Source organism: Pseudomonas sp. ARP3, assembly GCF_001029595.1.
Classification (GTDB): domain Bacteria; phylum Pseudomonadota; class Gammaproteobacteria; order Pseudomonadales; family Pseudomonadaceae; genus Aquipseudomonas; species Aquipseudomonas rhodesiae.
Window position 1 is genome coordinate 113,734 of sequence record NZ_LEKF01000012.1, and the last position, 55,045, is coordinate 168,778.

The window sequence follows — 55,045 nt, forward strand, 5'->3', positions numbered from 1 at the left end:
TGTAGAGTGTCCATGGAAGCTGGCAGGCCTGTAGTCAGGGCAAAAAGCACCAAAGCGGTTCAAGCCAGAAATCCGCGCACTAAATTGGAACCGGCGGAACCACCCCTCTGTTGGGGGCATGAACCGCTTTAGCGCAGCGAACATCACAATAGGCCGTTGCCGACAGGGTTTTTCCGCGGGTTTAAGTGTTTTAGGGTAAGGTTTTTCAAGGCATTGGCCTCGACCGCCCGGATTCAGCGCAGGCCGTGGGGCCCGCGCACCAAGCCAAAGCAAAAGCTGTACCAGGCAATCGCAATGAACCTTCACCGACGCCGGTGACTCGAAACCACACGCACCGATCAGCCAATCACGGAGATACCCATGGCCAGAACCACTGCAAAGACTGCTCAAGAAATACTGATGGCGGATTTTCAAACCCTGGTCAGCGACACCGAAAAGTTGCTGGACGACACCGCTATCCTCGCCGGCGACCAGGCCGATGAACTGCGCAGCAAGATTCACGAGAGCCTGCTCAAGGCCCGTGAAACCCTGCAATTGACCGAAGACTCCCTGCGCGAACGCGGCCAGGCGGCGGTCACCGCAACGGAAGATTACGTGCAGGCCAACCCTTGGCAGTCCATCGGTATTGCCGCCGGCGTGGGCTTTCTGATCGGTCTGCTGGCTACAAGGCGCTAAATTATGTCTATCGGCGAAAGTGGCTCGTCTACGGGCGCAAGTTCTACCTCACGACGCCTGGGCGCTGCCGTTCTAGGCTTGCTGCACAGCCACGTCGAACTGTTCGGCATCGAGTTGCAGGAACAGAAAGCCCGCACCGTCAGCCTGCTGCTGTTCGCAGGCCTTGCCCTGGTGTTCGCTTTGCTGTTGCTGGTGGGGTTGTCGACTCTGGTGATGATTCTGGTGTGGGACACCGGCTACCGCCTGACAGGGATCATCTGCCTCTGCGTGTTTTATAGCCTGGCCGCCGCGTTCTGCGGGGTACGCTTGAAAGCCGCGGTGTTCGATGAATCCACACCGTTCCATGCCACCCTCGAAGAGTTGGCCAATGACCGGGAGCGCCTGCTGCCATGAGCCTGACTGAAGTTCCGCAATCCACCACCCGGCGAGAAATGCGCAAGGCCTTGATCCGCCTGCGCATGGAAATGCACCGCCAGGAAATCCGCCACGAATCCCAGCAGTTGCTCACGCCCCTGCATAAGATGCGCGACATGCGGCATAACTGGCAGGAGAACCTGGGCATCAAGCACGCGCCGCTGTGGGGCGTGGCGGCGGTGACGCTGATGGGCTTCCTCACTGGCAAGGGCGCCAAGGGCGGCAGTATCAGCAGCGTGACGCGTCTGGTGCGCCTGGGTGCGGGTTTGATCCCGTTGATCAAACTGGCCATGCAAGGGCGTTCGCGCAAAGACTGAGCTGCGCCGGCCCTCGCTGGCTGCATTCTTGCTAACAGAATCGGCCCGGCCTCTTGTTCACGAGGGGCGGGCCTTTTTTTCGCCACCTCTCTTAAGGAGGCCTTGTGATCGACGGGCAACCGCTCGCCTGCTTCCAGCCTTTCATCGATACCGCCACCGGCCGCATTGCCGGCGTGGAAGCCTTGGGTCGCCTGCGCCTGGCTGACGGTCGCCTGCAGTCCGTAGGCCCGCTGTTCGCCGACCCGCGTACCTCCGGCGTAGCTCTGCGACGACTCGACCGGCAGCTGCGCGATAACGCCCTGAGCCGGCTGCATGAGGCGCCTGAAGACTGGTTCCTGAGCCTGAACATCTCACCGCGCTGGATCAACCGCCTGCGTCCGGGCCAGCCGTTGCCGAGCCTGAAACAGATCCACAGCCACGGCGTGGACCCGCAGCGCATCGTGTTCGAGATCACCGAACTGGGGGGCGACATCAGGCGCCTGGCAGAGGTTGTGGCGCGCTACCGTGAGGCGGGCGCGCGGATCGCCATCGATGACTTCGGCGCCGGCTATTCCCAGCTGGACCGGGTGCTCGCGTTGCAACCGGACATTCTCAAACTAGACATGCGTCTGTTTCAGGAGGCCGCGCGCGGCGGGCCAAGCAGCGAGGTGGTGCGCGCGTTGGCACAAATGGCGGAAAAGACCGGTTGCTGGATCATCGCCGAAGGCGTGGAAACTGAAGCGCAACTGAACTTCGCCCTGGAGTGCGGCGCCCGGTACGTACAAGGTTACTTGTTTGCCCAAGCCCAGTTGGACTGGTTCGCCACCGACGCCTTCGTGCCACGCTTTGCTCAACTGCGCACCGCTTACGTCCAACAGAAACTGGCGGAACGCGGGCGCATCATGCAGTTGCGCCAGCAAATGGCCGAGCTGATGAGCATCCTGCAAAGCTGGGCCCAGGCCAAGGCACCGTTGAGCCAGTTACCGCAATTGCCCGCATTCCCCTGGCTGCTGCGCTTTTATCAGTGCGACCGCCACGGCACCCAACTGACGCCCAATTTCGAGTGGCGCCAGGACGCCTGGCAGAGTGATAGCCGCTACCTTGGCCACAACTGGTCGTGGCGGCCGTACTTTTATCATCTGCTCGCCGAAGGTTGGGAGGAGCGCCGCTTGACGCTGTCTTCGACCTACCGCGATGCCACCACCAACCAGTACTGCCTCACCGCCGGACAATTCTTTGATAACGGTCAGCGCTTACTGTTAATCGATATCGACGCCGCCGGCCTGTAGATTTTCGCTTGCCCCGCCGCGGCGGAACCGGGAAGCTGGGCGGGTCATTCACCGCACGGAGAGTACCCGCCTTGGATTGGCCCACCCTGCTGACCCGCGAACGTCTTGGAAAACCACTGCACAGCCCGGAAGAATTGGGCCGCAGCCCGTTCCATAAAGATCACGACCGCATTATTTTCTCCGGCGCGTTTCGTCGCCTGGGTCGCAAGACGCAAGTGCATCCCGTGTCGAGCAACGACCATATCCACACCCGTTTGACCCACTCGCTGGAAGTCAGCTGCGTCGGCCGCTCCCTGGGTATGCGCGTGGGCGAGACCCTGCGCAGCGCCCTGCCCGACTGGTGCGATCCCAGCGACCTGGGCATGGTGGTGCAGTCGGCCTGCCTGGCCCATGACATCGGTAACCCGCCGTTCGGGCACTCAGGCGAAGACGCTATCCGCCACTGGTTTCAACAAGCGGCCGGCCGCGGCTGGCTGGACGACATGAGCAGCGCCGAGCGCAATGACTTCCTCAACTTCGAAGGCAATGCCCAAGGCTTCCGCGTGCTCACTCAATTGGAATACCACCAGTTCGACGGCGGCACTCGGCTGACGTACGCCACCCTAGGCACCTACCTCAAATACCCCTGGACCGCCCGCCACGCCGACTCCCTGGGCTACAAGAAGCACAAGTTCGGCTGCTACCAGAGCGAGTTGCCGATTCTGGAACAGATCGCCCACAAACTCGGACTGCCGCAACTGGAGGACCAACGGTGGGCGCGTCACCCGCTGGTTTATCTGATGGAGGCCGCGGATGACATCTGCTACGCCTTGATCGACCTGGAAGACGGCCTGGAAATGGACTTGCTGGAGTACGCCGAAGTCGAGTCGTTGCTGCTCGATTTGGTTGGCGACGACCTGCCGCAAACCTACCGTCAATTGGGGCCGCAGGACTCACGCCGGCGCAAACTGGCGATCCTGCGCGGCAAGGCCATCGAGCACCTGACCAACGCCGCGGCGCGCGCGTTCGTCGATCAGCAGGATGCTTTGCTGGCCGGCACCCTGCCCGGCGATCTGGTCGAACATATGCACGGTCCGGCCAAACGCTGTGTGTTGGACGCCAAAGACATGGCGCGCAAGAAAATCTTCCAGGACAAGCGCAAGACGCTGCACGAAATCGGCGCTTACACCACCCTGGAAATTCTCCTGAATGCGTTCTGCGGCGCCGCACTGGAGCAACATGGCGGGCGCACGCCGTCCTTCAAGAACCGGCGCATTCTCGATTTGCTCGGCAACAACGCACCGGACCCGGCATGGCCGCTGCACACGTCGTTCCTGCGCATGATCGACTTCATCGCCGGCATGACCGACAGCTATGCCACTGAAATGGCACGAGAGATGACCGGTCGCTCCAGCCCTCAATAACCGCCCGATCAAGCCGCCTGCCGATTGAGCAGAATCTGCCTACACACGGAACAGAGCGGCCTGATCGAATTCGCACAGATACACGGGGAATAATCGCGCCCGCTCCGGGCACAGTCATCGAACAGCTCCTACATGCCCCCCTTCGACGCTTGACTCATCGTGTACTTTTTATGCCCAGTAACCCTCTTTGCATCCTGTTGGTGGAGGATCATCCTTTTCAACTGCTCGCCACTCAGTGTCTGCTTCGCAGCTTCGGCTTCGAGCGGCTGACACCATGCGAAAACGCCGCGCAGGCCGTCCATCTGATGACCCAGGCGCACATGCCTTTCGACATCCTTCTGTGTGATCAATGCCTACCCGATCTACCGGGGCTGGAGCTGATTGAAATCGCCAGCCGTCAACGCTTTATCAACGCCGCCATCCTGCTCAGCGGGCTGCCCATCGCAGAGCTGTCGGCGTTGCATGTTCAGGCACTGGAGCGTGGTTTGCCCATGCTCGGTTACTTGTCAAAGCCATTGAACAAAGAAGAACTTTCACAGTTGCTCTTTCCATTACCCGCCTTATAAAAACAAGTCTTGCAACCCTGTAGACCGACCAAGATCATGGCACCTGCTCCTTCTAATCACCTGGTGCCCGGATTAAACCGAAATAACAGCGAAACGTTGTCATCTCGCTTCACAAATCCTTAGCAACCAGTAGGCTTTTACCTTTTTTGATGTAGGAACTTTCCTGTTTTATATTTGCTCCCCCTCCACTTCATGCTCCTGCATCCGCTTCTGAGCTAATGTGCCCGCTTTATTTGCACTTGCACGGAAACGTAAACATGAACACCGTTTTTATAATTGATGATCATCCGGTTATAAGGCTCGCCATCCGAATGTTGTTGGAGCACGAGGGCTACAAAGTAGTGGGCGAAACCGATAATGGATGCGACGCCATACAAATGGTCCGTGAGTGCCAACCGGACCTGATCATTCTGGATATCAGCATTCCAAAACTCGACGGGCTTGAAGTGCTCTGCCGCTTCAATGCCATGAACACTTCAATGAAGACCTTGGTGCTGACGGCTCAATCTCCAACCCTGTTCGCCACCCGCTGCATGCGCTCGGGCGCCGATGGCTATGTGTGCAAAGAAGGGGATCTGAGCGAGTTGCTCAGCGCCATCCGTGCCGTGTTATCAGGTTACAACTACTTTCCCAGCCAGGCTTTGAATGCCAATGGGGCGGACACCACGGTTTCAAAGGAACTTGAACTATTCAAAGCGGTAAACGATCGCGAACTGATGGTATTGCAACTTTTTGCACAAGGGCGGACTAACAAGGAAATCGCCAAAGGTATGTTCTTGAGTAACAAAACAGTAAGCACCTATAAAAAGCGGCTCATGCAAAAACTTCAAGCCAAATCCTTGGTAGAACTTATCGAGATGGCAAAACGAAACGCGCTAGTGTGAGAAAGCGGATGCCCAGGCGTATAAAGGACTATCTGATTTTATTGAGTGCCGGTTTGTGCTTCAGCATTGCCGTGCCTGCCGCCCCTCCAACGGGCCCGGAATATTTCAATTTATTGAGTCGTGCAGGCTCGGTACAACTGGAAACCCACCTGAACAAGGCTCAACGCCAATGGCTGCAGAACAAACGCGAACTGGTACTGGGCACTGCGGCCCCTGACTACCCCCCTTTTGATCTCACCTCCAGCGGCCGCGATTACGAGGGCCTCACCGCCGACTACGCCGGGCTGCTGGCCAAGGCGCTGGCATTGCCGATCAAAGTGGTGCGCTACCCCTCCCGAGAGGCGGCCATTCGCGCCCTTGAGTCCGGGGAGATCGACTTGCTGGGCTCTTCCAACGGGTTCGAAGCCGCCAACCCCAACCTCACCCTGTCAGAACCCTACGCGGTGGATCAACCGGTGCTGGTCACCCGCGAGGGCGAAACGCGCAGCCTCAGCGAGGGCTTGGCGGGGATGCGCCTGGCCCTGGTCTATCACTACTTGCCTCTGAGCGAAGTGGAAAAGCTCTACCCCAACGCGGTCATCCGCGCCTATCCCTCTTACCAGAATGCGTTGAATGCAGTGGCGTTCGAACAGGCGGACGTGTTTCTCGGCGATACCATTTCCACCCATTACCTGATCAACAAGGGCTACCTGAAGAACGTGCGCATGGCCAATTTCGGTAAGCACGAAGCCTACGGCTTCAGCTTTGCCCTGCCGCAGCACCAGCACATCCTGCTGAGCATCGTCGACTCCGTCCTGATGGCTGTGCCCATCTCCGAGCGAGAAACCATTGCCAAGCGCTGGAGTGCCGGCAGTGACATTCTGTTGACCGATCAGAAGCTGCAACTGACCCCGCGCGAGGAGCGTTGGCTGAAAGACAACCCAGTGGTCAAAGTCATCGCGAACGAAACCTTCGCACCGCTGACATTCTTCGATGCAGACGGCAACTTCCGCGGCATCACCGCCGACCTGCTGGAACTGATTCGCCTGCGCACCGGCTTACGCTTCGAGATCCAGCGCGGACGCAATGTGAACGAGATGATCGAGCAGGTGGAGGCCGGCGAAGCAGATGTCATCGGCGCGATCGCCCCCAGCCTGCAACGCGAAGGACAGTTGAACTTTACCCGCCCCTACCTGGAAAACTCCTACGTCATGTTGACGCGCAAGGAAGACCAGGCGCCCACCAGTCTGGAGCAAATGGCTGGCAAACGCGTGGCGGTAACTCAAGGCAGCCCGCCGATCAAATTCCTGCGCGAGCACTTTCCGCAGATTCAACTGGTAGAAACGGGGGACACGTTCAAGGCAACCGAACTCCTTGCACAAGGCCATGTGGAGGGTGCGGTCAATACCCTGGTGGTCGCCAACTATTTCCTGTCTTCACCGATATTCCAAGATAAGGTCCAGACCAGTTTCAGCATTGGCACCACGCCGGCCACCTTTGCCTTGGCAACGTCCCGGGGGGCCACCGAACTCAGCTCGATTCTCGACAAGGCTCTGCTCAGCATCGCTCCGGACGAGCTGGGGGTGATCAACAGTCGCTGGCGCGGCTATACCGCCGCCTCCGACAGCTACTGGCGCAATTATCATCAATTGATTGCGCGCATCATCATCGGCACCGGCCTGTTGCTGCTGATTTCCCTGACCTGGAACGCCTACATGCAGCGCCAGATCAAGCACCGCAAAATGGCTGAGCGCGCTCTCAATGACCAGTTCGAATTCATGCGCGCCCTGGTCAACGAAACGCCGCACCCAATTTACGTGCGCGACCGCAAGGGCCTGCTGCAGACCTGCAACGACAGCTACCTGCAGGCGTTCGACGTCAAGCGCGAAGAGGTGATCGGCAGGAGTGCGATGCAGATCAGCACCGCCATGGCGGAAGAGGCCGCGCAATACCACGCCGATTATCAGCGTGTGGTGGCTGAGGGCAACCCGCTGATCCTGGATCGCGCCCTGCACATACGCGGTAAAAAACTCACGATCTATCACTGGATCTTGCCGTATCGCGATTCCGTCGGCGAAGTCCAGGGCATCATCGGCGGCTGGATCGACATCAGCGAGCGACGCCAATTGTTCGACGAACTGCGTGCCGCCAAAGAACGTGCGGACGAGGCCAATCGCGCCAAAAGTACGTTCCTGGCGACCATGAGCCATGAAATCCGAACGCCCATGAACGCAGTGATCGGCATGCTCGAATTGACGCTCAAGCGCGCGGACCAGGGCCACCTCGACCGCCCAGCCATCGAAGTGGCCTATAACTCGGCCAAGGACCTGCTGGAGCTGATCGGCGACATCCTCGATATCGCGCGGATCGAATCCGGCCGCCTGAGCCTGGCGCCGGAACGTGTGAACCTGCGGGAAGTGATCGAATCGGTGGTACGTGTGTTCGACGGCCTGGCCCGCCAGAAAACCCTCAGCCTGATACTGGAGTTCAAAACTGACCTGGACGACACCGAAGTGTTGATCGACCCGCTGCGCTTCAAGCAGGTGCTGTCGAACCTGATCAGTAACGCGATCAAGTTCACCGAGCGCGGTCAGGTCAAAATCAAGGTGGACGTGCTGCCCACCGATCTTGCCCAGCAAGTCGAGATGAAACTGGTAGTGGAAGACACCGGCATCGGCATCAGCCGCGACGATCAGATGCGCTTGTTCGAACCCTTTGCCCAAGCCGACAACTCTGGGCAACTGGCCAGGAGCGGCGCCGGCCTGGGTTTGGTGATCTGCCGCAGCCTGTGCGCCATGATGGGCGGGCAATTGAGCCTGAGCAGCGTGCCCATGGTCGGCACCCAGGTGCATGTGAACCTCAAGATGACACGCCTGCAGCCTGAGCTGGCCGAGGACGAACACCAACCCGAAAGGCCGACCACCGCGCCAGTGCTCAATGTGCTGGTGGTGGACGATCATCCGGCGAACCGCCTGTTGATGTGCCAGCAACTCGGCTATCTAGGCCATCAGTTCACCGCAGCGCAAAACGGCGCGGCGGGTTTCCAGGCCTGGCGTCAGGAGCGTTTCGACCTGGTGATCGCCGACTGCAATATGCCCATCATGAATGGCTATGAACTGAGTCGTTCGATCCGCGAGTACGAACAGCGTGAAGGCCTGACGCCCTGTGTGGTACTGGGCTTTACCGCCAACGCCCAACCCGAGGAGAAGCAACGTTGCGCACAGGCAGGCATGAACGATTGCCTGTTCAAGCCCATCAGCCTCACGGCTCTGGAACGGCATTTGGCGCAGATCGGCACGCACCCTGCCGACCAGATCCTAGACCTCGGTAATTTCGAGGCCCTGACCGGCGGCGATCCACAGATGAGCCGACGCCTGCTGGAAGAACTGCTCAACAGCAGCCGCCAGGACCGTCAGGAGCTGATCGCCCTGATGAACGCGCAGGCCTCCTATGAGCAGATCACCGAACAGGCCCACAAGATCAAGGGCGCCGCCCGCATCGTTCAGGCCAATGCGCTGGCGTCACAGTGTGAAACCCTCGAACAGGCCTGCGGCCGCGATGATGATCGGTCTTCGATCGACGCCGGTGTGAAGGCCCTCGCAAAGCTGATGCTGGAGTTGGAGAGGATGCTGCAGGTGCAGCTTCACGCGCTGGATAACCCATAAGGGGGCGGGTTCGCCCCTCTGGCATCAGCAGTCGGTCAAGCGCAGAAAAATCGCCGCCAATTGCTCGATGCCCTGCTGGTCCTGTTGGGTAAAACGGGCCATCAAAGGGCTGTCGAGGTCAAGAACACCAATCAATTGGCCGTTCTTGACCAGCGGGACCACCAGCTCACTGTTGGAGGCGCTGTCACAGGCAATATGCCCAGGGAAGGCATGCACATCCTCGACGCGCTGGGTTTGGCGCGAGGCTGCTGCTGCACCGCAGACGCCCTTCCCGAACGGAATACGCACACAGGCGATCTGCCCCTGGAACGGGCCGAGCACCAGTTCTTCATTGCGATTGAGGTAAAAACCAGCCCAGTTCAAGTCATCCAGTTGGTTGAACAGGAACGCAGAAAACTGGGCACTGTTGGCGATAAAGTCGCGCTCATCGGCTAACAGCGACTCCAGCTGCGCGCAGAGCATGGCATAGCCATCCAGGCCAGTACCGGCGTGTTGCAAATCGATCATGGTTGACGCTCCAACAATTTGAGGCCCACCCAGTAACGGGCGAATTGATACGCGCAACGTCCGTTGCGGTTGCCGCGCCCGGTGGCCCAGCGCACGGCGAGAATATCGAGCGCTTCGTCACGCTGCCATTGCAAACCGGCTTTGCTGGCCAGTTCGCCGATCCAATGCTCCACCACATCCAGGAAATGTTCCTGGGTGAACGGGTAGAACGACAGCCACAAGCCAAAGCGGTCGGACAAGGCAATCTTGTCCTCCACGGCTTCGCTGGGGTGCAGTTCGCCGTCCACGCGCTTCCAGTTATCGTTGTCGCTCTGGTTTTCCGGCACCAAATGGCGACGGTTGGAGGTGGCATAGAGCAGCACATTTTCCGGCGCCTGTTCCAGGGAACCGTCCAGCACGCTTTTAAGCACGCGGTAGTCGCCCTCTCCGGCCTCGAACGACAGATCATCACAGAACAGGATAAAGCGCTGCGGCAGTTTGAGCAGTTGCTCGACTACACGTGGCAGATCGGCCAAGTGATCACGCTCGATTTCGATCAGGCGCAAACCGGCGTTGGCATGCTGGGCCAGCAGGGCACGCACCATGGACGACTTGCCGGTGCCGCGCGAACCCCACAGCAGCGCATGGTTGGCGGGCAGGCCGTCGAGAAACTGCTGAGTATTGCGCGCCAGTTGCTCGCGCTGCTTGTCGACGCCGATCAAGTCGGACAGGCGCATGTCCAGACTGACCTCCAGCGGCAACAGAAACCCGGTGCGCCCCTCGCGTTGCCAGCGCGCGGCCAGGCACTGGTTCCAGTCGATGGCCTGTCGGGGCGCTGGCAGCAGGGGTTCCAGGCGGGCAAGTACTGCATCGGCCCGCTCAAGAAAGGCATTCAATCGAGAATCCACGATTATTCCTCTGGCAAGTTCTTGCAAAAGATGGCGTATTGGCAACCCTGCGACAGACCGCAAGGGGCTGCGTATAAAACGATTTATGCCGGGCAGGCCAGAGCCTGTGGATGTTCAGCTATGCTTGCCGGGCGAAGGGAAACGTGAAGTGGTTCAACACTCGATGGATATCAAGTTCGCCCACCGCTTGTCTTATAAACAAGCCCGATTGACTGTGCTGGTCGGTTTCGTCTTGGGAACCTTGCTCAGTCTGATCCAAATCGGCATTGATTATGCCAGCGAAGACGCATCCATCAACCGTGAAATTCGCTCGCTGATCGAAATCAGCCATAACCCGGCATCGCGTATTGCCTACAACATCGACGCCGAGCTGGCGCAGGAACTGACCTTGGGCCTGCTGCACTCCCCCGCCATCATTCGCGCGCAGTTGATCGACAACAACGGCCTGGTGCTGGCCGATGTAAAACGGCCGCGCAAGGAAAGCACCTACCGCGCCCTCAGCGACCTGATGTTTGGCGCCAATCGCCAATTTGAGGACCGGCTCTACCTGAGCCATATGCCCAACGACTCACTGGGTGTGCTGCGTCTGGACGTCGATACCTACGCTTTCGGCAGCCGCTTCCTGCGGCGCGCCGAGATCACACTGCTCAATGGCTTTGTGCGCAGCCTGCTGCTGACCGGCATCCTGTTGGGGCTGTTCTATGTGATGCTGACCAAACCACTGGTACGCATCATTGGTGAATTGAGCACGCGCAAACACACGCGTCTGGACTGCCCGCCCGGGCACGAAAATGACGAAATCGGCGTACTGGTCACCGTGGCCAACCAGCAATTCGAAAACATGCAGACTGAAATCCAGCAGCGCCGCCACGCCGAAGACCGGCTGACCGAATACCTGGGCCAACTGGAAGATATCGTCTCCGCTCGTACCCTGGAACTCAAGGCCAGTAACCAGCGGCTGAGCCAGTCCAACGACGAGTTGGAGGCGGCCAAAATGCATGCCCTGGGCATGGCTCAGGCCCGCGCGGCGTTCCTGGCGAACATGAGCCACGAGATCCGCACCCCGCTCAACGGCTTGCTGGGCATGATCGCGCTGTCGCTGGACAGCAGCTTGAACGCCGAGCAACGTCAGCAACTGTCCATCGCCCACGATTCGGGCAAAGTGCTGGTGGAGTTGCTCAACGATATCCTCGACCTGTCCAAATTCGATGCCGGCCAGTTGGAACTGGAGCGCATTCCATTCGATTTGGGCGCGCTGGTGGAAGACACCGCCAACCTGCTGTCGCAGAACGCCGCGCCAAGCGTGGAGCTGACCTGCCTGATCGACCCGAGGTTTCCGGCCCAAGTGCTGGGCGACCCGACGCGCGTGCGGCAGATCGTCAGCAACTTGCTGTCCAACGCCCTCAAGTTCACCCGCTTCGGGCGCGTAGATGTGCGTCTCAGCGTTCAGGAGGGCAAGGTCCACATTGAAGTCTGCGACACCGGCATCGGCATCGCGCAGGAAGCTCAGGTAAAAATTTTCCAACCGTTTACCCAGGCCGGCGCCGGCATCACTCGCCAGTTTGGCGGTACGGGCCTGGGCCTGGCACTGACGCGAAACCTGTGTGAAGCCATGCAGGGGCGCTTGAGCATCAGCTCGGAGGTCGGCTTTGGCAGCCAATTCTGCGCCGAGCTGCCGCTGCCGGCACATTTGCCGGCGGTGCAGCCGCCGCCGCTCAGCGGTGACGTAATCGCCATCACCAACGCCAGCAGCGGCCTCACAGAACTGCTGACCACGCTCCTGCCCTACTGGGGGCTGACGCCGCGCTGTTACGCCCAGGACCATGATTTGAGCGGAGAAACCCCGGACCTGCTGATCACTGACTGCCCGGAGTGCCTGTTCCGACTGCGGCCGGGCATTACCGCACCGATTCTGGTGGTAACGGCGTACGGCAACTTTATGCCCAGCGAAGAAGTGGCCGCACTCGCGCCGTTGCAGCAACAGGCCCGCCCCTTGAGCCGCAACGCGCTGTATCAGATTCTGCGACGCACCTTGCGCAGCGATGGGCACCTGATCCTCGATCCGATCCAAGTGGAAGCCGCGCCTGTAGCGCACCGCGCGCGCATCCTGTTGGTGGAGGACAATCCGGTCAACCAACTGGTGGCCAAGGGCATGCTCAGCAAGCTGGGCTGTGATGTGGTCGTGGCCGGCCATGGTGGCGAAGCGCTTAAGTGCCTGGAAGAGCAACACTTCGACATGGTGCTGATGGATTGCAATATGCCGGTGATGGATGGCTACGAGGCCAGTCGGCAGATACGCAGCAGTGGACGCTGGCCGGACCTGCCGATCGTAGCGTTGACCGCCAATGCTATGTCAGAAGAACGCGAACGCTGCCGCGCCGCCGGGATGAACGACTACCTGGCCAAGCCTTTCCGTCGCGAAGAACTCAATGCCCTGCTGGATCTGTGGGTGCCGAAGACGACAGCGCTCTGATCTGCCCCAGCAATTGGTCCAGGCCATCGCGCAGGTCGTCCGCCTGGTTCAGGTCGATGCCGCTGTCGCACAACAGTCGCGTCTTCATCTGGTAAGTCCGCTCGCGCAGATGCACGCCGGCCTCACTCAAGCTCAAATGCACTTCCCGCTCATCCCTGGTACTGCGCTGACGCTGCACCCAAGCCAGTTGTTCAAGACGTTTGAGCAACGGCGTGAGGGTGCCCGAGTCGAGCATCAGACGGTCCCCCAGCGCCTTGACCGTAGGCTGCGCCGGAGGGGCGTCATGCCACTCCCACAGCACCAGCATCACCAGGTATTGCGGGTAGGTCAGGCCCAATGGATCCAGCATCGGCTTGTAGGCACGGGTTACCGCCCGCGAAGCCGCGTAGAGCTTGAAACACAATTGGTTGTCCAGGGCCAGGGACACAACGGGTGGGTTAGTCATTTGAGCAGGGCTTCGATCTCTTGGGTCAAGTCCTGAGGTTTGGTGGTCGGGCCGAAGCGCTTGACCACCTGACCATTGCGACCGATCAGGAACTTGGTGAAGTTCCATTTGATGCCCTTGGAACCCAGCAAACCGGGGGCCTGCTGTTTCAATTGCACAAATAAAGGATGGGCATCGCTGCCATTGACGTCGATTTTCTTGAACAGCGGAAAGCTGACACCGTAGTTCAGCTCACAGAATTCTGAAATCGCCCCTTCGTCACCCGGCTCCTGCTTGCCGAACTGGTTGCAAGGGAACCCCAATACCACCAGCCCCTGATCCTTGTACTGTTGCCAGAGTTGCTCAAGGCCCTTGTACTGCGGGGTGAAGCCGCATTTGCTGGCGGTGTTGACCACCAGGACGGCCTTGCCGGCGAAATCGGCCAAGGTCTTTTGCTCACCCTTGATGGTGGTGCAGGGAATACTCAGCAGGTTGTCGCTCATGGCTGTGCCTCGTGTCGGGGGAAGAGCCCACAACATAGCGAGCGATTCAATTGCACACAACTTAATTGAGCGCATTGATCATGCTCGATCACGTTTATGACTGGGAGCGAGCCATCTCGCCACTCACTCCCGACGCGCTACCTACTCACTTCAACGAGGCACCAGATCCAGGCACACCGAATTGATGCAGTAGCGCAAACCGGTCGGTGGCGGACCATCGGGGAACACATGCCCCAGGTGCGCATCGCACTTGGCGCAGGTGACTTCGGTACGGATCATGCCGTGGCTGACGTCCCGGATCTCGATCATGGCGCTGTCGGCGATCGGCTCATAGAAGCTGGGCCAGCCGCAGCCCGAGTCAAACTTGGCCTTGGAATCGAACAGCGGCTCATTGCAGCAAATGCAGTGGTACACGCCGTCCGTTTTGGTGTCGTTGTACTTGCCGCTGAAAGGTCGCTCGGTACCTTTGAGGCGACATACGTTGTACTGCTCCGGATCGAGCATCGCTTTCCATTCTTCAACGGTTTTCTGCAACTTATCCATCGGTACACCTCGGCAACTGAAAAACCCTGATCTGTGTCTTTTCCATGGATCAGGCGGCACGTATGATTGCGCCTCTTCAAAACGCCAGTCTGGCACCCGCGCTACCGGCATTCAAACGTATTTCTGGGTGCGGGCCTCGCAGCCTTCACAGTACGGTAGTGCCCACACCGTCTGGATCGTTCATTTTCAGGATCACATCGCCATGCAGGTCAGCAAATCGAACAAGCTCGCCAACGTCTGCTACGACATTCGCGGCCCAGTGCTCAAGCACGCCAAACGCCTGGAAGAGGAAGGCCATCGCATCCTCAAGCTGAACATTGGCAACCCGGCGCCGTTTGGTTTCGAAGCGCCGGACGAAATCCTCCAAGACGTGATCCGCAACCTGCCCACCGCCCAAGGCTACAGCGACTCCAAAGGCCTGTTCAGCGCGCGCAAGGCGGTGATGCAGTACTACCAGCAGAAGCAGGTGGAAGGCGTTGGCATCGAGGACATCTACCTGGGCAACGGCGTGTCCGAGCTGATCGTGATGTCCATGCAGGCCTTGCTCAACAACGGCGACGAAGTGCTGGTACCTGCGCCTGATTACCCATTGTGGACCGCCGCCGTGACCCTGGCCGGCGGCCACCCCGTTCACTACCTGTGTGACGAAGGCGCCGACTGGTTTCCGGACCTGGCCGACATCAAGGCCAAGATCACCCCGAACACCAAGGCGCTGGTGATCATCAACCCGAACAACCCTACCGGCGCGGTGTATTCCAAGGAAGTGCTGCTGGGCATGCTCGAACTGGCGCGCCAGCACAACCTGGTGGTGTTCTCCGACGAAATCTACGACAAGATCCTGTACGACGATGCCGTACATGTGTGCACCGCCTCCCTGGCGCCGGACCTGTTGTGCTTGACCTTCAACGGCCTGTCCAAGTCCTACCGCGTGGCGGGTTTCCGCTCCGGTTGGATCGCCATCTCCGGCCCCAAGCACAACGCCCAGAGCTACATTGAAGGCATCGACATACTGGCCAATATGCGCCTGTGTGCCAACGTACCGAGCCAGCATGCGATCCAGACCGCCCTGGGCGGCTATCAAAGCATCAACGACCTGGTGCTGCCACAAGGCCGGCTGCTGGAACAGCGCAACCGCACCTGGGAGCTGCTCAACGCCATCCCCGGCGTCAGTTGCGTCAAACCCATGGGCGCGCTGTACGCCTTCCCACGGATCGATCCGAAAGTCTGCCCGATTCTCAACGACGAGAAATTCGTGCTCGACCTGCTGCTATCGGAAAAACTGCTGGTCGTACAGGGCACGGCATTCAACTGGCCATGGCCGGATCACTTCCGCGTCGTCACCTTGCCGCGCGTGGATGACTTGGAGATGGCCATCGGTCGTATCGGCAACTTCCTGAAGTCTTATCGCCAGTAGTGAAACGTAGCTGTACGGCCGAGATCCGGTCGTACAGCGAGCATCTGGCAACACTTCTATTCCGCCACCCTCCCTACTTACTACGTTAACCTCTCATTTGCCCCCATCCCCCTATAATCATGGGAAAATACGGCAACTAAGGACAGATATCGAGCGGTGTTTCATGTGGGAAAATCCCTTCAAGGCTCTACATTCATGCTGTAGGACACAGTTTGAAATAGTCGCTCGGTTGAATAGCCCCATGACGCACCTTATATACCCCGCAGTACGCAACATATTAAGCATGAGGAGAACTCTACAACCATGATGCGCATCCTGCTGTTTTTGGCCACTAACCTGGCGGTCGTGCTGATTGCCAGCGTCACCCTGAGCCTTTTTGGCTTCAACGGGTTCATGGCGGCCAATGGGGTTGACCTGAACCTCAATCAGCTGCTGATTTTCTGTGCGGTCTTTGGTTTTGCCGGCTCGCTCTTCTCGCTGTTCATCTCCAAGTGGATGGCGAAGATGAGTACCAGCACCCAGGTCATCACTCAGCCCCGTACCCGCCACGAACAATGGTTACTGCAAACCGTTGAACAGCTGTCCCGCGAGGCGGGCATCAAGATGCCTGAAGTCGGAATTTTCCCGGCCTATGAAGCCAACGCCTTCGCGACCGGCTGGAACAAGAACGACGCGCTCGTTGCCGTGAGTCAGGGCATGCTCGAACGCTTCTCGTACGATGAAGTGAAGGCCGTGCTGGCCCACGAGATCGGCCACGTGGCCAACGGTGACATGGTCACCCTTGCACTGGTCCAGGGCGTGGTGAACACCTTCGTGATGTTCTTCGCACGGATCATCGGTAACTTCGTCGACAAGGTGATCTTCAAGAACGAAGAAGGCCGTGGCATTGCCTACTTCGTGGCGACCATCTTCGCGGAAGTGGTACTCGGCTTCCTGGCCAGCGCCATCGTGATGTGGTTCTCGCGCAAACGCGAATTCCGCGCGGACGAAGCCGGTGCACGCCTGGCCGGCACCGGGGCGATGATCGCAGCGCTGCAACACCTGCGCTCCGAACAGGGCCTGCCGGTGCATATGCCGGACAGCCTGACCGCCTTCGGCATCAACGGCGGCATCAAACAGGGCCTGGCTCGCATGTTTATGAGCCACCCACCGCTGGAAGAGCGCATCGACGCCTTGCGTCGTCGCGGCTGACGGCAACCGGCAATACCGAAAAGGGGCGATCTGATCGCCCCTTTTTAGTGGGCGCGATTTACACCCTGGTCAGTCGGTATGCGCGTTCGTCCAGGCGCGGCACGCCGTCCTGCACGAATTTCCAGCTCTCGCCCAGAATGTCTTGCTCCTCCAGCACTTGCAGCGTCCAGTGCGACGCGAGCAACACCCTCACCTCATCCTGCGTGACCGCAAAGGGCGGACCGGCTTTCAGCGCCTGGTCGTAATCCAAGGTGATCAACAGGCCCTCACAGCCCGCACGCAGGCAACGATTCAAGTGCGCTGCATAACGTGCCCGCATCAACGGCGGCAAAGCGATCAACGCGGCACGGTCATACAACGCAGCGCAGTCGGCCAACACCTCGGCGTCCAATGCAAAGAAGTCACCGCACCACACCTCGATCAACCCAGCCTGATACACCGTGAACGCACCATGCTGATGAATTCGCGGGTGCAGCCCCTGCTCACTGAAGAACGTCTGCACAGCCTGTTCCGATAGCTCCACCCCAAGCACCCGATGCCCCAGACTGGCCAGCCATATCAGGTCCAGGCTCTTGCCGCACAGCGGCACCAACACCTGAGCACCGTGAGCTAGGGCCAGTGAGGGCCAATGCCGCAGCAAATAAGGATTGATGTCGGACTGATGAAAGCCGATCTGGTTGGTCGCCCAACGGTCATGCCAAAACTCAGGTTCCATGGATCACCCCAAAAATTCGATCAAATACTGCTAAAACTTATATTAGATTTAGATCAATGATCTGATTGAAGATGGGCCCATGTTAACGCTCAGGACCCTTCAAATGCTCCCTAGCCTGTTTATCTCCCATGGCTCGCCCATGCTGGCCCTGCAACCTGGCGCCAGCGGTCCTGCCCTGCAGCGCCTCGCCGCGCAATTGCCCAGACCGAAGGCCATTGTAGTTGTGTCGGCCCACTGGGAAAGCGAGGAATTACTGGTCAGCGGCAGTGCCGCCCCGCAAACCTGGCACGACTTCGGCGGTTTTCCCCGCGAGCTGTTCGCCGTGCAGTACCCGGCGCCAGGGGACCCGCAGTTGGCCAGCGAAGTTGTCGCATTGCTCCACGCCGACGGCTTGAATGCGAGAGTCGATGAGCGCCGCCCTTTTGATCATGGCACTTGGGTGCCGCTCTCGCTGATGTACCCGGCAGCCGACATTCCCGTGGTGCAAGTTTCCCTGCCCAGCCGTATGGGCCCTGCCCTGCAAACTCGCATTGGCCACGCCCTTGCGGGCCTGCGCAGCCAAGGCGTGCTGCTGATCGGTTCCGGCAGCATCACCCATAACCTGGGTGAACTGGCCTGGCACGCGGGACCGGAGAGTATCGAGCCCTGGGCGCGGGAGTTCCGCGATTGGGTGGTGGATAAACTGGCGGCCAATGATGAAGCGGCCCTGCATGACTACCGTCGCCAGGCGCCCTATGCCGTGCGCAGCCATCCGAGCGACGAACACCTGTTACCGTTGTTCTTCGCGCGTGGCGCCGGCGGCACGTTCGGTGTGGCGCACCAAGGCTTCACGATGGGCGCGCTCGGCATGGACATCTACCGATTCGACTAACCGTAAAGTCAGGCAAAAAAAATCCCCGAACCAGTCGGGGATTTTTTATTTTCGATCAATCAGCCCAAGGGCCGATCAATCTTCGCGGTAGCGACGCAGCTTCAGCTGCTTACCGGCAACGCGAGTGTCTTTCAGCTTGGCCAGCAGTTTTTCCAGACCGTCTTCCGGCAGCTCCACCAGGGAGAAGCTGTCACGGACCTGAATGCGACCGATAGCCTCACGCGCCAGGCCACCCTCGTTGAGGATAGCGCCCAGCAGGTTCTTGGCAGCGATACCGTCACGCGCACCCAGCGCGGTACGGCAACGGGCACGGCCTTCGGCCAATGGCACCGGAGCGCGACGCTCACGATCACCACGGTCCGGACGGTCGCCGGAACGCTCTGGACGATCACCGCGCGGGGCGCTGTTCGGAACCAGTGGGCGTTCTTTCTCGATGGCGGCCAGGGTCAGGGCCTGACCGTTGGTGGCCTTGCGCAGCAGTGCGGCGGCCAGAGCACGCGGGGTGCAACCGATATCGGCGGTCAGGCGGTCCAGCAAGTCGCCGTGGGTCGATTCAGCGTCAGCCACCAGGGGTGCCAGGCTGTTGGTCAGTTTCTTGATGCGGGCATCGAGAACGGCCTGGGCATCCGGCAGGCGTACTTCGGCCACCTTCTGACCGGTCACACGCTCGATCACTTGCAGCATGCGGCGCTCACGCGGCGTCACCAGCAGCAAGGCACGACCTTCGCGACCGGCACGGCCGGTACGGCCGATACGGTGAACGTAGGATTCCGGATCGTACGGCATGTCAACGTTGAACACGTGGGTGATACGTGGAACGTCGAGGCCGCGAGCAGCAACGTCGGTCGCCACAACGATGTCCAGACGGCCATCCTTGAGGGAGTCGATCACGCGCTCACGTTGGTTCTGGGCGATGTCACCGTTCAGCGCAGCGGCCTTGTAGCCTTTGGCTTCCAGGGCACTGGCCAGATCCAGGGTCGCTTGCTTGGTGCGCACGAACATGATCAGGGCGTCGAAGTCTTCGACTTCCAGCAGGCTCAATACAGCCGAGGTCTTCTGGTCAGCGTGAACCAACAGGTGAGCCTGTTCGATCGCGGTAACAGTCTGAGTCTTGGTCTGGATCTTCACGTGCTCCGGATCGCGCAGGTGGCGTTCGGCAATGGCACGGATCGACTGAGGCAGCGTGGCCGAGAACAGTACGGTCTGACGGGTGGCTGGCAGAGCCTTGAAGATGACTTCCAGATCGTCCATGAAGCCCAGCTTCAACATTTCGTCAGCTTCGTCGAGAACCAAGTGGTTCACGGTCGACAGGACTTTCTCGTCACGACGCAGGTGGTCGCACAGACGGCCCGGGGTGGCGACAACGATCTGTGCGCCATTACGGATGGCTTTCAGTTGTGGGCCCATCGGCGCGCCGCCGTAAACGGCCACAACGGTTACACCAGGCATTTGCTTGGCGTAGGTTTCAAAAGCGGTTGCTACTTGCAGCGCCAACTCACGGGTTGGCGCCAGGATCAGGGCTTGCGGTTCGCGCTTGGCAGGATCGATGCAATGCAGGATAGGCAGGGCAAACGCGGCGGTTTTACCGGTACCGGTTTGCGCCTGGCCAATCATGTCCTTACCGGCCATGATGATTGGGATCGATTGCTGCTGAATAGCCGAAGGTTCTTCGTAGCCGGTCGCTGCGACGGCTGCAAGAATGTTCGGATTAAGATTAAAAGCGGCGAAGCCGCCGGTTTCCTGGGTCATGGGTCTGCCTCTGAGTGCATCCGCAAAGACCCATGCTCCAAAGCTGCGCATGCCGTGTTGAGACTCAAGAGTCGCCCTGGCTGCTTTGTCGGCGGGGATTTGCGAAAACGAATGAATGAAAAAGATTCGTCAAGGGAGAGTCCGCTGTGCGGACGTGCAGCCGAAGCTGACTTCGGGGAATTGCGCTACCTAAACGCGGCCCGGTTAAAGGCCGGCGCGCACTATACCGGAAATAGCCGAAAAAGGGAGCTTTTTTTATCGGCGGCCGCCGATAAACGCGCGGCTGCAACGCTTTTAAAAACCAAATCGATCGGGTTTGTTTTTACAAAGGCCCGGCCCCGCAGGCTAACGCGCTTAAACGTTTCACTTAACTTTTAAGACCCTTTGGTTTGAAACCTGCCCGTTACCGGACGAATTCAGCAAGAGAATGATCCCCCACCGGGGCCACCTTCCCCCACAAGAGCGCGGACGGGCGCGCTCAGCCTACTAAGTGGCCGACCTAATCGCCTTGATCAGTGGCTGCAACGAGTAGCCCAGTTGCGCTGCCAGTGCTTCGGCACGAGCCGAAAGTGCGTGCAGGTCGAGCTCTTGATCCAACTCCGACGGCACCAACAGGATGACGTTGCCCTCCTTCACCGGCAATTCCCAGTAATGCCGGTGATACAAACCGCGCAGCAACGCCGCGCCCAACGGTTTGCCATCGTCGGTGGCCCACTGGTTGATTACCAACCAGCCGCCGGGGTTGAGTTTCTTCTGGCAGTTCTCCAGGAAAGCCCAGGCCAGGTGCCCGACGCCGGGGCCCACATCGGTATACAGGTCGACGAACACCAGATCGGCCGGTTCGGCGCTTTCCAGCAACTCCAGGGCATCGCCGATGCGGATATACAGGCGCGGATCGTCGTCCAAGCCCATGTATTCGATGGCCAGGCGCGGCACGTCGGGGCGCAGTTCGATGGCTTCGACATCCTCCAATGGCAGGAACTTGAGGCATGCCTGGGTCAGCGTACCGGCGCCCAGGCCAAGGAACAGCGCGCTCTCGGGCTGCTCGTGGCACAACGCGCCGATCAGCATGGCGCGGGTGTAGTCGTACTCCAGCCAGCTCGGGTCGGCGGTGAACACACAGCTTTGCTCGATGGCATCGCCGAATTCGAGAAACCGGTAGTCGGCCACTTCGAGCACTCGGATCATGCCGAAGTCATCATGGACCTCGGCCAGCACGCGCTCGACACGCTCCTCTGTCATCACTGCTCCTAAAGGGTTTACCGCTGGGCAAAGGCGCGATTGTCGGCCAACCGGCGGCAACAGGTCACGCACTAATTGCTGATAACATTGGCGCCCGACCGTCAATCAGCCAATCGAGTTCAAGATGAGCCAACCGTGGAGCCCCGAGAGCTGGCGCGCCCTGCCGATCCAGCAACAACCCCAGTACCCGGATGCAGCGCACCTGTTGCAAGTGGAGCAAAGCCTGGCCAGCTATCCGCCGCTGGTGTTCGCCGGGGAAGCCCGCGAGTTGCGCCGTCAGTTTGCCGAAGTGACCCAAGGCCGCGCCTTCCTGTTGCAGGGCGGTGACTGCGCCGAAAGTTTTGCCGAGTTCTCCGCCGCGAAAATCCGCGACACCTTCAAGGTGCTGCTGCAGATGGCCATCGTGATGACCTTCGCTGCCGGTTGCCCGGTGGTGAAAGTCGGGCGTATGGCCGGTCAATTCGCCAAGCCGCGCTCGGCCAACGATGAAACCATCGATGGCATCACCCTGCCCGCCTACCGAGGCGATATCGTCAACGGCATCGGTTTCGACGAGAAAAGCCGCGTGCCGGACCCGGAGCGGCTGCTGCAGTCCTACCACCAGTCCACCGCCACCCTCAACCTGCTGCGCGCCTTCGCCCAGGGCGGGTTTGCCGACCTGCACCAAGTGCACAAGTGGAACCTGGACTTCATCGCCAACTCCGCGCTGGCCGACAAATACAGCCAACTGGCCGACCGCATCGACGAAACCCTGGCGTTCATGCGCGCCTGCGGCATGGACAGTTCGCCGCAACTGCGCGAGACCAGCTTCTTCACCGCCCACGAAGCGCTGCTGCTCAATTACGAACAAGCCTTCGTTCGCCGTGACAGCCTGACCAACGATTACTACGACTGCTCGGCCCATATGCTGTGGATCGGCGACCGTACCCGTCAGTTGGACGGCGCCCACGTCGAGTTCCTGCGCGGGGTGAACAACCCGATCGGTGTCAAGGTCGGCCCAAGCATGGACCCGGACGATCTGATCCGCCTGATCGACATTCTCAACCCGGACAATGACCCCGGCCGCCTCAACCTGATTGCGCGCATGGGCGCCGGCAAGGTCGGCGACCACCTGCCCAATCTGATCCGCGCCGTGCAGCGCGAGGGCAAACAAGTGCTGTGGAGTTCCGACCCGATGCACGGCAACACCATCAAGGCCAGCAGCGGCTACAAGACCCGGGATTTTGCGCAGATCCTGGCGGAGGTGAAGGCGTTCTTCCAGGTGCATCAGGCCGAGGGCACCTATGCCGGCGGGATTCATATCGAGATGACCGGGCAGAACGTCACCGAATGCATCGGCGGCGCCCGGCCGATCACCGAGGATGGTTTGTCGGACCGCTACCACACCCACTGCGACCCACGGATGAATGCCGATCAGTCGCTGGAGCTGGCGTTTCTGATTGCCGAGACGTTGAAGCAGGTCAAACGCTGAGACTGGGCTGACGCCCTCGTGGGCAAGCCCACTCCCACAGGGAATGCATTGCAATCGAACCCTGCATTCCAATGTGGGAGTGGGCTTGCCCACGATGAGGCCCTAACGGCCAACATCCAAGCCGATCATCGCGCTGCGCAATCGATCGGCACTGGGCCTTTGGCAATTGAGCTGTACCTGCTGCAACCCCAGCCAGTCGGCCATCTGGCGCAAATTCACCGCCAACGCCCGCATCCCCTCCTCATCCAGACCTGGCGCTTCTTCGTGCACCGCATGCACCGCAAGGCGTGAGTGGGCGCGTTCGGCGCGCAGGTCAACCCGCGCGGCGATGCGTTCATTGTGCAGAAACGGCAGCACGTAGTAGCCGTACACGCGCTTATGTTGCGGCGTGTAGATCTCCAAGCGGTAGCGGAAGTCGAACAGACGCTCGGTGCGGCTGCGCTCCCAGATCAGCGAATCGAACGGCGACAGCAAGGCACTGGCCGGTACTTTGCGCGGCACGGTTGGGGCTGGCAGGCAGTACGCCGGTTGCTTCCAATCCTGCACCCGACAACTGAGCAACTGGCCCGCTTCCACCAGTTCGGCAAGGCGAATGCGGCTGTCGACGGGGTCCAGACGAAAGTAATCGCGCAGGTCTTTTTCAGTACCTACCCCCAGCGCGGTGGCGCTATGCAACAACAGGCCACGTTGCGCCTCGGCTTCACTCAACTGGGTGTTCAGGATGGCGTCGGGGATCACCCGTTCAGGCAAATCGTAGAGGCGCTCGAACCCACGCCGACCGGCAACGGTGACCAGGCCCGCAGCAAACAGCCATTCCAGCGCGTGCTTTTCGTCACTCCAGTCCCACCACGGGCCGGCGCGCTCCTCGCGGGTCGACAGACTGCCAGCACCCAGCGCACCCTGTTGTTCCACCGTCTTCAGCACGCGCTGGATAACGGCTTGCTGTTCGCGGCCAAAGCGCGCCATCTGCGCATAAATGCCCTGCCCCTGCTGAGCCCGTGCCATGCGCCAGCGCAGCAATGGATACAACGCCATGGGCAGCAATGAGGCTTCGTGCCCCCAATATTCGAACAGCGACCGTCGCCGCCCCTGGCTCCAGGCGGCGTGCTCCAGCAACGCCGGTGAGTACTGGCCTAGCCTGGAAAACAACGGCAGGTAATGGGAACGCACCAGCGCATTTACCGAGTCGATCTGCAACACCCCGAGTCGCTCGATCAAGCGATTGACATGGGTGGCCTTGACCAACGCCGGCGGCTGACGCCCGGAAAACCCTTGGGCTGCCAGCGCCAGGCGTCGCGCTTGTTTGAGGGAGAAACACAGGTCGGCAGGCATGGCAGTCTCCGTGAGGGCTCGCCGCCTACCCTACTGCATCCATGGTTATTTTCGCAGCGGGTCCTGCCAGAAATGCTGATGACGCTCGCGCTCCACATCGGCGCGGTTGAGGCCGATGTCCTTCAATGCGTCATCGCTCAAGCTCGCCAGCAACCGACGCTCCTGATGCAGTACCTGCCAACGGCTCATCACCTGAAATAGCCCGGCAAACGGGCGTTTCGCCAACAGCACAAAACCTTTCTGACCTTTCATCTCGTCACCCTCCCTTGGGGATGACGCCAGTGTGTGCTTGGCCCTATGATCAATCCAACGAATGTTTCTTATGCAATCCATCTCGGAGATTGATCAATTGTCCGGTTACCCAAGCATTGATACGGACGTGCTGCGCACCTTCGTCGCCATCGCCGATCACGGCGGGTTCACCCGCGCTGGAGAGTTGGTCAACCGCACGCAGTCGGCGGTGAGCATGCAGATGAAACGCCTGGAGGAAGACGTGCTGCAGCGCAAACTGTTCGAGCGCGATGGCCGCCAAGTGCGGTTGACGCCAGAGGGCCAGGTGTTGCTGGGGTATGCGCGACGCATCCTCAAGCTGCACAGCGAAGTGTTCAACACCTTGCGCGAGCCGCATATGGTGGGGCTGGTGCGCATCGGCACGCCGGACGACTACGTAATGCGTTTCCTGCCGGGCATTCTCAAGCCGTTTTCCAAGGCATACCCGTTGATCCAGATCGAGATGCACTGCGAGTCGTCCACGGTGTTGATGCAGCGCCGGGACCTGGCATTGACCGTGGTCAGCCGCGAGCCGGGCCATGAAATCGGCGAGCTGCTGCGTACCGAACGCATGGTGTGGGCGGCATCGCCGTGCTTTTGCGTGGACGAACATGATGCGCTGCCGCTGGCGGTCTCCGGCACCGATTGCGTCTATACCCAATGGACCTGCGCCGCGCTGGAGGCGGCCGGACGGGACTACCGCCTGGCGTATCACAGCTCCAACGTCGCGGCGATCCAGGCGGTAGTGAATGCCGGGCTGGCGGTGATGATCTGCATGGAAAGCCTGGTGACCGAGGAACTGCGCGTACTCGGCAGCGACGAAGGCTTCCCGCCGCTGCCGTCGATGAACCTGCACCTGTTACGCAACGCCAACATGACCTCGCCGATCACCGAGTGCCTGGCCGATTACATCCGCGAGGGCTTCAGACTTTAAACGTCAGCATCACCGCGCACACCACCAGGAAGGCGCAGAACAGGCCGCGCAGCAGGCGTTCCGGCATGGCATGGGCGACCTTCACGCCCCAACTGATGCTGAGCAGGCCGCCGATGGCCAGCGGCAAGCCGATCATCCAGTCCACTTCGTGGTGCCAGGCGTAGGTCACCAAGGTCACGCCAGTGCTGGGCAGCGCCAGCGCCAGGGACAATCCTTGGGCGACCACCTGCGTGGTGCCGAACACGCTGGTCAGCACTGGCGTGGCGACCACGGCGCCGCCCACTCCGAACAAGCCCCCCATGGACCCGGAAGCCGCGCCCAGCACGCCAAGCCAAGGCCAGGCGTAGCGCATCTGCGCCGTGGCTGGTGCGTTGCGCGTGAACATTCGCACCAGGTTGTAGGCCGACAGCACCAGCAAAAACACGATAAAGCCGATGCGCATCGCTCCGGCATCCAGGCCGACCGCCCAGATCGATCCCAGCCAAGCGAAGATAAATCCCATTACGCCCAAGGGTAAGGCGTGGCGTAATTCGATGCGATTGCGCTGGTGATAGCGCCACAGCGCCAGCATCACATTGGGCACCACCATGACCAGCGCGGTGCCCTGGGCAATCTGTTGATCCAGGCCGAACAGCACGCCGAGCACCGGGATAGCAATCAGCCCACCGCCAATGCCGAACAACCCGCCGACCGTGCCGAGGGCTGCGCCCAAGACCAGATAAATCGCTAAATCCAACACCGCGCATTACTCCACCAACCCAAGACCTCGCATGCTACGCAGTCGCGCCTGGCGCGGAAACGCACAGCAACGCACAATGGCTGTGCCAATCTCGCACAAGCAGCCGCCATGAACCCGAACATCTTGACCGACCAACTGAGCCTGTTTCTCGACGTATTGGAGACCGGCAGCTTCTCCGCCGCGGCGCGTCGCCATCCGCTGACGCCGTCGGCCGTGGCCCGGCGTATCGACAGCCTGGAAAATTCGGTGGGCAGTCGTCTGTTCCAGCGCAGCACCCACGCGGTGGTGCCGACACCGGCGGGCCTGGCTTTTGCCGAACGGGCGCGGCGAATTGTCAGCGAGCTGCAACTGGCAAGAGCCGAAGCGGTGTCCCTAAGCCATGCGCCGGAAGGCTTGATTCGGGTGGATGCGCCGGCCGCTTTTGGGCGACGCCACCTGGCACCGGTGATTGCCGACTTCCTCAACGTATACCCCGGGCTGGATGTGCACCTGCATCTGATCGATAGCTTCGTGGACATGCAGGGCGCGCACCTGGGCAAAGTCGATCTGGTGTTGCGCGCCGGGCATATCGTCGATACGCGGCTGATCGCCACCCCATTGGCCAGCATCGTGCGCATCGCCTGCGCCAGCCCGGCCTATCTGAAAAGCCGCGGCACGCCGACCCATCCTCGGGAACTGAGCGACCACGATGGCTTGGACTGGGACGGACTGGCGCCTATGTTTGCCTGGCGCTTCGAGCTGGATGGGCGCCGCGCCACCTACCGCCCGCAGCGCATCCGCATGAGCGCCAATAACGCCGAAGCCTTGCTTTGCGGAGCGCTCGCCGGGCTGGGTATCGCCCATCTGCCGACATGGTTGGCCAGTGAGTACCTAGTGCGCGGCGAACTGTTACCGCTGTTTTGCGAAAACGGTTTGCCCAGTCCGGAAACCACCGGGATCTACGCCTTGCGCCTGGAGCAACAACCCAACGCCCGCAGTCGTCTGCTGCTCGAATACTTGAAAACGCGTTTCAGCCCAGTGCCACCGTGGGATCTGGCACTGCAGAGCGGCTTGATCTGACCGTTAGGGCAGAATTACCTGGCGCATTAAAGATTTGCCCGCTAGATTCCAGAGCAGACACGTTTTTAAGGCGCCACCATGAGCAAGAACCCTGCCCCCTGCGAATCCCTGATGCTGGACAACCAGCTGTGTTTCGCCCTGCATTCCACCTCACTGCTGATGACCAAGGTCTACAAGCCGCTGCTGCAAGCGCTGGGCCTGACCTACCCGCAGTACCTGGCCATGATGGTGTTGTGGGAAGAGGACGGTTTAACCGTCGGCGAAATCAGTAGCCGACTGTTGACCGATCCCGGCTCCCTCACTCCCCTGCTCAAGCGTCTGGAAGCCGAAGGTCTGCTCAGCCGCACCCGCAGCCGCGAAGACGAGCGCGTGGTGGTGGTGGAGTTGACCGATGCTGGCCGCGCCTTGCAAGCCAAGGCCATGGGGATCCCTCAATGCATTCTCGGCGCCAGCGGTCTGGAGCTGGACCAATTGCGCAAGCTGCAAGCGGATCTGCTCGCGTTGCGCGGCAACTTACAAAGCGCGATCTGAAAACAGCAAAGTCATGAGGGAGGGGGCTTGCCCCCGATTGCGGCAGCTCGGTCAAAAATTTGTCGACTGATAAACCGCCATCGGGGGCAAGCCCCCTCCCACAGCGATTTAGAGCGGGACGAAAATATTTTTAACTTTTATCTTGCGCGCTAAACATTAGCGCTATACATTTGCCTTCACCAACTACTTAGCGCACAAAACTTTAGCGCTAAACAAAACGAGGGCTCCACCATGCAAACGCTCTATACCGCAGTAGCCACCGCCACCGGCGGCCGTGATGGTCGTGCTGTTTCCAGCGATAACATCCTCGACGTCAAGCTCTCCACCCCGAAAGAACTCGGCGGTGCCGGCGGCCAGGCCACCAACCCGGAACAACTGTTCGCCGCCGGTTACTCGGCCTGCTTTATCGGCGCACTGAAATTCGTTGCTAGCCAGACCAAACGCAAAATCCCGGATAACGCCGCGATCACCGCTCACGTCGGTATCGGCCAGATCCCCGGCGGTTTCGGCTTGGATATCGACCTGCACATCAGCCTGCCAGGCCTGACCCAGGCGGATGCGCAAAGCCTGGTCGACGCCGCTCACCAGGTCTGCCCGTACTCCAACGCCACCCGTGGCAACGTCGATGTACGTCTGCATGTAACCGTCTGATCAACTCTGTCGCCTAAGGAGAAGCACATGAACACCATTGGTAAAGCACTCACCGGCACCCTGCTCGCCCTGTCCATCGGCAGCGCCTTCGCGGCGACCGGCGAGGTGGAGCACAACACCCAGGCTTTTCTGGATGCGTTGAATGCCGGTACCGGCAAACCCATCGAACAACTGACGCCGAAAGACGCCCGTGCGGTGCTGGCCGTCGCTCAGGCGGGGGTGAAGCTGACGCTGCCCCAGGCGGACGTGAGCCACAAGACCATCCAGGTCGATGGCCAGCCGCTGGAGCTGACCATCGTGCGTCCAGCCGGGGTCAAGGGCACATTGCCGGTGTTTATGTTCTTCCACGGTGGCGGCTGGGTGCTGGGGGATTACCCTACCCATGAACGCTTGGTGCGGGATCTGGTGGCGGGTTCGGGAGCCGCGGCAGTGTTCGTCAACTACGCGCCTTCACCCGAGGCCCATTACCCGGTGGCGATCAATCAGGCCTATGCCGCCACGAAGTGGGTGGCCGAGCATGGCAAAGAGATCAACGTCGACGGCAAGCGCCTGGCGGTGGCCGGTAACAGCGTCGGCGGCAACATGGCCGCAGTGGTCAGCCTGATGGCCAAAGACAAGGGTACGCCGGCAATCAAGTTCCAGTTGCTGTTATGGCCGGTAACGGACGCCAACTTCGAGACAGCGTCCTACAACCAGTACGCCGAAGGGCACTTCCTTACCAAAAACATGATGAAGTGGTTCTGGGACAACTACACCACCGACGCCAAGCAACGCGCCGAAATCTACGCCTCACCGCTGCGCGCCACCACCGCGCAACTTAAGGGTCTACCACCAGCAATGGTGCAGACCGCCGGCGCCGACGTGCTGCGCGACGAAGGCGAGGCGTATGCGCGCAAACTGGACGAGGCCGGCGTGCCGGTGACGGCGGTGCGTTACAACGGCATGATCCACGACTACGGGTTGCTTAACGTGGTCAGCCAAGTGCCGGCGGTGCGTTCGGCCCTGTTGCAGGCGTCCGATGAGCTCAAGCAACACCTGAAGTAACCCACCGCCCACGAAAAAGCCCGACGCTAGGTCGGGCTTTTTTTCGTATCGGCGAAGCCAGAATTACTTCTTGGCGCGACCTTTGTACGAACCACCTTCACGGGTGTCGATTTCGATCAGGTCGTCGATTTCGATGAAATCGGCCACTTGCAGTTCGGTGCCGTTGCTCAGTTTGGCAGGCTTCATCACCTTGCCGGAAGTGTCGCCACGGGCGGAACCTTCGGTGTAGGCAACCTTACGCACGATAGTGGTCGGCAGCTCTACGGAAACCAGGCGCTCTTCGAAGAAAATCGCTTCGCAGACGTCTTCCATGCCTTCTTCGATGAACGGCAGAACGGCTTCGATATCTTCAGCGTTCAGCTCGTACATGGTGTAGTCGGTGGTGTCCATGAACGTGTAGGTGTCGCCGCTGATGAAGGACAGGGTCGCTTCTTTGCGGTCGAGGATCACGTCGTCCAGTTTGTCGTCGGCGCTGTAGACGATCTCGGTCTTGTAACCGGTCAGCAGGTTCTTCAGCTTGGTCTTCATGATTGCGCTGTTACGACCAGACTTGGTGAACTCAGCTTTCTGAACCAGCCAAGGGTCGTTTTCGAGACGGATCACTGTACCGGGTTTCAGTTCTTTACCAGTTTTCATTACGTATATCCGAAATTTGGATGGGATTTACAAAAATCAAGGTCGCGTATCATATCCAACTTTCATAAAACTGTACCAGCGCCGTCGCAAGATCGTCCTGCAATGCCTGTTCCAGACACCACGACTCGGCATGCCGGGCTACCTCGGGCCAGTGTTCCAGCAGCATTTTCCAAGCGCTGGCCATATCGCCCTCGGTGTTCCAGGCTTGCCAGAGAGCCACGAGCGCAGTTTTCGCCGCCGGAGAAAGCGCGGCGGTGTAGAGGTCTAGAAACGCGTCAAGTTTGTCCAGATGAATGTCTTCGTCCTGGCGATAGATATGCCACAACAGCGGTCGGCCAGCCCACTGGGCGCGCACGAACGAGTCTTCGCCGCGCACGGCATTGAAGTCGCAGCACCAGAGCAGACGGTCGTATTGCTCCTGGCGCACGAACGGCAGCACCTGCACGGTCAGGGCGTTGCGCCGATGAATATCCCCGGCGGCCAGCCCATCCACGCCGAGCCAGCGCTGCACATCGCCGAGTATGCGCCCCTCGGGCACCAACAGATGAGTGGCGGTCCCATCCGTCGATAACACGTCCAGCCATGGGGCCAGCCCAGGGTTTTCGTAAGCAAACAGTGAGATCAAACGCGTGCCAATGGTCGGAAATACGCCCATCGCATGCAGGAATTGTCGCTGCGCCTCGGCGTCTTGCTGAAAAGCCTGACGTTGCTCCAGCAACCCCGCCTCTCGCAATAACCCTCCAGTGCCTTCACGGAACCCCGGAAAGAAGAAGTACTTCTGCACGCCCTTGAACTTCACCGACGGCAAACGATGGCAACCCACTACCCACTCTTCGGCGCTGAGGTAATCCAGGTTCATCCACAGCGGAGTCCGTTCGCACGCGGCCATGGCTTCCATATAGTCCGGCGGCAACTGACATGCGAACGCTGCGATCACCACATCTGCCGCCGAAGCCTGTGCCCACTCGGCCGGCCAGTGGCGCACGTCGACGCCCTCTTGCCATTGCTGGTCGAGCCGAATGTCAATGTCAGGGCACATACGTTCGAAGGCGCGCAAGTCATCGACCCACAAGCGCACGGCACAACCGTGCTCCACCACCAATTGCCGGGCCAGGCGCCAGGTCACGCCGATGTCGCCGTAGTTATCGACGACGCTGCAAAAAATATCCCAGCGGGCTTTCATTCCGGGCTCCATCGATCAAATGGGCGATTGTCCGCATAAATGCACGGATGCAGAAGTCTTGATCGTGATTATTCTGCACAGGGGCTGTGCGACAATCGCCGCCATGCCGTCAATGCCCGCCAGGAGGCCGCCATGTCTGACCGTCCGTTATCGCTGCCCAAACTTATGCTCGCCATCGCCCTGGGCCTATGGCTGGGGTTCGTCGCCATTGTGCTGACCACTTGGCTGGCCTCGCGCTACCTCTTCCCTCAAGCCTTGGCTCCAGTGGCCCAGGCCGTCCAGCATTGGGGCACGCCCGCCGCCGCTGTTGCGCCGGAACCGCCCAACCGAATGTTCGAGCAGTACCAGCAGAATTTGCAAAAACAGGAGCAGCAACAAGCCCTGGATCAGGCGCGCAACAATGCGCGCAACCTGTCCAACCCCAAATGTCAGTTCTGGCTGCAACAGGACCAGAACGCCCCGACCGAGAAGTCCCGCGCCAACGTCCTGCAATTCTGCGATTGATGAACATGAATAAATACGCTGTCCACACGCTCATCCTGGAAAAACTCGGCGTCGATCTCGACATCGCTCAACGTGCCGCGCAGACCGCCTACGAAACCGCGACCCACGAAGAAAACATCGCCGAGAACAAATACGACACCCTCGGGTTGGAAGCCTCTTACCTGGCGACCGGGCAAGCCAGACGCGTTGAGGAAATCAAGCAGGCCCTGACACTGTGCCAGAACCTGCCAGTGCGGCCCTACGATGAGCAGCGTGGTATAGAAGTCGGTGCGTTACTGGGCCTGGAAGACCAGAACGGTCGCCAGCAGTGGCTGTTCCTGGCGCCCGATGCGGCGGGATTGAAAGTGGATGTGGTGGGCCAGCCGGTAACCGTCATCACCCCGCGCTCGCCCCTGGGCAAAAGCCTGCTGGGCAAGTTCGAAGGCGATGAGGTGGAAGTGCTGGTGGCCGGCGCCCGGCAGTACTTCACGGTTACCGACGCCAAATAATCGGTAGGCGCGCTTGTTCGTATAGGACGCCATGTTAACCCTGGCGCCCTGCGTGATCCTGAGTACCAACGCCTAAGGTCAGTGAACCGGCAGTTCCACGCCGTCGAACAGTTCTTCCAGCTCCTGCTTGTTATGGCACTGGATGGCCTTGGCCATCACTTCGCGAGTCAGGTGTGGGGCGAACTTCTCGATGAAATCGCACATGAACCCGCGCAGGAACGTACCGCGACGGAAACCGATCTTGGTCACGCTGGACTCGAACAATTCGCTGGCATCCAGCACAACCAAGTCTTTATCGAGGTTGGTGTCCACCGCCATCTTGGCGACGATACCCACCCCCAGTCCCAGGCGCACGTAAGTCTTGATTACGTCGGCGTCGGCGGCGGTAAACACCACTTTCGGCGTGAGGCCACGATGACTGAAGGCTTCATCAAGCTTGGAACGGCCGGTGAACCCGAACACGTAGGTGACGATCGGGTATTCCGCCAGGGCTTCGAGGGTCAGTTTCGGCAGCTTGGCCAACGGGTGGCCCTGAGGCACCACCACGCAACGGTTCCAGCGATAGCACGGCATCATCACCAGATCGCCGAACAGCTCCAGCGCCTCGGTGGCGATGGCGAAATCGACGGTGCCGTCGGCGGCCATCTCGGCGATCTGCATCGGCGACCCTTGGTGCATGTGCAACGCCACGTCCGGGTACTGTTTGATGAAGTCGCGAATCACCGGTGGCAGTGCATAACGGGCCTGGGTGTGGGTGGTGGCGATCGACAAGGTGCCTTTTTTCTCGTTGGAAAATTCCTGGGCGATCTGTTTGATGCTTTCGACTTTACGCAGAATCTCGCCGGCGGTGGTGATGATGCGCTCACCGGCCGGTGTCACGCGGGTGAGGTGCTTGCCGCTGCGCGCGAACACTTCGACGCCCAACTCGTCTTCGAGCAGGCGGATCTGCTTGCTGATACCCGGTTGCGAGGTGTAAAGGCTTTGAGCGGTAGCGGAAACGTTGAGGTCGTGGTGCGCCACTTCCCAGATGTAGCGCAGTTGTTGAAGCTTCATATGTGTCCCTCAAAGCAGATAGACGCCACGGGTATCAGCAGCGATATATAACTATATTAAAGGTCAGAAGGATAAATCTAGAACTTTTTATCCCTTCTCCCATTCACACGTCATCACTGCGTCGACGTTGTAGCGACGGCACCAGGTAAACCGGCACCGTAGACAGCTGCACCACCCGCGTGGCAGTACGGCCCAATGGCGTGGCCTGCGCACTGGTAGAGCTATGACTTCCTACGATCAACAAGTCGACGGAAAGTTTACGCAGTTGGTCGAGAATCACCTCGCACGGGTCGCCCTGAATCACGCGCACCGAGCGGATCCACTTCAAGTCCTGCTCGCCCTCCCCCAACTCCTCACGAAAACTCTCCAGTACACGCTGCTCGATCGTTGCGATCATGGTACTCAGGCCCTGGCTTTGCCATTCAATCAAGGCCTTTTCATCAAGGTAGCTCTGCAACACCGATTCGGCGAACAGACCGATAGGTTCAACCACATGAATCACGTACAGGTCAGCCTTGAACGTCCGCGCCAGCGCCAAGGCATGTTGCATCACATACGGCGCATACAGGCCGAGGTCCGTGGCGTACAGCATCGAACGAATCATAAAAACCTCCTGGACAGCCAGGATGGCGGAGATCAAAACAGCTTAGCAGCGCCGTGCGGAGTTGGACTGGCTCAGACCGGGCTCTTCAGTTCATTGCTAATGCCATGGGGCACATGCCCGGTGGCGACCACCTCCCTGGCTTTCTCGCAATGACCAGCCTGATCATCAAAAAACACATCGGCGGCGAATGCCTCAAGAAACGCGGATTTCTCCAACCCGCCGAGAAACAGCGACTCGTCCAGCCGGATGTCCCACTCTCGCAAAGTGCGGATCACCCGCTCATGGGACGGCGCCGAACGCGCGGTCACCAGTGCGGTACGGATTGGACAAGCCTCATCCGGAAACTCACGTTGCAGCAAGTTGAGCGCCGCCAGAAACCCTTTGAAAGGCCCACCATGCAACGGCTGGCGTGCCGATTCGCGCTCGCTGGCCTGGAATGCTTCAAGCCCTCCGGCCTGGTACACACGCTCGGATTCATCGGAGAACAGCACCGCGTCGCCGTCGAAGGCGATGCGCAATTCCTCGCTGCTGGCCCGACGCGCACCGCCGGACAAAATCGTCGCCGCCGCGAAACCGGCATCCAGGGCGCTGCGCACATCTTCGGCATGGGTGGACAAAAACAGATGGCAACCAAATGCCGCCAAATAAGGATAAGGACTACGTCCCCCGACGAACGCGGCGCGAGAAATATCCAGGCCGTAATGCTGGATGGAATTGAACACGCGTAGGCCGGTGTCGGCGCTGTTGCGCGACACCAGCACCACCTCGACACGGGCACGGCCCAGGCTGGCGTTGAGGCTCAGCAGTTTCTTGACCAGCGGGAAGGCATCCCCGGGTTCCAGGATCTCTTCTTCATGCGCGATCTGGTATTTGCGATAAGTCTCCACGCCTTCGGCCAGGTAGATTTTGTGACTTTCGCTGAGGTCGAACAGCGCCCGCGACGAAATCGCCAGCACCAGTTTGTCACCCAATCCCTTTGCCATCTGCGCTCCTCCCGATCAGCGATTGTGCCGATCAATAAAACTCAAAGCCTGGTGCAGTGCCTGCATACGCGGCAGCTCGCACCCGGCGGCCTTGGCGGCGGATAACGGCCGTGCATAGATCGCCGCCAGTTCCAACGGGCGCTTGTGCATATAGTCGTGATACATGCTCGGCAGGTAGTCCTCCATGGTCTCGGTCATGGCGAACATCTGCTCGGCATAGCTGGCCGGGATTTCGTGGCCACACGCATGGGCGCCCTGTATCACTTCGGCCATCAGCGCCTGGATCAGCTCGCGGCTGGAGGCGTCGGCCATCAGGTTGGTGGTGCCAGCCTTCAATAAAACCGAGAGGCCGTTGAAAGGCACGTTCCACACCAATTTATGCCAGCGCGCCTGATGCACATTGGCCATGGCCTGTGACTCGATACCGGCCTTATGAAACAACGCGGCGCCGGCCTCGACAATCTCCTTCTGACGGTTTTCATCGTTGGCGGCCGAGCCGCTGTGATAGCCGAGATTAACCCGCCCCAGGGCCTGGTGCTCGACCACACCGGGGCCGGAACGGTGTACGCCGATGTAACACAAGCCGCCCAGCAGGTGCAGCGATGCCGGCAAGTGTTCACGCAGGCTGTCCTCAACGTCGAGGCCGTTTTGCAACAACACCACCTTGGCATCCGGCGCCGCAACCTGGGCCAGGGTCGGCGCCAGCTCCACATTACCGGTGGACTTGGTGCCTACCAACAACCAATCGCAGGGCGGCATATCGGCTGCCTGGGCGTAAGCCTGCACGGGGTGCAGATGCAAAGCGCCATGCACACCGCTGTTCACGCGCAACCCCTGCTCGCTGACCACCGCATATTCGCTGCGCAGCAGGAAGTGCACATCAAACCCGGCGCGCGCCAGCATCAAGCCATAAAAACCGCCAATGGCGCCGGTGCCGATGATGCCAATGCGAGGCGACTGGGGTGTAACTGTGGTCATGGCAACTCCTCCGGTGTGCGGGTAAGCGCTTCATTTACAGCCTCGCCAACGGCCGCAGGTGTAAGACGTGTCTGCAATTGCCCAAGGAATTGACCCTCGCACACCACGAACAACGCCGGCAAATGAAAGATCTGGTAACGCTCGACCGCACCGCCGTTATGCCCGGCATCCACCCAGCACACGCGGTCCACCGGCAAGCGCCAGCCCGGCATTTGCTGACGCGCCCAGCGGCAACTGGAACAGCCGGCGCTGACAAATACCACCAGCGAAATTCCTGGCAATCCCAGCAATTGCTGGTCAATATCCAGGTCGGTCAATTCCAGTTCCTTCACTATACTGCTGCCATCGCCGTCAACTGGACGGTGCTCGGAGTCCGTGTACATGGGTCGTTTTTTACCTCACCCTGATGATGTCGCTGTCGAGTTAATCCAACGCCCCTCTCCCGCCATTCCCCGTCAACGCCTCCTCACTGCCGGCTTGGGCGGCATTGCTTGTCATTGGCCGCGCGCCTGGCGACAAGGCACGGCGGTGGATCTGCACATCCCATCCTTGGGCGCCAGCGCCCGCTATCCGGGGTACGTGGCCTGGTGCCGCAAGGTTGAAGGTGGCTATCGTGTGGGCATCTCGTTCACCGATGAACATGCCCTGTTCGGCGCGCGCATGGGCGAGCAAGCATGCCGGATAGAACGCTACTGCCGCCAGCACGAAGATGCCGAGCCCTCCCCTCAGCAGTTCGAGGCCCTGGCCAGGGAGTGGGTTGCGCGGCACGCGTTAGAGTTCTCCCGCGACGCGTTTGTGCAGCCCGTGCGGGATTAAACCCGCGCCGCCCATTGTCGCGGGCCCGTAATACGCGCTAAGGTTCCTCCCCCCTGCATCCAAATCATGCTGTGCACCGCCGCACGGGAACGGCTGGCGGCCGGCACCCGTGACCCTGACGAGTAACACGATGGCTGATTTACCGATCAATGACCTTAACGTCGAATCCAACGAGACTCTGATCACCCCCGATCAGCTCAAGCGCGAAATCCCTTTGAGCGAGACTGCCCTGCAGACCGTTACCAAAGGCCGCGAAGTCATTCGTAATATCCTCGACGGCACCGACCATCGCCTCTTCGTGGTGATCGGCCCTTGCTCGATCCACGACCTCAAGGCGGCTCACGAATACGCCGAGCGCCTCAAGGTATTGGCGGCAGAAGTCTCCGATACCCTGTATCTGGTCATGCGTGTCTACTTCGAAAAGCCGCGCACCACCGTCGGCTGGAAAGGTCTGATCAACGACCCGTACCTGGACGACTCGTTCAAGATTCAGGACGGTTTGCACATCGGTCGTCAATTGCTGCTGGATCTGGCCGAAATGGGCCTGCCCACCGCCACCGAAGCACTGGACCCGATCTCCCCGCAATACCTGCAGGATCTGATCAGCTGGTCGGCCATCGGCGCACGCACCACCGAATCCCAGACCCACCGCGAAATGGCATCCGGCCTGTCGTCGGCCGTGGGCTTCAAGAATGGCACCGACGGCGGCCTGACCGTAGCGATCAACGCGCTGCAATCGGTCTCCAGCCCTCACCGCTTCCTGGGCATCAACCCGGAAGGCGGCGTTTCCATCGTCACCACCAAGGGCAATGCCTACGGCCATGTGGTGCTGCGGGGCGGCAACGGTAAGCCCAACTATGATTCGGTCAGTGTCGCGTTGTGCGAACAGGCGCTGAACAAGGCCAAGATCAAGCCGAACATCATGGTCGACTGCAGCCACGCCAACTCCAACAAGGACCCGGCCCTGCAGCCGCTGGTTATGGAAAACGTTGCCAACCAGATCCTGGAAGGCAACCAGTCGATCATCGGCCTGATGGTCGAGAGCCACTTGAACTGGGGCTGCCAGGCGATTCCCAAGGACCTTGCCGACTTGCAGTATGGCGTGTCGATCACCGATGCCTGCATCGATTGGGCGGCCACCGAGAACACCCTGCGCAGCATGCACGCCAAGCTCAAGGATGTATTGCCCAAGCGCCAACGCGGCTGAACCCGGCTCGGGTTTACGCACACAAAAACGCCGGGCTGAGCCCGGCGTTTTTTATGCTGATCTGAATGCCTTACAACTTGGCGGCATGGCGCTGGTGGCGCTCCATATAACGCTCTACGTAAGAGCAGGACGGGATCACCGTGTAGCCCGCCGCCTCGGCGAACTTCAAGGCCTCCTCGGTCAGCGCTGCCGCGATACCACGCCCTCTCAATGCGTTAGGCACGAAGGTGCGATAGATATCCAGGGTCTGTTTACCAAGGTCCATATAGGTCAAGTAGGCACGATGACCGTCCACAGTGGTCTCGAACTGATGACCCGTCTGGTCATGGTGGATGGACAACGCCTCGCTCATCACTACTCCTCGCGGGTCTTGGTTTCTGACCCCTACCTTACCGATGTTTTTCCGGCGAAGGAACATCTACGCCAACCCGTGCCGGTTTCGACAACGAGAATACCTCTAGCGCTCGCAACCAGCCCGTAGGGAATAGTAGGCACCAATCCTGCAATTGCTCAAGGCGCATGCACCATCCCCCGCTGCTGGTGGATACAGAAAGGGCTTCGACCCATCGATGATCGAAAGCCTGAACATTGCCGGCAGTTGAACCTTGAGACGAACAGGCGCTCTTAAAGTCACCACTACATGCTTAAAAAAGATGCCAGGCCATGCACCGTCAAGCGCAACGGAAGTGCTCGGATAGTTATATAAATTTTCATCTATGTACAAGGCCCAACACAGGCGGCATGGCCCTTTCAGCGAGGCTCGATGCGGGCCCAGTGAAAAAAATTGGACAGTTTTTATACAAACCCACGCAAGGTTAGCCAAAACAGATTCGCCGCAAGAATTTTTTTTGCTTCTTGCGCTGCGTCAGTTTACTTACTACAAGTAATGGGTAGTATGTACGCCGGCTATAAGCTCAATCTGAGAAGTAGCCATTTAATAGAAAGTCCTTGAAGGGGAACACGATGAACAACGTTCTGAAATTCTCTGCTCTGGCTCTGGCCGCAGTTCTGGCTACCGGTTGCAGCAGCGTCTCCAAAGAAACCGAAGCTCGTCTGACTGCAACTGAAGACGCAGCAGCTCGCTCCCAGGCTCGTGCAGACGAAGCCTACCGTAAAGCTGATGAAGCTCTGGCTGCTGCTCAAAAAGCACAACAGACTGCTGACGAAGCTAACGAGCGCGCTCTGCGCATGCTTGAAAAAGCTAGCCGCAAGTAATAACCCTTCGGGGTTGTTATCAAGCCGATCCATTTTTGGATCGGCTTTTTATTGCCTGGGATACACCCGTGCCCCGGCCAATAAAAAACCCGCCGCGGCACCAGGCCGGGGCGGGCTTGGCAGGTTGCAGGCTTACTGCTGCAGATCGATCGGCGTACTGGATACCATGGGCGCCGCGCCTGGCACACCGATTTCAGTGGGCAGACCGTCTTCCGCCGCCACCACGTCACGCACCTGATCCCAATTGACCCGCAGGTTATTGGCCAGGTCTTCGCGCTTGAGCAAGGCGTTGATCACCGCCGTATGTTTGTCCACCACCGATGGCGTGCCGTCATCGTTCAGGGGTGTATGCGCCTCCAGGTACACCTTGCCGCCACTGCTGCCGAACTTATAGGCATCGTTGATGATGCGCACCGAGGTGCCGACCGGCACCATATCGGCCATCTCCAACACGTTATTGTTGAACATGCGGAAGCAGCCATGGCTGGTACGCGTGCCGATGCCGAACTTCATGTTGGAACCGTGGATCAGATACCCCGGCGTTCCCAGCGTGAACTTGAACGGCCCCAAGGGGTTGTTCGGCCCAGCCGGCACCACGTTGGGCAGCGGGTCGCCATTGGCGGCGTGCTCGGCCTTGATCGAGGCCGGCGGTGTCCAGGTCGGGTTGGGCGTCTTGGCGATAATGCTGGTGTGGGCAATCGGTGAGCCCCAGCCTTCACGACCGATCCCCAACGGGAACGTGTAAACCACGTTCTGGCCTTTGGGGTAGTAGTAGAGCCGGTATTCCGCGAGGTTGATCACAATGCCTTCGCGCGGCCCGGGCGGCAGGATGAAGCGCGTCGGCAGCACGATCTCGGTGCCCGCGCCCGGCAACCAGGCATCAACGCCCGGGTTGGCCGCGACCATCTCCGAGTAGCCCAGGTCATACGCAGTGCCAAGATCGGCAAAGGTGTCTTCGTACTTGGCCTTGATCACTTGGACTTGGCCGACGATGTCTTCCCCCGGGGGTGGCAAGGGCAACTGCAGGGCCGCTGCCGAACCGGCCGCACACAGGGCAGCAAGCGACAGGCAGCAGGTAACGACGGAAAGGCGCGACAACATCCGAAAAATCCTTCGCAGAACGACGGGTAAGTTAAAAGCCAATTGCTAGCTTACAGCTTATAGCTTGACGCTTGCAGCTGCTTCTAGAGTTCAAAACGCAGCTCCGGCCAGATCGGCGGCGTGCCGCGCTTCTGAGACTCAAGGATAGCCCGACAGAGGGGGCACAAACGCTGGTCCTGGAAAATCGACCGATCCACCAGCGACCAACGCGGCTGCGCCGGCAATAACGTGCCGCACAGCGTGCGATCGATGGAGCCGCCCAGTTCCAATTGACGCGTCACCAGATGCACCCGCACTTCCTGGCAGGCGAACAGATCCAGCTGCTCGTCCGGCTCGATCAGTTGGTAGTTAAACAGGGACCAGGCAGGACGCGACATCGAGGGCTCCAAATCAAGGGGGCGCCACCTTAGCCGAAAGCCTGCCGGTAGAAAAGCGTCATAACAGCGGTTTGAGCGATGGCCAGACATTTTCCAGCAACTTGTCCTGAGCACCGACCGCCGGGTGCAGACCGTCGGCCTGCATCAGCTCGGGATGCCCCCCCACGCCCTCCAGGAAAAACGGCACCAGCGGCACCTTTTTTTCCTGCGCCACATCGCCGAACACCTTATTAAAGGCTTCGACGTAGCGTTTTCCATAATTGGGTGGGATCTGCATGCCGAGCAGCAACACTTTTGCTCCACTGTCCCGAGACTGCTGAATCATCGAAGCAAGATTTTGTTGCAATTGCGCCGGCGGCTGACCGCGCAGCCCATCGTTGCCCCCCAGCTCAATGATCACCACCTCCGGCTTATGCGCTGCAAGCGCCGCCGGCAGCCGCGCAAGCCCTCCCGCACTGGTATCGCCACTGATGGAAGCGTTGACCACGGTATCGTCAAACCCTTCGTTCTTGAGCCGTTGCTCCAGCAGCGCCACCCACCCTTTGCGGGTATCCAGGCCGAAACCGGCACTGATACTATCGCCAACGATCAGGACTGTACCCGCCGCTGCGTTCTGGGCCATGCACATCAAGGCCAGGCCAGCACTCAAAAACCACATTCGCATCGGATTCTCCATGGGCGCAAGCATTCTCACCGCGCGGAACCTTAGCAAAGTGGTTCCCAGCGCGGAAGGTGAACTGACTATCCTGCACGAACTGAGCCTGGAACTGAACAAGGGCGACAGCCTGGCTATCGTCGGCAGTTCCGGTTCCGGCAAATCCACACTCTTGGGCCTGCTGGCCGGCCTCGACCTGCCCAGCGGCGGCGAAGTCACCCTCGCCGGGCAAGCCCTGAGCCGCCTGGACGAAGATCAACGGGCGCGCATCCGCGCCGAGCATGTGGGCTTCGTCTTCCAATCCTTTCAATTGCTCGACAGCCTCAATGCGCTGGAAAACGTCATGATGCCGCTGGAACTGGACGGCCGCAAAGACGCCCGCGAACGCGCCAGGCACTTGCTTGAGCGCGTGGGCCTGGGGCAACGCCTGACCCACTCTCCCCGTCAGTTGTCCGGTGGCGAACAGCAACGGGTGGCGATTGCTCGAGCGTTCGCCGCCGAGCCCGACGTGCTGTTCGCCGATGAACCTACCGGCAACCTCGACAGCCACACCGGCGAGCGCATCAGCGATCTGCTGTTCGAACTCAATAAAGAGAGCGGCACGACCCTGGTGCTGGTCACCCACGACGAGCGCCTGGCCCACCGTTGCCGACGCTTGATCCGCCTTGAAGCCGGCCTGATGGTCGCGCCCCTGGAGCCTTGATGGCACGTTTGCCGCTGTTGCGTCTGTTCAGCCTTGCCCTGCGCCAATTACTGCGCGATGCCCGTGCCGGCGAATTGCGCGTGCTGTTCTTCGCCCTGCTGGTCGCCGTGGCCGCCAGCACCGCCATCGGCTACTTCGGCGCCCGCCTCAACGGCGCCATGCTACTGCGCGCCACCGAGTTCCTCGGTGCCGATCTGGTGCTGGAAGGCAGCTCGCCCGCCCGCCCTGAGCAAATCAAGTCCGGTACCGAGCTGGGCCTGGATCATGCCCGGGTGGTGGAATTTTCCAGCGTGATTGCCACCGACAATGGTATCCAGCTCTCCAGCATCAAGGCGGTCAACGAGCAGTACCCGCTGCGTGGCGCGCTCAAGAGTGCCGCCGCGCCCTTTGCCGAGGAAACCCCAGGCGGCGGCCCGAAACCCGGCGAAGCCTGGGTAGAAGCGCGGCTGCTGACGGCCCTCGACCTAAAAGTCGGCGACAGCATCGACGTGGGCATGAAAACCCTGCGCCTGGCGCGGGTGCTCACCTATGAACCGGACCGCGCCGGCAATTTCTACAGCCTCACCCCCAGGGTGATGATCAACCTCGCCGACCTGCAAGCCACCGGCGTGGTACAGCCCGGCAGCCGCGTCAGCTACCGCGAACTGTGGCGCGCGCCCCAGGGCGGTACGGCGCTGCAAACCTATCGTGACCTGATCAAGCCCGGCCTCGCCGCCAACCAGCGCTTGCAGGATTCCCGCGATGGCAACCAGCAGATCGGCGGCGCCCTGGGCAAGGCCGAACGCTACCTGAACATGGCCAGCCTGGTGGCCGTTCTATTGGCGGGGGTGGCGGTGGCCTTGTCGGCCAACCGCTTTGCCACGCGACGCTTTGACGCCAGCGCGCTGTTGCGTTGCCTGGGATTGTCGCGCCGCGAAGCCATGTTGTTGTTCAGTCTGCAATTGAGCGTACTGGGCCTGCTGGCCAGTCTCGCTGGCGCTCTCCTCGGCTGGCTGGCGCAGTTCGGTCTGTTTTATTTTCTGCGGGATCTGCTGCCGGCGGATGTGCCACCTGGCGGGCTGTTGCCGGCCGTGGCAGGAATCGGCACCGGGCTGGTCGCGCTCGCGGGCTTCGCCTTGCCGCCGTTGGCCGCGCTAGGGCGCGTCCCGCCGCTGCGGGTATTGCGCCGCGATCTGCTGCCCATCCCGTCCAGTACCTGGATGGTCTACGGTGCTGCGCTGTTCGCCTTGGGCCTGATCATGTGGCGTCTGAGCCTCGACCTGGTGCTCACCTTCGCCTTGCTGGGAGGTGGCGTGGTGGCCGCATTGGTGCTCGGCGGCTTGCTCTTGCTGCTGTTGCAAAGTCTGCGTCGGCTGTTGGCCGGTGCGACTCTGCCCTGGCGCCTGGGCCTGGGCCAATTGCTGCGCCACCCGCTGGCCGCAGCCGGTCAGGCCCTGGCATTCGGTCTGATCCTGCTGTCCATGGGCTTGATCGCCCTGCTGCGCGGCGAGTTGCTCGACACCTGGCAAAACCAGTTGCCCAAAGATGCACCCAATTATTTTGCCTTGAACATCCTGCCGGCCGACAAAGATGCTTTCGGCGCACGCCTGCTGGAAGTCCAGGCGCAATCGGCACCGCTGTACCCGGTGGTGCCGGGGCGGCTGATCAGCATCAACGGCGAACCGGTGCAGGAGATCGTCAGCAAGGACTCCAGTGGCGACCGCGCCGTGCAACGCGACCTCAGCCTGACATGGGCCGCCAACGTGCCGCCGGGCAATGCCCTGACGGCGGGCGCTTGGTGGTCCCAGCAACCCTCCGATGGTATTCCCGGCGTCTCGGTCGAGGCCAAGGTGGCCGAAAGCCTCAAGCTCAAACTCAACGACCACTTGGTCTTTACGATAGGTGGGGAAAATCGCGAAGCGCGGGTCACCAGTCTGCGCACCATCAACTGGGATAACTTCCAGCCCAACTTCTTCATGATCTTCCAGCCTGGCACATTGAAGAATCTGCCGACCACGTACCTGACCAGCTTCTACCTGGCCCCCGGTCATGATCAGCAAATCGTCGACCTGTCCCGCGCCTTCCCGGCCGTGACCATCCTGCAGGTAGAGGCGCTGCTGGAGCAATTGCGCAGCATCCTTGCGCAAGTGACGCTGGCCGTGGAGTACGTGCTGTTGTTTGTATTGGCCGCCGGGATGGCCGTGCTGTTCTCCGGCCTGCAAGCGACGCTGGATGAGCGCATCCGCCAGGGTGCGCTGCTGCGCGCGCTGGGAGCCGAACGCAAGTTACTGGTCAAAGCCAGGCGCATTGAATTCGGGTTACTGGGCGCCGCGAGCGGACTGTTGGCGGCACTGGGCACTGAACTGGTGACCTGGGCGCTATACCGCTATGCATTCGACCTGGTCTGGCAGCCTCATCCGTGGCTCTTGCTGCTGCCCGTCATCGGTGCCGTGTTGATTGGCGGTGCAGGCGTCTTCGGCACCCGCCGCGCACTCAATGCCAGCCCGCTGACTGTGCTGCGCGAAGGCTGAGACAACTCAGGCCCGCTCGGCGGGCCTGTTATTTTCACTTCTCATACTCGATCGCGGTGATCCACCAGCACACCTCGCCCGTTGGCGTCTGCACGATGGCCTCATCGTCGACTTGCTTGCGCAACAGAGCACGGGCCATCGGCGAATCGATGGAGATGTAATCCATCCGCTCATAAATTTCGTCATAGCCGACAATGCGAAAACGCTTGGTTTCGCCCTGCTCGTTTTCAATCTCAACCCAAGCACCGAAGAACACCTTGCCTTCCTGCTCCGGTGCGTATTCCACCACGCGCATGTCTTCAAGACGCTTGCGCAGGTAGCGCACACGGCGATCGATCTCACGCAGCAGTTTTTTGTTGTACTGATAATCGGCGTTTTCGCTGCGGTCCCCCAGCGACGCCGCCCATGTCACTTTGCGCGTGGTATCCGGGCGCTTCTCGCGCCACAGGTAATCCAGCTCTTTTTTCAGCGCCTCATGACCTTCTTTGGTGATCAGCTTGGTACTCAAACGCTCGCATCCCCAGGCAATATCCATAAACACCGATGCACCAGGGGATGGCCCTGGCGTCGGCGGGCTGCGCTTGATGATAAATGAACCGAAGAAAGTAGCCAGGGCCGTTCACTCCTAGCTATCCAACGCCTGATCCAATTCATGCAACATGCCCCGCAGCGTATGACGCAGGCCCGACAATTGCGACTTCAACGCGGCCAGCGTCTCGGTCTTGCGTTGGATGTCCTGCGACTGATCACGCAGTTGAAATGTGCGCTGCTCCAGATCCTTGACCTGCTCGCCGATCTGGTTCTGCTCCTGCAACAATCGATTCTGCCACTGCTCCAACGCGGTCTCTCGCTCAGCCGCGGCGAGCTTCTGTTGAGTCAACTCATGGGCGACCCGGGCCAGACTGGACAATGTGCTGTCCACTTCAAACAGTGCGCTTTGCTCCATCGGCGCAGGCAGTTTCGAAGGCGGCGGCGACGACGGCTCAGGTTCTTGCGCGTTGGCGATGGGCGCCTCAGCCTGAACGACTGTTTCGGGAGGCTCGACAGGCAGCGGTCGAGGTTCTTCAACAGAATGTTCAAGCACCGATTGAGCATCCGCTTCGGATGAGCTTGCCGCTTTGGGCGGGGAGATCATTTGGGAGGAAAAGCGAATGGAAGGCACGATCAATGAGGTGCTTTCGATCGCCGGCAGTGTGGAGGCATTCATGCCTAAAGTGATCACCTTCATCACCAGCGCCTTCTTGATGGTCACCGAATGATGGTCTTCAGGCCGCGCGGGCGGCAATTTACACCCCCTCAGATCGACAAAATGATAAGGCACCTGGGTTTCGGTGACCCCGGCCGCTTTCGTACCTGACGCCGCAGCCAACATAAGAATCTGCTTGAACACATGCATGGCTATTTGCAAGTCTTCCTTGGATTCAACACCGCTGAGGAAATACCGTTCGAGTTTCTTGCGCAGCGCCGCGATATAAACCCTGGAGCTCCCAGGTTCAACTTCCTCATCCAGACTATACACAAGGAAGTTAGAGGCGATCTGCCCTACCGCGAACCCACAGAGCAGCGCGCCGTTGACCGGAGCATCCTGACCGTTGCGCTCAAGAACAAGGGTACGTAGAAGCATCATAGTAATCGGACCTCATTTAAAAAAGTCGGATGTTTATATAAACATCAAATAAACACCTACCAACACAAGCATCTAAAACACAAAACAATTGTTTCAGTGACTCACCTGGCACGCACGTAGGACTTTTCTTATTAACGCGGACCGTCGTTCCCAAGGACGAGTATTAACCGTACCCTTTTTGAATCCTAGCCCTACGTCACGCCAAACTTATTCGGTAAAAAAATGATCGAAATAAGCAATCTGACAAAAACCCTGAACAAGAAAAATATCATCAGCGATTTTTCATTCAACGCCCGTCAGCAAGAGTGCCTAGGATTATTTGGCGAGGGGCCTGATGTTAAGACCATGCTTTTGAACCTGCTATCCGGTTCGACGCAACCCACCGGCGGGCACATACACATCGACGGCATCAACGCGCAAACCTATCCACATAAAGCCAAGCAAGTTATCGGCTACCAACGTTTTAAGGACCTCAGTCACCCGACGATGTCCGTTAAAGCATTTCTCAACTATATCGCCGCCATACGTGGTTACCACGGAGCCGAAAAACGCGCTCGGGTGGAACAAGCGGTGACACGACTGGATTTGTACCCAGCCCTCAATGCACCCCTCGACGCGCTCTGCGCATGCACCAAACGTAGGGTGTCCGTCGCCCAGGCCATCCTGCATTCGCCCGCAGTGCTGCTATTGGACGAGCCGACTGCGGGACTTGCGGCGGATCAGGCACTATCACTCAAGGCGTTTATCCGTTCGCTCGTGCAGGAGATGACGGTCATCATCTCCTCTCGCAACAGTGAAGAGTTGGCCGAACTCTGTACGCGAGCATTGCTCATCGCTGATAGTCGCTTGGTAGCCGACACGCCCCTGCCCGATTTGCAACGCAGTTCCCGTCACTTCCAGGCCGTCACCCTCTCGGCCGACACCCCTTTGGACTTACTGGCCTTGGCGGTATTACCCGGCGTCGCCGGCATTGAGGAACATCGCCACGCGCCTGGCACGGTCACCGTTCTGGCCATGCCTGGGCATGCCATCTATCCCCATATACACACGCTCATTGCCAACCGCCGTTGGAAAATCAACACATTGAACCTGGAGCCCGGTCGCGTGAACGATGTGGTTCAGCAACTGAGCCAGGAGAGGTCCCATTGAAGCTGCTGCCGGTTATTTTCAAGCGCCAACTCGCCAACTATGCCTCTTCGCCCGCGACCTATCTCATCATTGCGCTGTTTCTAGCCCTGTCCACCATGGCGGGGTTGTATCTTCACCGCTGGGTGGAACAGGACAGTGGTGACCTGCTGGTGTTTTTCCAGTGGCACCCCTGGCTCTATCTATTGCTGATACCGGCGTTGACCATACGACTCTGGTCAGATGAGGCCGATCCCGGTTTTGCCGACCTTATGAGCGCATTACCCATCACGGCCGCCGAACGGGTGATCGGCAAGTTCATCGCCGCCTGGGTCGTGGCAGGCACGGCATTGATCCTCAGCTTCCCTCTGGTCGTCGCCGCCAATTACCTGGGTAGCGCCGATAATGGCCTCATCGCCTCGCAATTCGCGGCGAGCTGGTTATTGGCGGGAAGCTACCTATCCGTCGGTTGCTTTGTGTGTACGTTGGCACGTCAACGTGTGGTTATTTTTATATTGACGATAAGTTTATTACTGGCAGCCACTGCCCTTTCTTCATGGGTAGACGCTCTGGAGCGCCAAGCCCCTATTTGGATTATCGACAGTTTAAGCGCCCTTAATCCACAGTCGAGATTCAGCACAATCGACCATGGAAAGTTTACGCTTCATGACAGTCTTTATTTCGTCAGCATGATCGTTGCCTTTCTCACTGCGACGATTGTCACACTCAACTACAAACTCCGCTGAGAAGGAAAGCCCTGCATGCGTTCCACTCTGCGCACCGGCATGACACTCGTCGTCATTTTTTTGTTATTTCTTGCATTAAACCTGGTTTGGACAGCCAAACTTCCCGAGCTTCGCTGGGACTTTACGCAACACAAAATCCATACCCTATCGCCACCAACGCAGGATTTACTTGTGTCATTGGAGGTGCCGTTGGACTTGTATTATTTCAATGCACACAACAACCCCAAACGAACGTATGCGTTGAATCGTTACGGCAAGCGTATCGAAGACTTGCTCCGCGAATATGAAAAAGCCGCAAGAGGCATGATCAACCTGCACCTGATTGAGCCTGCGCCTTTTTCAGAAGACGCCTACAAAGCCGCGTTATATGGTCTCGACGACCAAAGTGGGTTTCTGGGGTTGATCGGCAACCGAGCGGGTCATGGCGCACAACGAATCGGAGCATTCAGCCTGGACCGTGAGCCATTGCTCGAATATGAAATCAACCACCTGATCTACCAGCTGCAGCATCCAGAGCCCCGGACAATCGGGCTGCTCAGCGGATTGGACATGGGCGAATCCGCAGGGCGTCTAATGGGGGAACTGCAGCGCCACTTCGACCTGATCAGTCTGGAGCCGACCCTTGAACAGGTGCCTGCAAGCATCAAGACACTGATGGTGGTTCAACCCCGCGCACTGTCTTACCGCACGCTGTATGCGATAGACCAATTTACGTTGAGGGGCGGCAGATTATTGATGTTTATCGACCCCATCAGCGAGTACGGCGCTGGTGCCCTGCCCACCAACTCTCGCCTGGACGAGATGCTCACGGCATGGGGCATTCAAGTATTCCCCGACAAACTGCTGATCGATCATCTCTATGCTTCCTCGGTGGTCACCGGCCCCGGGAAACCAGCCGTGCGCCATCCGGCTAGATTGAACCTGCCGCATGAGGCAATGAACCCCAGTGATATCAGTAGCTGGAAACTCAATACGGTGACGGTATCAAGCAGCGGTGCCCTTTCGCCGCGTATGAAAAGTCGCACCACCTTCACCCCTCTCCTGCAAAGCTCCTGGCAGTCAGCATTGCTGGAAACCGACCGATTCGCCTCGGCGCTCAAATTCGATGCACTGACCGACGAAATGTCTCAGCACGCCCAACGTCATACCCTTGCAGCACGTATCGAAGGTCCGGCCTATTCGGCATTTCCCAATGGCATCAAGGGACAACCACCCGGTTTGCAAAAAGCCGAGCGCATCCATGTGGTGGTGGTGGCGGACACCGATTTACTGATGGATGAGGTCAGCACGGCGCCTGGCGGCAACATGATGTTTATTTTGAATACGCTGGATAACTTGTCCATGCTTGAACCCCTCGCCAGCCTCCGCCCTCGGGTGGTGACGAACCCCGCGCCAAGTGCGTTGCACACGATGCGCGATAGGGCCGCACAGTCTTACCGCGAGAAAGCGACCGAATTGGAACGACGCCTTCAGCGAACCGAGCAGGAGTGGCAACTGCTGACCCCTCCCACAACCAGCCTCGGCACCCAAGCGGTGGACCCTAACACCCAGCTGCAAGCCCTCAACAAGGAGCGGCTGCGTCTACCCATGGAATTGCACGCGCTGAAAATCCAGGCATACGAGTCAGTGCATCGCCTGGAACTCATGATCAAGCTGGGGTTGATCGTTACGGTGCCCGTGACGCTATGTCTGATAGCGTGGGGTCTGTGGTTACGCCAACAGCGTCGTCGCACTCAGCCACGCTCGCTGCTCTACTGAATACTTACCGCCGCGCAATCAACCCCTGCCGGGCGATCCGAGTCAATTGACGGATGACTTCTTCAGCGTTATCGGCATTGGGGGCCTGAATGACCGCGAGATCGAAGCTGTCACTGGCAAACCTAGCGAGGGAGTCGCCGTCTTCAACGAACTGAATCAGGAAAGCGGAGGGCCGCCCAGTACGACGCGGCCAGCCGTCCAGATAACGCAATAATGTCGGCTGGTGCTTGCCACCTAGAAGGATTTTCGGATTGCGTTGCGTGAGGTCCGCAGTGATCGGAGCCAGGCGTATCAGAGGGCGTAGTGCATTCATCGTGTCGTGTCTCTGCCTCAAAAGTCTGCGGGCAGGTGAGAGGCAACACCGAACCAGCGCTTTAGCGGTATTTCGAAGGTATCTCGCAAGGGAGAACACGCTTCTGTCGGGCTGCATTGAGTCCCAGTGGCGCCCCGCAATTAGCTGTTTAAATCGGCGCATGAACGGCATCCTAGAGAAGCCGGTGGGGCGATGTCAAGAATCGCCGGCAACGAAAAGGCCCACGCATGCGTGGGCCTTTTCAGAGCGTTGCCAGTCAGTCAGTTGGCGATGGCGCGGTCGGCAGAGAGCTTGCCAGCACCTTCCAGCAACACCGCCAGTGTGCCGCCCAGCAAGGCCAAGGCAAATTCATAACCGTTGTTGGCCATGAACAGACCGTTATGGATATGCACCGAGAAGATCGCTACCAGCGTTAGGATGGTCAAGCCCAGCGCCGCCGGACGCACCAGCAAACCAATGATCAGCGCCAGGCCTGCGAAGAACTCAGTACCGCCCGACAGCAGTGCCATCAGCGTACCCGGCGCCAGGCCAATGCTTTCCATCCACTGGGCAGTGCCCGCCAGACCGTAGCCACCAAACCAGCCAAAGAGTTTTTGCGAACCGTGGGCGGCGAAGATGATGCCAACGACGATACGTAGAATCGTCAGGCCATAACCGGCGCGGGTGGACAGAAGGCTTTTGATAAGTGGGCTCATGGCGTACATCCTTTTCGAAGTAGAGGTTGGTTGGCCGCTATATTAATCAGTTTAGAGGATGATAAAAGCGCAAAAAATGCCTGATTAATATCTACAAAATCGATTACTTTCGTGACGCGATTTTGGTGGCCACTGGCTCCAGGGACTCTCGTTCGCGGTCGAATGCCAAATAGTACTTATTGACACTATTCACATAGCCGACTGCGCTCATCCCGACTTGCTCCATGGCGATGCGCTCCACCTGAAAAAACCACTGATTGGGGTTGAGCCCGCGGCGCTTGGCCTCGGTGCGCATGCCCTGAACGCGCTCGGGCCCCATGTTGTAGGCTGCCAGCACAAACGCCATGCGCTCGCGCTCGTTGAGCTTGGGGCTGGCGAAGAATTTGCGACGAATCATCGTCAGATACCGCGCACTGGCCTGCACGTTGCTGTCGAGCGTTTCGATATTGTTGACGCCCACACGCTGTGCCGCCGATGGCGTGATCTGCATCAGCCCGGTGGGGCCGCCGCTGTTTCGAGCGCTCGGGTCAAGGGCCGACTCTTTGAACGCCAACGCCGCCAAATTCAGCCAGTCCATGCCTTGCTCCCCAGCGTGCTTTTGCAGGACCGGGCGCAGTTTCTCCAGACGCTGGCGATCGATGCGGGCCAGCGGATTGCGCACCTGGTAGAGACGACGGTAGATGCGCTGGAACGCCACATCCTGGTCCGCAGGGGTGCGATAGGTCTTGAGGAATCGGTCGATACTGGCGCGCAGTATCGATGCATCCTGGCGCACAAACCAGAACTCGTCGCCGGGCGACGTGATCGCGACCTGCTTATCGAAGCGCAACTTGGGCAGGATCTTCGACCAGCGCTCGGCTATGGGTTTTTCAACGATGGTCAGATGGAAAATCCCTGCCTGGACCATCTCCAACACATCCTCCACGGCCAGCGTTGGATCCACCCACTCCACCTTGATCGGTGGCTGTTTGTGCAGGGCCAGTTTTTGATTGACCTGGCTGACAGCATCCGCCGCCGCACTGCCAGTGGTCAGCGCCAGGGTGCGACCGGACAACTGCTCCAGCCTGGTAAACCGCCGTTCACCCTTGACCCCCACCAACCATAGCGGCACGTCGCTGATAATCGGGTCGCTGGTGACGATCTTATGGGCCGTGTTTATATCCAGCAGTTCACCGGGGGCCACCAGATCGCCTTCACCACGGGCCAGCGCTGCCAGCAACTGATCCTTGGCTTTGGGAATGATCTTGAGATTGATCTCCTGACCATCGCGGGCATGGCCATTGAGGTATTGCTCGAACGCACGCAGGCGATGGTATTCGACACCAATGGCCTGCCCCTGCACTTCGCCGGAACTGTTACGGCTCTGGTTGACCAGTACGCGCAAGGTGCGACTTGAGCGAATCTCCGCCAGATCGCGGACTTTGCTGGGTTTGGTCACTTCCAGTGGCCCGTCCAGACGCGCGACCGCCGCCATCGGCAGCAGCGTGAGGCATAACATTAATAACGCCGAGGGTCGGATCATCCGCTCTCCGGAAAGAATACTGGTCAACACCCTCGGAAAAACGAGGAGCTGGGAGTCAGAAACAGAGCGCTTTCAGCGCAGGCTTCGCGCGCAACTCAAGCATGGACAAGGCATTTAGCCATCAGCCATGTCGGTCGCAACGTTCAAAGACAGCTATAAACCGTTGTAGTTCTTGGTTTTTCTTATAAATCTACAGCTCTGATATGCTTTCCGGCCGCAGGCGGAGATAGCACCATGCAGCTCATTGATATCGGCGTCAACCTGACCAATGCCAGTTTCGACGATAAACACCAGGCCGTTCTCGACCGCGCCTATGCCGCCGGCGTGCAGCAATTAGTGCTCACCGGCACCAGTGTCGAAGGTAGCGAACAGGCCCTGGACCTGTGCGTAAAACTCGATCAAAACGGCCAACGCCTCTTCAGCACGGCGGGCATTCACCCCCACTCCGCCAGTGACTGGAACGGTGACAGCGCTCAGCGTCTGCGTGCTTTGCTCAGTGAGCCCCGGGTGCGTGCCGTCGGCGAATGCGGGTTGGATTTCAATCGGGATTTCTCCCCGCGCCCGCAACAGGAAAAAGTGCTGGAAGCTCACCTGGCCCTGGCCGCAGAGCTGAAACTGCCAGTGTTCCTACATGAACGTGATGCTAACCAGCGCCTGTTGGAAATCCTCAAGAACTACCGCGACCACCTCACCGCCGCCGTGGTGCATTGCTTCACTGGCGAACAGCAGGCACTGTTCAGCTATCTCGACCTCGATTTGCACATTGGCGTTACCGGTTGGATCTGCGACGAACGCCGTGGGACCCATTTGCACCCGCTCGTCGGAGAAATCCCCCGAGGACGTCTGATGCTGGAGAGCGACGCGCCTTATCTGTTACCACGCACGCTGCGCCCCAAACCGAAAAATGGCCGCAACGAACCAGCCTATCTCGTGGAAGTGCTGCGTGAAGTCGCCCTGCACCGCCAGGAAAGCGTAGAGGACCTGGCCTTACACAGCACCGCCTGCGCCCGTCGGTTTTTTGGGTTGCCCAATCTGGATTGATGCGGCGCATTGACCCATGTCAAAAGGGTTTTTTATGATAAAGGCACAATACTGGCACCTTGCCAATGCTGCTTTCGCTATCAGAGAAAACCTTCCATGGGTGCCTGGCTTAGCAATATCTCGCTGAAATACAAATTCTGGGCCGTTAACGCGGTCGCCTTTGTCACCACCCTGCTGCTGGTGCTGTACGCCGTACACCTCGAACAGCAGGCCCGCACCGCGCAATCCTACGCGTCGGCGCAGGCCCAGGCGCAATTGCTCAGCGCCTGGCCGGCCGATAAGGCGTTGCCCAAGGGCGAGATGTGGCTGACGTTCCCGCGCGACCAAGCCCCACAACTGGCCGACCAGGATCTATCAGCCCTGAACGGCGCCAGCGGCTGGGTCGAACTCAATCCTATGCCGTTGTTCGGTGAGAATGTTCTGGCGGGGGCGCAAGTTGTCGCCCGCCCGGACGGCCAACAAATCGCCGCACTCGCCTACGCCCCCAGCTTCAGCCAGGTGTTCAGCGAGCGCTTTACCCAGTACGCCGCAGCGGTGTTGATCCTGATGCTGGCGATGCTGTGCGCCTCGCAGTTGTTGATCCGCTTCCTGCTAAGCCAGCTCAACACCCTCAAGGACGTGATGCTGCATGTGGAGAAAACCGGCGACCTGTCGGCCCGTGTGCCATTGGCGTGCAAAGATGAAGTCGGCCAGATGGCCAGCGCGTTCAACGCCATGCAGGCCGGCTACCAGCGGGTGGTCAACACTGTCGCGAGCACCGCCCGGTTGCTCGACGAAGGTGCCGCGCGCCTGGCCAGCAGCATGAACGATGTGCAGCACGGCATGCTCGGCCAGCAAAGCGAAACCGACCAGGCCGCCACCGCGATCAATGAAATGACCGCTACCGTGCACCACATTGCCCAGCACGCCGGCGCTACCCGCGACCTTTCCAAAACCGCCGATACCCTGGCCGGCAGCGGCCGCGAAGTAGTCACCCGTGTGCAACGCTCGATCGCCGGGCTGTCTACCGGTGTGCAGCAAACCGCGGAAATGATCCAGAAACTCGCCGAAGACAGCCAGAAAATCAACGGCGTGGTCAGCGTGATCCACAGCATCGCCGAACAGACCAACCTGCTGGCCCTCAACGCTGCCATTGAGGCCGCCCGCGCCGGTGAAATGGGCCGCGGTTTCGCCGTGGTCGCCGACGAAGTGCGCAACCTGGCCAAACGCGTGCAAAGCTCCACCGACGAAATCACCCGCATGGTTTCGGCCTTGCAGGCCGGCACCCGCGATGCGGTGGACTTTATGCAGGAAAGCTCCTTCAAGGCCGACGACTGTGTGCAGCAGGCCCAGGACGCCGCCGGCGCCCTTGCCGAAATCACCGACGCCGTGGCGCAGATGCGCGAGAGCAACACTCAGATCGCCGTCGCGGCCGAGCAGCAGAGCCACGTTGCTGAAGAGATGAACCGCGCGGTGGTCAGCATCCGTGACGTAACCGAAAACAC

59 protein-coding genes (2 of these 59 running past the window's edge) are annotated in these 55,045 nt (G+C 59.7%); 31 read left to right on the top strand and 28 right to left on the bottom strand.

The genetic code is table 11. From position 1 onward, the window contains the following. Window positions 1–14: the start of an ammonium transporter gene (locus ABX75_RS15675; protein WP_040266256.1), read on the bottom strand. The gene continues 1,195 nt to the left of window position 1, outside the view; 14 of the gene's 1,209 nt are visible here — the first part of the coding sequence; it begins with the start codon at window positions 12–14; its stop codon lies beyond the left edge, outside the window. A 346-nt stretch (window positions 15–360) separates the two neighbouring features. Between ABX75_RS15675 and ABX75_RS15680 the strand changes: the two genes are divergently transcribed. The 8 genes from ABX75_RS15680 (at window position 361) to ABX75_RS15715 (ending at window position 9,171) form a co-directional block, all read left to right on the top strand. Then, a complete protein-coding gene (locus ABX75_RS15680) occupies window positions 361–675 on the top strand; it encodes a YqjD family protein (RefSeq protein WP_034096616.1) in 315 nt (104 codons plus the stop codon). A gap of 3 nt (window positions 676–678) precedes the next feature. Then, the gene (locus ABX75_RS15685; protein ID WP_034096615.1) at window positions 679–1,068 is read left to right on the top strand and encodes a phage holin family protein; all 390 of its coding nucleotides are present in this window, start codon (window positions 679–681) and stop codon (window positions 1,066–1,068) included. Beyond that, window positions 1,065–1,406 carry a hypothetical protein gene (locus ABX75_RS15690; RefSeq protein WP_034096614.1) on the top strand — a complete coding sequence of 114 codons (342 nt, stop codon included), beginning with the start codon at window positions 1,065–1,067 and terminating at the stop codon, window positions 1,404–1,406. The genes ABX75_RS15685 and ABX75_RS15690 overlap by 4 nt, the downstream gene beginning before the upstream one ends. 104 nt (window positions 1,407–1,510) lie before the next feature. After that, entirely contained in the window at window positions 1,511–2,674 is a 1,164-nt protein-coding gene (locus ABX75_RS15695) for an EAL domain-containing protein (RefSeq protein WP_034096613.1), read from the top strand. A 71-nt stretch (window positions 2,675–2,745) separates the two neighbouring features. Further along, complete coding sequence (locus tag ABX75_RS15700) at window positions 2,746–4,077, top strand: deoxyguanosinetriphosphate triphosphohydrolase (RefSeq protein ID WP_034096612.1); 1,332 nt, start codon at window positions 2,746–2,748, stop codon at window positions 4,075–4,077. Between the two features lie 170 nt (window positions 4,078–4,247). Beyond that, a complete protein-coding gene (locus tag ABX75_RS15705) occupies window positions 4,248–4,643 on the top strand; it encodes a response regulator (RefSeq protein ID WP_034096611.1) in 396 nt (131 codons plus the stop codon). A gap of 257 nt (window positions 4,644–4,900) precedes the next feature. Then, window positions 4,901–5,527: a response regulator transcription factor gene (locus ABX75_RS15710; protein ID WP_034096610.1), complete on the top strand. Its 627-nt coding sequence runs from the start codon at window positions 4,901–4,903 to the stop codon at window positions 5,525–5,527. An 8-nt stretch (window positions 5,528–5,535) separates the two neighbouring features. Beyond that, window positions 5,536–9,171, top strand: a complete 3,636-nt coding sequence (locus ABX75_RS15715; protein WP_047882256.1) for a transporter substrate-binding domain-containing protein — start codon at window positions 5,536–5,538, stop codon at window positions 9,169–9,171. 24 nt (window positions 9,172–9,195) lie between these two features. Here ABX75_RS15715 and ABX75_RS15720 read toward each other — a convergent pair whose 3' ends face one another. Then, window positions 9,196–9,678: a GAF domain-containing protein gene (locus ABX75_RS15720; RefSeq protein WP_034096608.1), complete on the bottom strand. Its 483-nt coding sequence runs from the start codon at window positions 9,676–9,678 to the stop codon at window positions 9,196–9,198. Further along, entirely contained in the window at window positions 9,675–10,565 is an 891-nt protein-coding gene (locus ABX75_RS15725; protein ID WP_034096607.1) for an ATP-binding protein, read from the bottom strand. The genes ABX75_RS15720 and ABX75_RS15725 overlap by 4 nt, the downstream gene beginning before the upstream one ends. 163 nt (window positions 10,566–10,728) lie before the next feature. On the opposite strand from ABX75_RS15725, the gene ABX75_RS15730 reads away from it, so the two are divergent. Further along, window positions 10,729–13,038, top strand: coding sequence for a response regulator (locus ABX75_RS15730; protein ID WP_047882257.1), 2,310 nt, complete (start codon window positions 10,729–10,731; stop codon window positions 13,036–13,038). On the opposite strand, the gene ABX75_RS15735 is transcribed toward ABX75_RS15730, so the two are convergent. The 3 genes from ABX75_RS15735 to msrB form a co-directional block, all read right to left on the bottom strand. Next, window positions 12,992–13,483 carry a MarR family winged helix-turn-helix transcriptional regulator gene (locus ABX75_RS15735; RefSeq protein ID WP_034096605.1) on the bottom strand — a complete coding sequence of 164 codons (492 nt, stop codon included), beginning with the start codon at window positions 13,481–13,483 and terminating at the stop codon, window positions 12,992–12,994. The genes ABX75_RS15730 and ABX75_RS15735 overlap by 47 nt on opposite strands. After that, a complete protein-coding gene (locus tag ABX75_RS15740) occupies window positions 13,480–13,965 on the bottom strand; it encodes a glutathione peroxidase (RefSeq protein ID WP_034096604.1) in 486 nt (161 codons plus the stop codon). Before ABX75_RS15740 ends, ABX75_RS15735 begins: the two co-directional genes overlap by 4 nt. A 150-nt stretch (window positions 13,966–14,115) precedes the next feature. Beyond that, window positions 14,116–14,508: a peptide-methionine (R)-S-oxide reductase MsrB gene (gene msrB / locus ABX75_RS15745; RefSeq protein WP_034096603.1), complete on the bottom strand. Its 393-nt coding sequence runs from the start codon at window positions 14,506–14,508 to the stop codon at window positions 14,116–14,118. 202 nt (window positions 14,509–14,710) lie between these two features. Between msrB and ABX75_RS15750 the strand changes: the two genes are divergently transcribed. Both ABX75_RS15750 and htpX read left to right on the top strand, forming a co-directional pair. Continuing rightward, window positions 14,711–15,922, top strand: coding sequence for a pyridoxal phosphate-dependent aminotransferase (locus ABX75_RS15750; RefSeq protein ID WP_034096602.1), 1,212 nt, complete (start codon window positions 14,711–14,713; stop codon window positions 15,920–15,922). A 303-nt stretch (window positions 15,923–16,225) separates the two neighbouring features. Further along, complete coding sequence (gene htpX / locus ABX75_RS15755) at window positions 16,226–17,113, top strand: protease HtpX (protein WP_034096601.1); 888 nt, start codon at window positions 16,226–16,228, stop codon at window positions 17,111–17,113. A 58-nt stretch (window positions 17,114–17,171) separates the two neighbouring features. On the opposite strand, the gene ABX75_RS15760 is transcribed toward htpX, so the two are convergent. Next, entirely contained in the window at window positions 17,172–17,828 is a 657-nt protein-coding gene (locus ABX75_RS15760) for a thiopurine S-methyltransferase (protein WP_034096600.1), read from the bottom strand. A gap of 103 nt (window positions 17,829–17,931) precedes the next feature. Here ABX75_RS15760 and ABX75_RS15765 point away from each other — a divergent pair, with 103 nt between their 5' ends. Further along, on the top strand, window positions 17,932–18,699 hold the full coding sequence (locus tag ABX75_RS15765) for a class III extradiol ring-cleavage dioxygenase (RefSeq protein WP_034096599.1): 768 nt from the start codon (window positions 17,932–17,934) through the stop codon (window positions 18,697–18,699). Between the two features lie 75 nt (window positions 18,700–18,774). Here ABX75_RS15765 and ABX75_RS15770 read toward each other — a convergent pair whose 3' ends face one another. Further along, a complete protein-coding gene (locus ABX75_RS15770) occupies window positions 18,775–20,448 on the bottom strand; it encodes a DEAD/DEAH box helicase (RefSeq protein ID WP_014717677.1) in 1,674 nt (557 codons plus the stop codon). Between the two features lie 111 nt (window positions 20,449–20,559). Between ABX75_RS15770 and ABX75_RS29720 the strand changes: the two genes are divergently transcribed. Next, a complete protein-coding gene (locus ABX75_RS29720) occupies window positions 20,560–20,826 on the top strand; it encodes a hypothetical protein (RefSeq protein WP_219730070.1) in 267 nt (88 codons plus the stop codon). A 108-nt stretch (window positions 20,827–20,934) separates the two neighbouring features. Here ABX75_RS29720 and ABX75_RS15775 read toward each other — a convergent pair whose 3' ends face one another. Continuing rightward, entirely contained in the window at window positions 20,935–21,690 is a 756-nt protein-coding gene (locus ABX75_RS15775) for a spermidine synthase (protein WP_034096598.1), read from the bottom strand. A gap of 124 nt (window positions 21,691–21,814) precedes the next feature. Between ABX75_RS15775 and ABX75_RS15780 the strand changes: the two genes are divergently transcribed. Further along, the gene (locus tag ABX75_RS15780; protein ID WP_034096597.1) at window positions 21,815–23,161 is read left to right on the top strand and encodes a class II 3-deoxy-7-phosphoheptulonate synthase; all 1,347 of its coding nucleotides are present in this window, start codon (window positions 21,815–21,817) and stop codon (window positions 23,159–23,161) included. 102 nt (window positions 23,162–23,263) lie between these two features. On the opposite strand, the gene ABX75_RS15785 is transcribed toward ABX75_RS15780, so the two are convergent. Both ABX75_RS15785 and ABX75_RS15790 read right to left on the bottom strand, forming a co-directional pair. Then, window positions 23,264–24,493: a winged helix-turn-helix domain-containing protein gene (locus tag ABX75_RS15785; protein ID WP_047882258.1), complete on the bottom strand. Its 1,230-nt coding sequence runs from the start codon at window positions 24,491–24,493 to the stop codon at window positions 23,264–23,266. 45 nt (window positions 24,494–24,538) lie between these two features. Then, window positions 24,539–24,745, bottom strand: coding sequence for a DUF1127 domain-containing protein (locus ABX75_RS15790; protein ID WP_034096595.1), 207 nt, complete (start codon window positions 24,743–24,745; stop codon window positions 24,539–24,541). 70 nt (window positions 24,746–24,815) lie between these two features. On the opposite strand from ABX75_RS15790, the gene ABX75_RS15795 reads away from it, so the two are divergent. Beyond that, on the top strand, window positions 24,816–25,697 hold the full coding sequence (locus tag ABX75_RS15795; RefSeq protein ID WP_034096594.1) for a LysR family transcriptional regulator: 882 nt from the start codon (window positions 24,816–24,818) through the stop codon (window positions 25,695–25,697). On the opposite strand, the gene ABX75_RS15800 is transcribed toward ABX75_RS15795, so the two are convergent. Further along, window positions 25,687–26,436: a sulfite exporter TauE/SafE family protein gene (locus ABX75_RS15800; RefSeq protein WP_034096593.1), complete on the bottom strand. Its 750-nt coding sequence runs from the start codon at window positions 26,434–26,436 to the stop codon at window positions 25,687–25,689. The two genes, ABX75_RS15795 and ABX75_RS15800, sit on opposite strands and share 11 nt — an antisense overlap. Before the next feature lie 108 nt (window positions 26,437–26,544). Here ABX75_RS15800 and ABX75_RS15805 point away from each other — a divergent pair, with 108 nt between their 5' ends. The 4 genes from ABX75_RS15805 (at window position 26,545) to ABX75_RS15820 (ending at window position 29,721) form a co-directional block, all read left to right on the top strand. After that, entirely contained in the window at window positions 26,545–27,495 is a 951-nt protein-coding gene (locus tag ABX75_RS15805) for a LysR family transcriptional regulator (protein WP_034096592.1), read from the top strand. Window positions 27,496–27,573: 78 nt separating this feature from the next. After that, the gene (locus tag ABX75_RS15810) at window positions 27,574–28,026 is read left to right on the top strand and encodes a MarR family winged helix-turn-helix transcriptional regulator (RefSeq protein WP_034112587.1); all 453 of its coding nucleotides are present in this window, start codon (window positions 27,574–27,576) and stop codon (window positions 28,024–28,026) included. 231 nt (window positions 28,027–28,257) lie between these two features. Further along, window positions 28,258–28,677 (top strand): organic hydroperoxide resistance protein, encoded by a 420-nt coding sequence (locus ABX75_RS15815; RefSeq protein WP_047882259.1) that lies wholly within the window; start codon window positions 28,258–28,260, stop codon window positions 28,675–28,677. 27 nt (window positions 28,678–28,704) lie between these two features. After that, window positions 28,705–29,721 (top strand): alpha/beta hydrolase, encoded by a 1,017-nt coding sequence (locus tag ABX75_RS15820; protein ID WP_047882260.1) that lies wholly within the window; start codon window positions 28,705–28,707, stop codon window positions 29,719–29,721. A gap of 63 nt (window positions 29,722–29,784) precedes the next feature. On the opposite strand, the gene ABX75_RS15825 is transcribed toward ABX75_RS15820, so the two are convergent. Both ABX75_RS15825 and earP read right to left on the bottom strand, forming a co-directional pair. Beyond that, the gene (locus tag ABX75_RS15825) at window positions 29,785–30,357 is read right to left on the bottom strand and encodes an elongation factor P (RefSeq protein ID WP_003172723.1); all 573 of its coding nucleotides are present in this window, start codon (window positions 30,355–30,357) and stop codon (window positions 29,785–29,787) included. Between the two features lie 49 nt (window positions 30,358–30,406). Then, window positions 30,407–31,540, bottom strand: a complete 1,134-nt coding sequence (earP, locus tag ABX75_RS15830; RefSeq protein ID WP_047882261.1) for an elongation factor P maturation arginine rhamnosyltransferase EarP — start codon at window positions 31,538–31,540, stop codon at window positions 30,407–30,409. A 132-nt stretch (window positions 31,541–31,672) separates the two neighbouring features. Between earP and ABX75_RS15835 the strand changes: the two genes are divergently transcribed. After that, window positions 31,673–32,044, top strand: coding sequence for a hypothetical protein (locus ABX75_RS15835; RefSeq protein ID WP_034096587.1), 372 nt, complete (start codon window positions 31,673–31,675; stop codon window positions 32,042–32,044). Window positions 32,045–32,049: 5 nt separating this feature from the next. Further along, the gene (locus ABX75_RS15840; RefSeq protein ID WP_034096791.1) at window positions 32,050–32,532 is read left to right on the top strand and encodes a GreA/GreB family elongation factor; all 483 of its coding nucleotides are present in this window, start codon (window positions 32,050–32,052) and stop codon (window positions 32,530–32,532) included. A 78-nt stretch (window positions 32,533–32,610) separates the two neighbouring features. On the opposite strand, the gene cysB is transcribed toward ABX75_RS15840, so the two are convergent. The 5 genes from cysB to ABX75_RS15865 form a co-directional block, all read right to left on the bottom strand. After that, window positions 32,611–33,585: an HTH-type transcriptional regulator CysB gene (gene cysB, locus ABX75_RS15845; protein WP_003189876.1), complete on the bottom strand. Its 975-nt coding sequence runs from the start codon at window positions 33,583–33,585 to the stop codon at window positions 32,611–32,613. A gap of 103 nt (window positions 33,586–33,688) precedes the next feature. Next, window positions 33,689–34,189, bottom strand: a complete 501-nt coding sequence (locus tag ABX75_RS15850) for a universal stress protein (RefSeq protein WP_034096586.1) — start codon at window positions 34,187–34,189, stop codon at window positions 33,689–33,691. Window positions 34,190–34,260: 71 nt separating this feature from the next. Next, the gene (locus ABX75_RS15855; protein WP_047882262.1) at window positions 34,261–35,172 is read right to left on the bottom strand and encodes a 5'-nucleotidase; all 912 of its coding nucleotides are present in this window, start codon (window positions 35,170–35,172) and stop codon (window positions 34,261–34,263) included. 15 nt (window positions 35,173–35,187) lie between these two features. Continuing rightward, window positions 35,188–36,150 carry a putative 2-dehydropantoate 2-reductase gene (locus tag ABX75_RS15860; RefSeq protein ID WP_034096584.1) on the bottom strand — a complete coding sequence of 321 codons (963 nt, stop codon included), beginning with the start codon at window positions 36,148–36,150 and terminating at the stop codon, window positions 35,188–35,190. After that, the gene (locus ABX75_RS15865; protein WP_047882263.1) at window positions 36,147–36,533 is read right to left on the bottom strand and encodes a hypothetical protein; all 387 of its coding nucleotides are present in this window, start codon (window positions 36,531–36,533) and stop codon (window positions 36,147–36,149) included. The genes ABX75_RS15860 and ABX75_RS15865 overlap by 4 nt, the downstream gene beginning before the upstream one ends. On the opposite strand from ABX75_RS15865, the gene ABX75_RS15870 reads away from it, so the two are divergent. Continuing rightward, the gene (locus ABX75_RS15870) at window positions 36,532–36,966 is read left to right on the top strand and encodes a PilZ domain-containing protein (protein ID WP_047882264.1); all 435 of its coding nucleotides are present in this window, start codon (window positions 36,532–36,534) and stop codon (window positions 36,964–36,966) included. The genes ABX75_RS15865 and ABX75_RS15870 overlap by 2 nt on opposite strands. A gap of 130 nt (window positions 36,967–37,096) precedes the next feature. Beyond that, window positions 37,097–38,173 (top strand): 3-deoxy-7-phosphoheptulonate synthase, encoded by a 1,077-nt coding sequence (locus tag ABX75_RS15875; RefSeq protein ID WP_034096581.1) that lies wholly within the window; start codon window positions 37,097–37,099, stop codon window positions 38,171–38,173. Window positions 38,174–38,243: 70 nt separating this feature from the next. On the opposite strand, the gene ABX75_RS15880 is transcribed toward ABX75_RS15875, so the two are convergent. Further along, complete coding sequence (locus tag ABX75_RS15880; RefSeq protein ID WP_034096580.1) at window positions 38,244–38,525, bottom strand: GNAT family N-acetyltransferase; 282 nt, start codon at window positions 38,523–38,525, stop codon at window positions 38,244–38,246. Window positions 38,526–39,136: 611 nt separating this feature from the next. On the opposite strand from ABX75_RS15880, the gene oprI reads away from it, so the two are divergent. Continuing rightward, window positions 39,137–39,388, top strand: a complete 252-nt coding sequence (gene oprI / locus ABX75_RS15885) for an outer membrane lipoprotei OprI (RefSeq protein ID WP_003172710.1) — start codon at window positions 39,137–39,139, stop codon at window positions 39,386–39,388. A gap of 132 nt (window positions 39,389–39,520) precedes the next feature. On the opposite strand, the gene ABX75_RS15890 is transcribed toward oprI, so the two are convergent. The 3 genes from ABX75_RS15890 to ABX75_RS15900 form a co-directional block, all read right to left on the bottom strand. Then, the gene (locus ABX75_RS15890) at window positions 39,521–40,489 is read right to left on the bottom strand and encodes a L,D-transpeptidase family protein (RefSeq protein WP_034096579.1); all 969 of its coding nucleotides are present in this window, start codon (window positions 40,487–40,489) and stop codon (window positions 39,521–39,523) included. An 83-nt stretch (window positions 40,490–40,572) separates the two neighbouring features. Continuing rightward, window positions 40,573–40,866 carry a hypothetical protein gene (locus ABX75_RS15895; protein WP_003172705.1) on the bottom strand — a complete coding sequence of 98 codons (294 nt, stop codon included), beginning with the start codon at window positions 40,864–40,866 and terminating at the stop codon, window positions 40,573–40,575. 58 nt (window positions 40,867–40,924) lie between these two features. Continuing rightward, window positions 40,925–41,530: an arylesterase gene (locus tag ABX75_RS15900; RefSeq protein WP_034096578.1), complete on the bottom strand. Its 606-nt coding sequence runs from the start codon at window positions 41,528–41,530 to the stop codon at window positions 40,925–40,927. A gap of 10 nt (window positions 41,531–41,540) precedes the next feature. Here ABX75_RS15900 and ABX75_RS15905 point away from each other — a divergent pair, with 10 nt between their 5' ends. Both ABX75_RS15905 and ABX75_RS15910 read left to right on the top strand, forming a co-directional pair. Then, window positions 41,541–42,224, top strand: a complete 684-nt coding sequence (locus ABX75_RS15905; protein WP_047882265.1) for an ABC transporter ATP-binding protein — start codon at window positions 41,541–41,543, stop codon at window positions 42,222–42,224. Beyond that, on the top strand, window positions 42,224–44,734 hold the full coding sequence (locus tag ABX75_RS15910) for an ABC transporter permease (protein ID WP_047882266.1): 2,511 nt from the start codon (window positions 42,224–42,226) through the stop codon (window positions 44,732–44,734). Before ABX75_RS15905 ends, ABX75_RS15910 begins: the two co-directional genes overlap by 1 nt. A 34-nt stretch (window positions 44,735–44,768) precedes the next feature. Here ABX75_RS15910 and greB read toward each other — a convergent pair whose 3' ends face one another. Then, window positions 44,769–45,242, bottom strand: coding sequence for a transcription elongation factor GreB (gene greB / locus ABX75_RS15915; RefSeq protein WP_034096790.1), 474 nt, complete (start codon window positions 45,240–45,242; stop codon window positions 44,769–44,771). Between the two features lie 117 nt (window positions 45,243–45,359). Further along, window positions 45,360–46,361, bottom strand: a complete 1,002-nt coding sequence (locus ABX75_RS15920) for a hypothetical protein (RefSeq protein WP_047882267.1) — start codon at window positions 46,359–46,361, stop codon at window positions 45,360–45,362. A gap of 222 nt (window positions 46,362–46,583) precedes the next feature. On the opposite strand from ABX75_RS15920, the gene ABX75_RS15925 reads away from it, so the two are divergent. The 3 genes from ABX75_RS15925 to ABX75_RS15935 are packed head-to-tail and all read left to right on the top strand — an operon-like array spanning window position 46,584 to window position 49,990. Then, the gene (locus tag ABX75_RS15925; RefSeq protein ID WP_034137498.1) at window positions 46,584–47,510 is read left to right on the top strand and encodes an ATP-binding cassette domain-containing protein; all 927 of its coding nucleotides are present in this window, start codon (window positions 46,584–46,586) and stop codon (window positions 47,508–47,510) included. Next, window positions 47,507–48,232: an ABC transporter permease gene (locus ABX75_RS15930; RefSeq protein WP_047882268.1), complete on the top strand. Its 726-nt coding sequence runs from the start codon at window positions 47,507–47,509 to the stop codon at window positions 48,230–48,232. The genes ABX75_RS15925 and ABX75_RS15930 overlap by 4 nt, the downstream gene beginning before the upstream one ends. Window positions 48,233–48,247: 15 nt before the next feature. Further along, window positions 48,248–49,990 (top strand): Gldg family protein, encoded by a 1,743-nt coding sequence (locus ABX75_RS15935; RefSeq protein WP_047882269.1) that lies wholly within the window; start codon window positions 48,248–48,250, stop codon window positions 49,988–49,990. A 4-nt stretch (window positions 49,991–49,994) separates the two neighbouring features. On the opposite strand, the gene ABX75_RS15940 is transcribed toward ABX75_RS15935, so the two are convergent. The 3 genes from ABX75_RS15940 to ABX75_RS15950 form a co-directional block, all read right to left on the bottom strand. Beyond that, the gene (locus ABX75_RS15940) at window positions 49,995–50,303 is read right to left on the bottom strand and encodes a hypothetical protein (RefSeq protein ID WP_047882275.1); all 309 of its coding nucleotides are present in this window, start codon (window positions 50,301–50,303) and stop codon (window positions 49,995–49,997) included. 260 nt (window positions 50,304–50,563) lie between these two features. Continuing rightward, window positions 50,564–50,998: a DoxX family protein gene (locus tag ABX75_RS15945; RefSeq protein WP_034096571.1), complete on the bottom strand. Its 435-nt coding sequence runs from the start codon at window positions 50,996–50,998 to the stop codon at window positions 50,564–50,566. 103 nt (window positions 50,999–51,101) lie between these two features. Then, window positions 51,102–52,520, bottom strand: a complete 1,419-nt coding sequence (locus ABX75_RS15950; RefSeq protein ID WP_040266204.1) for a transglycosylase SLT domain-containing protein — start codon at window positions 52,518–52,520, stop codon at window positions 51,102–51,104. A gap of 234 nt (window positions 52,521–52,754) precedes the next feature. Here ABX75_RS15950 and ABX75_RS15955 point away from each other — a divergent pair, with 234 nt between their 5' ends. After that, window positions 52,755–53,561 carry a TatD family hydrolase gene (locus ABX75_RS15955; protein WP_047882270.1) on the top strand — a complete coding sequence of 269 codons (807 nt, stop codon included), beginning with the start codon at window positions 52,755–52,757 and terminating at the stop codon, window positions 53,559–53,561. A gap of 96 nt (window positions 53,562–53,657) precedes the next feature. Then, window positions 53,658–55,045, top strand: the 5' portion of a protein-coding gene (locus tag ABX75_RS15960) for a methyl-accepting chemotaxis protein (RefSeq protein ID WP_047882271.1). The gene runs 94 nt beyond the window's last position; 1,388 of the gene's 1,482 nt are visible here — the first part of the coding sequence; its start codon is at window positions 53,658–53,660; its stop codon lies off the right edge, out of view.

What these genes read in the sequence shown, in the direction of transcription:
- ABX75_RS15680 (WP_034096616.1), top strand. Translation starts at nt 361, where the DNA reads ATGGCCAGAACCACTGCAAAGACTGCTCAAGAAATACTGATGGCGGAT.
- ABX75_RS15685 (WP_034096615.1), top strand. Translation starts at nt 679, where the DNA reads ATGTCTATCGGCGAAAGTGGCTCGTCTACGGGCGCAAGTTCTACCTCA.
- ABX75_RS15690 (WP_034096614.1), top strand. Translation starts at nt 1,065, where the DNA reads ATGAGCCTGACTGAAGTTCCGCAATCCACCACCCGGCGAGAAATGCGC.
- ABX75_RS15705 (WP_034096611.1), top strand. Translation starts at nt 4,248, where the DNA reads ATGCCCAGTAACCCTCTTTGCATCCTGTTGGTGGAGGATCATCCTTTT.
- ABX75_RS15710 (WP_034096610.1), top strand. Translation starts at nt 4,901, where the DNA reads ATGAACACCGTTTTTATAATTGATGATCATCCGGTTATAAGGCTCGCC.
- ABX75_RS15715 (WP_047882256.1), top strand. Translation starts at nt 5,536, where the DNA reads ATGCCCAGGCGTATAAAGGACTATCTGATTTTATTGAGTGCCGGTTTG.
- ABX75_RS15720 (WP_034096608.1), bottom strand. Translation starts at nt 9,678, where the DNA reads ATGATCGATTTGCAACACGCCGGTACTGGCCTGGATGGCTATGCCATG.
- ABX75_RS15730 (WP_047882257.1), top strand. Translation starts at nt 10,729, where the DNA reads ATGGATATCAAGTTCGCCCACCGCTTGTCTTATAAACAAGCCCGATTG.
- ABX75_RS15735 (WP_034096605.1), bottom strand. Translation starts at nt 13,483, where the DNA reads ATGACTAACCCACCCGTTGTGTCCCTGGCCCTGGACAACCAATTGTGT.
- ABX75_RS15740 (WP_034096604.1), bottom strand. Translation starts at nt 13,965, where the DNA reads ATGAGCGACAACCTGCTGAGTATTCCCTGCACCACCATCAAGGGTGAG.
- msrB (WP_034096603.1), bottom strand. Translation starts at nt 14,508, where the DNA reads ATGGATAAGTTGCAGAAAACCGTTGAAGAATGGAAAGCGATGCTCGAT.
- ABX75_RS15750 (WP_034096602.1), top strand. Translation starts at nt 14,711, where the DNA reads ATGCAGGTCAGCAAATCGAACAAGCTCGCCAACGTCTGCTACGACATT.
- htpX (WP_034096601.1), top strand. Translation starts at nt 16,226, where the DNA reads ATGATGCGCATCCTGCTGTTTTTGGCCACTAACCTGGCGGTCGTGCTG.
- ABX75_RS15760 (WP_034096600.1), bottom strand. Translation starts at nt 17,828, where the DNA reads ATGGAACCTGAGTTTTGGCATGACCGTTGGGCGACCAACCAGATCGGC.
- ABX75_RS15765 (WP_034096599.1), top strand. Translation starts at nt 17,932, where the DNA reads ATGCTCCCTAGCCTGTTTATCTCCCATGGCTCGCCCATGCTGGCCCTG.
- ABX75_RS15770 (WP_014717677.1), bottom strand. Translation starts at nt 20,448, where the DNA reads ATGACCCAGGAAACCGGCGGCTTCGCCGCTTTTAATCTTAATCCGAAC.
- ABX75_RS29720 (WP_219730070.1), top strand. Translation starts at nt 20,560, where the DNA reads ATGAATGAAAAAGATTCGTCAAGGGAGAGTCCGCTGTGCGGACGTGCA.
- ABX75_RS15775 (WP_034096598.1), bottom strand. Translation starts at nt 21,690, where the DNA reads ATGACAGAGGAGCGTGTCGAGCGCGTGCTGGCCGAGGTCCATGATGAC.
- ABX75_RS15780 (WP_034096597.1), top strand. Translation starts at nt 21,815, where the DNA reads ATGAGCCAACCGTGGAGCCCCGAGAGCTGGCGCGCCCTGCCGATCCAG.
- ABX75_RS15785 (WP_047882258.1), bottom strand. Translation starts at nt 24,493, where the DNA reads ATGCCTGCCGACCTGTGTTTCTCCCTCAAACAAGCGCGACGCCTGGCG.
- ABX75_RS15790 (WP_034096595.1), bottom strand. Translation starts at nt 24,745, where the DNA reads ATGAAAGGTCAGAAAGGTTTTGTGCTGTTGGCGAAACGCCCGTTTGCC.
- ABX75_RS15795 (WP_034096594.1), top strand. Translation starts at nt 24,816, where the DNA reads ATGCAATCCATCTCGGAGATTGATCAATTGTCCGGTTACCCAAGCATT.
- ABX75_RS15805 (WP_034096592.1), top strand. Translation starts at nt 26,545, where the DNA reads ATGAACCCGAACATCTTGACCGACCAACTGAGCCTGTTTCTCGACGTA.
- ABX75_RS15810 (WP_034112587.1), top strand. Translation starts at nt 27,574, where the DNA reads ATGAGCAAGAACCCTGCCCCCTGCGAATCCCTGATGCTGGACAACCAG.
- ABX75_RS15815 (WP_047882259.1), top strand. Translation starts at nt 28,258, where the DNA reads ATGCAAACGCTCTATACCGCAGTAGCCACCGCCACCGGCGGCCGTGAT.
- ABX75_RS15820 (WP_047882260.1), top strand. Translation starts at nt 28,705, where the DNA reads ATGAACACCATTGGTAAAGCACTCACCGGCACCCTGCTCGCCCTGTCC.
- ABX75_RS15825 (WP_003172723.1), bottom strand. Translation starts at nt 30,357, where the DNA reads ATGAAAACTGGTAAAGAACTGAAACCCGGTACAGTGATCCGTCTCGAA.
- earP (WP_047882261.1), bottom strand. Translation starts at nt 31,540, where the DNA reads ATGAAAGCCCGCTGGGATATTTTTTGCAGCGTCGTCGATAACTACGGC.
- ABX75_RS15835 (WP_034096587.1), top strand. Translation starts at nt 31,673, where the DNA reads ATGTCTGACCGTCCGTTATCGCTGCCCAAACTTATGCTCGCCATCGCC.
- ABX75_RS15840 (WP_034096791.1), top strand. Translation starts at nt 32,050, where the DNA reads ATGAATAAATACGCTGTCCACACGCTCATCCTGGAAAAACTCGGCGTC.
- cysB (WP_003189876.1), bottom strand. Translation starts at nt 33,585, where the DNA reads ATGAAGCTTCAACAACTGCGCTACATCTGGGAAGTGGCGCACCACGAC.
- ABX75_RS15850 (WP_034096586.1), bottom strand. Translation starts at nt 34,189, where the DNA reads ATGATTCGTTCGATGCTGTACGCCACGGACCTCGGCCTGTATGCGCCG.
- ABX75_RS15855 (WP_047882262.1), bottom strand. Translation starts at nt 35,172, where the DNA reads ATGGCAAAGGGATTGGGTGACAAACTGGTGCTGGCGATTTCGTCGCGG.
- ABX75_RS15860 (WP_034096584.1), bottom strand. Translation starts at nt 36,150, where the DNA reads ATGACCACAGTTACACCCCAGTCGCCTCGCATTGGCATCATCGGCACC.
- ABX75_RS15870 (WP_047882264.1), top strand. Translation starts at nt 36,532, where the DNA reads ATGGGTCGTTTTTTACCTCACCCTGATGATGTCGCTGTCGAGTTAATC.
- ABX75_RS15865 (WP_047882263.1), bottom strand. Translation starts at nt 36,533, where the DNA reads ATGTACACGGACTCCGAGCACCGTCCAGTTGACGGCGATGGCAGCAGT.
- ABX75_RS15875 (WP_034096581.1), top strand. Translation starts at nt 37,097, where the DNA reads ATGGCTGATTTACCGATCAATGACCTTAACGTCGAATCCAACGAGACT.
- ABX75_RS15880 (WP_034096580.1), bottom strand. Translation starts at nt 38,525, where the DNA reads ATGAGCGAGGCGTTGTCCATCCACCATGACCAGACGGGTCATCAGTTC.
- oprI (WP_003172710.1), top strand. Translation starts at nt 39,137, where the DNA reads ATGAACAACGTTCTGAAATTCTCTGCTCTGGCTCTGGCCGCAGTTCTG.
- ABX75_RS15890 (WP_034096579.1), bottom strand. Translation starts at nt 40,489, where the DNA reads ATGTTGTCGCGCCTTTCCGTCGTTACCTGCTGCCTGTCGCTTGCTGCC.
- ABX75_RS15895 (WP_003172705.1), bottom strand. Translation starts at nt 40,866, where the DNA reads ATGTCGCGTCCTGCCTGGTCCCTGTTTAACTACCAACTGATCGAGCCG.
- ABX75_RS15900 (WP_034096578.1), bottom strand. Translation starts at nt 41,530, where the DNA reads ATGCGAATGTGGTTTTTGAGTGCTGGCCTGGCCTTGATGTGCATGGCC.
- ABX75_RS15905 (WP_047882265.1), top strand. Translation starts at nt 41,541, where the DNA reads ATGGGCGCAAGCATTCTCACCGCGCGGAACCTTAGCAAAGTGGTTCCC.
- ABX75_RS15910 (WP_047882266.1), top strand. Translation starts at nt 42,224, where the DNA reads ATGGCACGTTTGCCGCTGTTGCGTCTGTTCAGCCTTGCCCTGCGCCAA.
- ABX75_RS15920 (WP_047882267.1), bottom strand. Translation starts at nt 46,361, where the DNA reads ATGATGCTTCTACGTACCCTTGTTCTTGAGCGCAACGGTCAGGATGCT.
- ABX75_RS15925 (WP_034137498.1), top strand. Translation starts at nt 46,584, where the DNA reads ATGATCGAAATAAGCAATCTGACAAAAACCCTGAACAAGAAAAATATC.
- ABX75_RS15935 (WP_047882269.1), top strand. Translation starts at nt 48,248, where the DNA reads ATGCGTTCCACTCTGCGCACCGGCATGACACTCGTCGTCATTTTTTTG.
- ABX75_RS15940 (WP_047882275.1), bottom strand. Translation starts at nt 50,303, where the DNA reads ATGAATGCACTACGCCCTCTGATACGCCTGGCTCCGATCACTGCGGAC.
- ABX75_RS15945 (WP_034096571.1), bottom strand. Translation starts at nt 50,998, where the DNA reads ATGAGCCCACTTATCAAAAGCCTTCTGTCCACCCGCGCCGGTTATGGC.
- ABX75_RS15950 (WP_040266204.1), bottom strand. Translation starts at nt 52,520, where the DNA reads ATGATCCGACCCTCGGCGTTATTAATGTTATGCCTCACGCTGCTGCCG.
- ABX75_RS15955 (WP_047882270.1), top strand. Translation starts at nt 52,755, where the DNA reads ATGCAGCTCATTGATATCGGCGTCAACCTGACCAATGCCAGTTTCGAC.